Origin of the sequence: uncultured Eubacterium sp. (assembly GCF_937958975.1) — a bacterium.
Lineage (GTDB): Bacteria > Bacillota > Clostridia > Lachnospirales > Lachnospiraceae > Eubacterium_G.
In genome coordinates, this window is the sequence record NZ_CALGRE010000004.1 from 1 (window position 1) to 41,467 (window position 41,467).

The 41,467-nt window shown below is 34.9% G+C and carries 43 protein-coding genes, 1 tRNA gene, 1 pseudogene and 1 riboswitch; of the genes and pseudogenes, 38 read left to right on the forward strand and 7 right to left on the reverse strand.

The genetic code is table 11. The annotated features are described in order from the left end of the window. The 5 genes and pseudogenes from Q5O86_RS00575 to Q5O86_RS00595 all read left to right on the forward strand — a co-directional run. Window positions 1–1,623: pseudogene (locus Q5O86_RS00575) on the forward strand (hypothetical protein); the annotation flags it as partial. A gap of 112 nt (window positions 1,624–1,735) precedes the next feature. Continuing rightward, a complete protein-coding gene (locus Q5O86_RS00580) occupies window positions 1,736–3,973 on the forward strand; it encodes a glycosyl hydrolase family 28-related protein (protein WP_302625214.1) in 2,238 nt (745 codons plus the stop codon). A gap of 114 nt (window positions 3,974–4,087) precedes the next feature. Next, window positions 4,088–4,276 carry a hypothetical protein gene (locus Q5O86_RS00585; protein WP_302625215.1) on the forward strand — a complete coding sequence of 63 codons (189 nt, stop codon included), beginning with the start codon at window positions 4,088–4,090 and terminating at the stop codon, window positions 4,274–4,276. 418 nt (window positions 4,277–4,694) lie between these two features. Next, on the forward strand, window positions 4,695–5,231 hold the full coding sequence (locus Q5O86_RS00590) for a histidine phosphatase family protein (RefSeq protein ID WP_302625216.1): 537 nt from the start codon (window positions 4,695–4,697) through the stop codon (window positions 5,229–5,231). 57 nt (window positions 5,232–5,288) lie between these two features. Then, complete coding sequence (locus Q5O86_RS00595) at window positions 5,289–5,702, forward strand: hypothetical protein (RefSeq protein WP_302625217.1); 414 nt, start codon at window positions 5,289–5,291, stop codon at window positions 5,700–5,702. A gap of 36 nt (window positions 5,703–5,738) precedes the next feature. Here Q5O86_RS00595 and Q5O86_RS00600 read toward each other — a convergent pair whose 3' ends face one another. Further along, on the reverse strand, window positions 5,739–6,008 hold the full coding sequence (locus tag Q5O86_RS00600; RefSeq protein WP_302625218.1) for a spore coat protein: 270 nt from the start codon (window positions 6,006–6,008) through the stop codon (window positions 5,739–5,741). An 18-nt stretch (window positions 6,009–6,026) separates the two neighbouring features. After that, a complete protein-coding gene (locus tag Q5O86_RS00605) occupies window positions 6,027–6,209 on the reverse strand; it encodes a hypothetical protein (protein ID WP_302625219.1) in 183 nt (60 codons plus the stop codon). 213 nt (window positions 6,210–6,422) lie between these two features. Between Q5O86_RS00605 and Q5O86_RS00610 the strand changes: the two genes are divergently transcribed. Then, window positions 6,423–7,205: a ZIP family metal transporter gene (locus Q5O86_RS00610; protein WP_302625220.1), complete on the forward strand. Its 783-nt coding sequence runs from the start codon at window positions 6,423–6,425 to the stop codon at window positions 7,203–7,205. A 58-nt stretch (window positions 7,206–7,263) separates the two neighbouring features. Here the strand turns inward: Q5O86_RS00610 and Q5O86_RS00615 are convergent, their stop codons facing one another. From Q5O86_RS00615 to Q5O86_RS00625, 3 genes are all read right to left on the reverse strand, one after another. Further along, on the reverse strand, window positions 7,264–7,725 hold the full coding sequence (locus tag Q5O86_RS00615) for a CBS domain-containing protein (RefSeq protein ID WP_302625221.1): 462 nt from the start codon (window positions 7,723–7,725) through the stop codon (window positions 7,264–7,266). A gap of 112 nt (window positions 7,726–7,837) precedes the next feature. Beyond that, on the reverse strand, window positions 7,838–9,013 hold the full coding sequence (locus Q5O86_RS00620) for a phosphoribosylaminoimidazolecarboxamide formyltransferase (RefSeq protein WP_302625222.1): 1,176 nt from the start codon (window positions 9,011–9,013) through the stop codon (window positions 7,838–7,840). 17 nt (window positions 9,014–9,030) lie between these two features. Further along, window positions 9,031–9,744 carry an IMP cyclohydrolase gene (locus tag Q5O86_RS00625; protein WP_302625223.1) on the reverse strand — a complete coding sequence of 238 codons (714 nt, stop codon included), beginning with the start codon at window positions 9,742–9,744 and terminating at the stop codon, window positions 9,031–9,033. 92 nt (window positions 9,745–9,836) lie between these two features. Next, window positions 9,837–9,918: riboswitch (ZMP/ZTP riboswitch) on the reverse strand. A 218-nt stretch (window positions 9,919–10,136) separates the two neighbouring features. On the opposite strand from Q5O86_RS00625, the gene Q5O86_RS00630 reads away from it, so the two are divergent. The 4 genes from Q5O86_RS00630 to Q5O86_RS00645 are packed head-to-tail and all read left to right on the forward strand — an operon-like array spanning window position 10,137 to window position 13,395. Then, window positions 10,137–10,826 carry a phosphatase PAP2 family protein gene (locus Q5O86_RS00630; protein WP_302625224.1) on the forward strand — a complete coding sequence of 230 codons (690 nt, stop codon included), beginning with the start codon at window positions 10,137–10,139 and terminating at the stop codon, window positions 10,824–10,826. Further along, window positions 10,813–11,859 carry a lysylphosphatidylglycerol synthase transmembrane domain-containing protein gene (locus Q5O86_RS00635; RefSeq protein WP_302625225.1) on the forward strand — a complete coding sequence of 349 codons (1,047 nt, stop codon included), beginning with the start codon at window positions 10,813–10,815 and terminating at the stop codon, window positions 11,857–11,859. The genes Q5O86_RS00630 and Q5O86_RS00635 overlap by 14 nt, the downstream gene beginning before the upstream one ends. Continuing rightward, window positions 11,853–12,554: a phosphatidylcholine/phosphatidylserine synthase gene (locus tag Q5O86_RS00640; protein WP_302625226.1), complete on the forward strand. Its 702-nt coding sequence runs from the start codon at window positions 11,853–11,855 to the stop codon at window positions 12,552–12,554. Before Q5O86_RS00635 ends, Q5O86_RS00640 begins: the two co-directional genes overlap by 7 nt. A gap of 4 nt (window positions 12,555–12,558) precedes the next feature. Beyond that, window positions 12,559–13,395, forward strand: a complete 837-nt coding sequence (locus Q5O86_RS00645) for a phosphatidylserine decarboxylase (RefSeq protein WP_302625227.1) — start codon at window positions 12,559–12,561, stop codon at window positions 13,393–13,395. A gap of 1 nt (window position 13,396) precedes the next feature. Here Q5O86_RS00645 and Q5O86_RS00650 read toward each other — a convergent pair whose 3' ends face one another. Continuing rightward, window positions 13,397–14,296 (reverse strand): CorA family divalent cation transporter, encoded by a 900-nt coding sequence (locus tag Q5O86_RS00650; RefSeq protein WP_302625228.1) that lies wholly within the window; start codon window positions 14,294–14,296, stop codon window positions 13,397–13,399. A gap of 140 nt (window positions 14,297–14,436) precedes the next feature. Here Q5O86_RS00650 and Q5O86_RS00655 point away from each other — a divergent pair, with 140 nt between their 5' ends. The 16 genes from Q5O86_RS00655 to Q5O86_RS00730 all read left to right on the forward strand — a co-directional run bounded on the left by Q5O86_RS00655 (window position 14,437) and on the right by Q5O86_RS00730 (window position 29,937). Next, on the forward strand, window positions 14,437–14,913 hold the full coding sequence (locus Q5O86_RS00655; protein WP_302625229.1) for a CinA family protein: 477 nt from the start codon (window positions 14,437–14,439) through the stop codon (window positions 14,911–14,913). A 162-nt stretch (window positions 14,914–15,075) separates the two neighbouring features. Further along, window positions 15,076–15,999: a homoserine O-succinyltransferase gene (gene metA / locus Q5O86_RS00660; RefSeq protein ID WP_302625230.1), complete on the forward strand. Its 924-nt coding sequence runs from the start codon at window positions 15,076–15,078 to the stop codon at window positions 15,997–15,999. Window positions 16,000–16,010: 11 nt separating this feature from the next. Further along, window positions 16,011–17,009, forward strand: a complete 999-nt coding sequence (locus Q5O86_RS00665; RefSeq protein WP_368074711.1) for a DegV family protein — start codon at window positions 16,011–16,013, stop codon at window positions 17,007–17,009. Between the two features lie 436 nt (window positions 17,010–17,445). Beyond that, a complete protein-coding gene (locus Q5O86_RS00670) occupies window positions 17,446–17,946 on the forward strand; it encodes a CarD family transcriptional regulator (RefSeq protein ID WP_302625231.1) in 501 nt (166 codons plus the stop codon). A 340-nt stretch (window positions 17,947–18,286) separates the two neighbouring features. Then, a complete protein-coding gene (locus Q5O86_RS00675; protein WP_302625232.1) occupies window positions 18,287–19,036 on the forward strand; it encodes a zinc ribbon domain-containing protein in 750 nt (249 codons plus the stop codon). 27 nt (window positions 19,037–19,063) lie between these two features. Beyond that, a complete protein-coding gene (locus Q5O86_RS00680) occupies window positions 19,064–20,200 on the forward strand; it encodes a nucleotidyltransferase family protein (protein WP_302625233.1) in 1,137 nt (378 codons plus the stop codon). Window positions 20,201–20,378: 178 nt separating this feature from the next. Beyond that, the gene (locus tag Q5O86_RS00685) at window positions 20,379–22,274 is read left to right on the forward strand and encodes an OPT family oligopeptide transporter (protein ID WP_302625234.1); all 1,896 of its coding nucleotides are present in this window, start codon (window positions 20,379–20,381) and stop codon (window positions 22,272–22,274) included. 80 nt (window positions 22,275–22,354) lie between these two features. Next, window positions 22,355–22,702: a PqqD family protein gene (locus tag Q5O86_RS00690; RefSeq protein ID WP_302625235.1), complete on the forward strand. Its 348-nt coding sequence runs from the start codon at window positions 22,355–22,357 to the stop codon at window positions 22,700–22,702. A 13-nt stretch (window positions 22,703–22,715) separates the two neighbouring features. Continuing rightward, the gene (locus Q5O86_RS00695) at window positions 22,716–24,167 is read left to right on the forward strand and encodes an aminoacyl-histidine dipeptidase (RefSeq protein WP_302625236.1); all 1,452 of its coding nucleotides are present in this window, start codon (window positions 22,716–22,718) and stop codon (window positions 24,165–24,167) included. Between the two features lie 15 nt (window positions 24,168–24,182). Next, window positions 24,183–24,647 carry a DUF2752 domain-containing protein gene (locus Q5O86_RS00700; protein WP_302625237.1) on the forward strand — a complete coding sequence of 155 codons (465 nt, stop codon included), beginning with the start codon at window positions 24,183–24,185 and terminating at the stop codon, window positions 24,645–24,647. After that, complete coding sequence (locus Q5O86_RS00705) at window positions 24,635–25,726, forward strand: hypothetical protein (protein WP_302625238.1); 1,092 nt, start codon at window positions 24,635–24,637, stop codon at window positions 25,724–25,726. The genes Q5O86_RS00700 and Q5O86_RS00705 overlap by 13 nt, the downstream gene beginning before the upstream one ends. 101 nt (window positions 25,727–25,827) lie before the next feature. Beyond that, the gene (locus Q5O86_RS00710) at window positions 25,828–27,114 is read left to right on the forward strand and encodes an L-aspartate oxidase (RefSeq protein WP_302625239.1); all 1,287 of its coding nucleotides are present in this window, start codon (window positions 25,828–25,830) and stop codon (window positions 27,112–27,114) included. Further along, a complete protein-coding gene (nadC, locus tag Q5O86_RS00715) occupies window positions 27,107–27,961 on the forward strand; it encodes a carboxylating nicotinate-nucleotide diphosphorylase (RefSeq protein WP_302625240.1) in 855 nt (284 codons plus the stop codon). The genes Q5O86_RS00710 and nadC overlap by 8 nt, the downstream gene beginning before the upstream one ends. Before the next feature lie 73 nt (window positions 27,962–28,034). After that, complete coding sequence (locus Q5O86_RS00720) at window positions 28,035–28,589, forward strand: transcription repressor NadR (protein WP_302625241.1); 555 nt, start codon at window positions 28,035–28,037, stop codon at window positions 28,587–28,589. A gap of 82 nt (window positions 28,590–28,671) precedes the next feature. Continuing rightward, window positions 28,672–28,745: transfer RNA gene (locus Q5O86_RS00725), tRNA-Pro, on the forward strand. 64 nt (window positions 28,746–28,809) lie between these two features. Next, the gene (locus Q5O86_RS00730) at window positions 28,810–29,937 is read left to right on the forward strand and encodes a hypothetical protein (RefSeq protein ID WP_302625242.1); all 1,128 of its coding nucleotides are present in this window, start codon (window positions 28,810–28,812) and stop codon (window positions 29,935–29,937) included. 122 nt (window positions 29,938–30,059) lie between these two features. Here Q5O86_RS00730 and Q5O86_RS00735 read toward each other — a convergent pair whose 3' ends face one another. After that, window positions 30,060–31,658 carry a CTP synthase gene (locus tag Q5O86_RS00735; RefSeq protein WP_302625243.1) on the reverse strand — a complete coding sequence of 533 codons (1,599 nt, stop codon included), beginning with the start codon at window positions 31,656–31,658 and terminating at the stop codon, window positions 30,060–30,062. A gap of 185 nt (window positions 31,659–31,843) precedes the next feature. On the opposite strand from Q5O86_RS00735, the gene ftsH reads away from it, so the two are divergent. The 12 genes from ftsH to Q5O86_RS00795 all read left to right on the forward strand — a co-directional run. Beyond that, window positions 31,844–33,784 (forward strand): ATP-dependent zinc metalloprotease FtsH, encoded by a 1,941-nt coding sequence (gene ftsH / locus Q5O86_RS00740; protein WP_368074712.1) that lies wholly within the window; start codon window positions 31,844–31,846, stop codon window positions 33,782–33,784. A gap of 222 nt (window positions 33,785–34,006) precedes the next feature. Continuing rightward, window positions 34,007–34,465, forward strand: a complete 459-nt coding sequence (locus Q5O86_RS00745) for a VOC family protein (RefSeq protein WP_302625244.1) — start codon at window positions 34,007–34,009, stop codon at window positions 34,463–34,465. A gap of 37 nt (window positions 34,466–34,502) precedes the next feature. After that, window positions 34,503–35,042: a DUF1697 domain-containing protein gene (locus Q5O86_RS00750; protein WP_302625245.1), complete on the forward strand. Its 540-nt coding sequence runs from the start codon at window positions 34,503–34,505 to the stop codon at window positions 35,040–35,042. A 439-nt stretch (window positions 35,043–35,481) separates the two neighbouring features. Then, the gene (locus tag Q5O86_RS00755) at window positions 35,482–35,913 is read left to right on the forward strand and encodes a hypothetical protein (RefSeq protein WP_302625246.1); all 432 of its coding nucleotides are present in this window, start codon (window positions 35,482–35,484) and stop codon (window positions 35,911–35,913) included. Further along, the gene (locus tag Q5O86_RS00760) at window positions 35,910–36,134 is read left to right on the forward strand and encodes a hypothetical protein (RefSeq protein WP_302625247.1); all 225 of its coding nucleotides are present in this window, start codon (window positions 35,910–35,912) and stop codon (window positions 36,132–36,134) included. Before Q5O86_RS00755 ends, Q5O86_RS00760 begins: the two co-directional genes overlap by 4 nt. Window positions 36,135–36,147: 13 nt before the next feature. Next, complete coding sequence (locus tag Q5O86_RS00765; protein ID WP_302625248.1) at window positions 36,148–36,291, forward strand: hypothetical protein; 144 nt, start codon at window positions 36,148–36,150, stop codon at window positions 36,289–36,291. 349 nt (window positions 36,292–36,640) lie between these two features. Continuing rightward, window positions 36,641–37,267: a hypothetical protein gene (locus Q5O86_RS00770; protein ID WP_302625249.1), complete on the forward strand. Its 627-nt coding sequence runs from the start codon at window positions 36,641–36,643 to the stop codon at window positions 37,265–37,267. Window positions 37,268–37,349: 82 nt separating this feature from the next. Further along, a complete protein-coding gene (locus tag Q5O86_RS00775) occupies window positions 37,350–38,444 on the forward strand; it encodes a hypothetical protein (RefSeq protein ID WP_302625250.1) in 1,095 nt (364 codons plus the stop codon). 14 nt (window positions 38,445–38,458) lie between these two features. Next, window positions 38,459–39,289: a hypothetical protein gene (locus Q5O86_RS00780; protein WP_302625251.1), complete on the forward strand. Its 831-nt coding sequence runs from the start codon at window positions 38,459–38,461 to the stop codon at window positions 39,287–39,289. Beyond that, entirely contained in the window at window positions 39,276–39,929 is a 654-nt protein-coding gene (locus tag Q5O86_RS00785; RefSeq protein WP_302625252.1) for an ABC transporter ATP-binding protein, read from the forward strand. The genes Q5O86_RS00780 and Q5O86_RS00785 overlap by 14 nt, the downstream gene beginning before the upstream one ends. After that, entirely contained in the window at window positions 39,926–41,146 is a 1,221-nt protein-coding gene (locus tag Q5O86_RS00790) for an ABC transporter permease (protein WP_302625253.1), read from the forward strand. Before Q5O86_RS00785 ends, Q5O86_RS00790 begins: the two co-directional genes overlap by 4 nt. An 80-nt stretch (window positions 41,147–41,226) precedes the next feature. Then, the coding region (locus Q5O86_RS00795) for a GIY-YIG nuclease family protein (RefSeq protein WP_302625254.1) at window positions 41,227–41,467 on the forward strand (241 nt) is incomplete at its 3' end.

Consider the following 41,467-nt stretch of genomic DNA (forward strand, 5'->3'; position numbering starts at 1 on the left):
TATGCATACCAGGAAGGATTTTCAATTCCTGAAGGAGTAACATCAGAGTATAAGTTCTTAGCAATTACATATGTCGGTGATATCAGTTCATTGAGACTTGCAGGAAAAAGTACAACATGGTTTGCAGAAAATCCGGAAGGAACATTTAAGACAGCAGATGGTTCAGATATTGTTTTAAATGCAGAAACAGAGACAACAGTTGTGATTGATTTAGAGAAATCAGGTGTTTCATATGTAGGAGGAGACTTTATTCATCTACATGCAGGAAATGGAACAGATTTCACATATGAATTTAAGAGTGTTACATTGAGAACGGCAGCAGAGCCGGGAACAGAAATACCGCCTGTGGAAGGTAAGAGTGTTGCATTACAGTTGGCACAGGATGGTGTAAACAAGGTAGGTCCACAGTCAGTATCAGGTGGATATGCATACCAGGGAGGATTTTCAATTCCTGAGGGAGTAACAGCAGAGTATAAGTTCTTAGAGATTACATATGTTGGTGATATCAGTTCATTGAGACTTGCAGGAAAGAGTACAACATGGTTTGCAGAAAATCCGGAGGGAACATTTAAGACAGCAGATGATTCTGAAATCGTTTTGAATGCTGAGACAGAAACAACAGTTGTGATTGATTTAGAGAAATCAGGCGTTTCATATGTAGGAGGAGACTTTATTCATTTACATGCAGGAAATGGAACAGATTTTACATATGAGTTTAAGAGCGTTAACCTGAAGACGACAGCGACAGCGCCAATAGAAACTCCATCAACACCGGAAGTTACGGACCCACAGGAAACAGAATCACCTGAACCGACAACACCGGCAGATGTTGCAACAGGAATCCAGTTAAACGGTGATGATAAGGGTGCAAGTGCATTCAACGGAACATATCATATTGATAAGGCAGCAACTGATGTTGCATATAAATATTTAGGATTTGTTACATTTAAAGATTTAGCAACAAAAGATTTCAAATATCTTAAGTTTACTTACACAGGTGATATTACAGGTTTAAGACTTGAATTTATTCAGTTACCTGAAAACAATTTAGATGGACCATATTGGTTTAATCCGGAGCAGGATATACATTTTGTAGGTAAAGATGGAATGGAAATTCCAATGGTTGGTAACAATACAACAGTAGTAATTGACCTTGAGGCATCTGGTGTGGATATGAGTAAATTTAATTCAGGTTTCCATATGCATGGTGAATCAACAGTAGACGCTGCTTTTGATGTAACAATCAAAGACGCCGTATTATATGGTGGTATTCCGACACCTAAGGAAACAACAGCAAATCCTACAACGCCAAAGAATAAAGTAAAAGCGCCTGGAAAGACAAAAGTTAAGAGTGCTTCAAAGAAGAAAGCTTCAACAAAAGTTAAAATCAGTCTTAAGAAAGTCAAATCTGTAAAAGGATATAATGTACAGATTTCAGCTTCAAAGAAATTTAAGAAAGTTCTTGTTAAAAAGAATGTAAAGAAAGTTAAATTTACAATTAAGAGCAAGAAGATTAAAAATAAAAAGAAACTTTATGTGAGAGCTAGAGCATATAAGTTAAATGGTAAGAAGAAAGTTTACGGAAAATGGACAAAAGCTAAGAAAATTAAAATAAAAAAATAAATGAGTCTTAGTTGATAGGAACATGTAAAATCAGAATAACCTATAGTGACCAATGTAGTTGCTATAGGTTGTTTTGGCATTGAAAATCCGTCACATAAAAGGAGAAACAAAATTGAAAAAAATAGCAAAAAAAATAATTGTTACGGGAATGGCTGTTATGTTAACTATACAATCTATGCATATGGGAGAAACGGATAATATTGTATATGGCGCTGTATCTAAAAAAGCAGATACTTTTTATGTACCAGCTGCACAAGCGAATGGAATTGTTGGCGCAACGATGCCGTATACCAGATATGATACAGATAAGGCTGTAATTGGTGGTGGGGCGGCAGTTGTAAGTTCTTCGGATTTTTCAAATAATAATATTGCCACGCAGGCATCCAATCAGTCTTATATAAAACTTCCCTCAAAAGGGGCATATGCTGAATGGACAATGAATACTGCGGGGAATGGTGTTACCATGAGATTTACAATGCCTGATACAAGTAATGGAATGGGACAGGATGGTTCATTGGATGTTTATGTAAATGGGAAATTTGTAAAGAAAGTTGACCTTACATCTTATTATATGTGGCAGTATTTTTCCTATGGTAACCCTAGTGACACAAATAATGGCGGAGCTGCATTGTTCGCGTTTGACGAAGTCCACTTTAAGTTGGATGCTTCTTTAAAGAAGGGAGATAAAATCAGGATACAAAGCAGTGGTGCAAAAAATCTTGAATATGGTGTAGATTTTCTGGAAATAGAGCAGATACCCGGGGAAATCCGACAGCCTGCAAATTCGTTAAATGTCGTAGATTATGGTGCAACACCGAATGATGACAAAGATGATGTTACTGCAATTAATAATTGTATTTATGCGGCAAAAAATAAAAAAATGGATGTATATATTCCTGCCGGAACATATAAACTCAGCAAACAGATGAAAGTGGTTGGTGAGGGAATTAAAATCACAGGAGCGGGTATTTGGCATACCAATTTACAATTTACAAGTGACCAAAAAGGCGGCGGTGGTATTGTCGGAAATTGCAGCAATGTTGAAATCTGCAATATGTATGTCAATTCTAATCTGCGTTCCAGATACAGTGAGCAGGCGAATTATAAGTGCTTTGCAAACGTGTTTGAAAATGGTTCTGTGATACATGATATCTGGGAAGAGCATTTTGAATGTGGTTTCTGGTTTGGAGACTATGATGGAAATACAAATTATTCCGATGGTGTAAAGGTTGTCAATTGTAGAATCAGAAATAATTTGGCAGATGGTGTAAATTTCTGTAAGGGAACCAGTAATGCCGCAGTATTTAATTGTTCTGTAAGAAATAATGGTGATGACGGCCTGGCAATGTGGAATGATGACTATAAATGTAAGGACGAGACCGGAAATATTTTTGCATATAATACTATTGATTTTATATGGAGAGCCGGTGGTATTGCCGTATATGGTGGAAACGGACACAAAATATATAACAACTATATTTGTGATACTACAATGGCGTCCGGTATACATCTGAATACTGTCTTTAGTGGTTATAAATTTGCAAACAATACATCCGGTATCAGTTTTGACAATAATGTGCTGGTCAGATGCGGTTGCACTAAGGATTCATGGAATAGTGAATTAGCGGCTATAGACATGTATGGATTTGTAAAAAATATAAAATTTAACAACAATAAAATATATGATGCACAGCATGATGGCATAAGGGTTTCAGTGGACCCATCAGATATTGTATTTAATAGTACAAAAATATATGGTGCGGGAGTCGATGGAACAACTTCCAGAAAGGGTGCAGCCTTAAATCTTGATAACGGAAAAAATGTTGTATTTAATAATATAGAGGTTGCAAACAGTCATTTTAGAAATAGTGACGGATATCCTATATATTCACACTTGTATAGTAATGTGAGCACAGCAAACATAAAGAATTATAAGGCTGTAAATACGAAGAATTATACCATTCCGGCATATCCGGCATCGGGAACTTTTAATCCCAATAATCCTTCTAATCCTATAAGGATTGAACCGACAACAAAGCAGCCCACAGTCAATGTAAAAGTATCAAAAACAAAGGTTAAAAGCGTATCCAAAAAACGCTCTTCTACAAAGGTAAAAATTAGCTTAAAGAAAATAAAAGGCGCTACAGGATATCAAGTGCAGATTTCTTCTACGAAGAAATTTAAAAAGGTATTCGCATCTAAAAAGGTAAAAAAGGTAAAGTTTACATTAAAAAGCAAAAAAATAAAAAACAAAAAGAAACTTTATGTGAGAGCAAGAACATATAAAAAGATAGGAAAAAAGACATATACCAGTTCTTGGACGAGTGCAAAAAAAGTAAAAGTTAAATAATTAGAAATGGAAAGGGGTGCAATCTTGCATCCCTTTTTTCCCGAATACGCATAAAACATTGAAAAAAAATAGGGGTTTATGTATGATAATAGAAAAAATGGTATGGAGAGATGTATGTTAAGAAATAACAAAAAAATAATTATTACAACGATTTTAGCTATAATACTAATTGCAAATGAATTGTTTTTTGAAAGCAATAGTGATATATTAGGATTTTCAATGATTGAGACCCAAATGATACACATAATTGGAATAGTGTCAAATATAATTATTCCCTTGGGGATTATATTTGTTTTGATTTAAAAAAAAGATTTATTAACGATATTATTATTAGTAATTAGAAGTTTTATTTATTGTGTTCCAATTGCTATGTATGCAAAAGAAAATTGTCAAATAGATGTGATGAATTTTTTTACTGTTGTATTAAGTATTATTTATATTGGAATGTTGTTATTACTGCTGTTTAGAAAACTGAAATTTGAAAGAGCTATAGTGTTTATCATATTATGTAGAATAGCAACTATATTTTTTAGCGGAAATATATTTAATTTGATTTATGGGTTAAAATATGGTGTTCACTATTTAATAGGTAATACATTGTATATGATTGCCTCTGAATTATTATTTATAATACCATTGATATATTGCGATAAAGTAAAAGAGGCTAAAATTATTCATAGGTAATAGTTTAAATAAAATGCCAAAGGAGTTGTTAAGAGATATGGGACATTTATATTTTACAAGACATGGACAAACTTACTGGAATGTAGAAAATAAAATTTGTGGTGCAACAGATATAGGATTGACAGAGACAGGGCATCAACAAGCGGTGGAATTGGGAAGAGAGATACTCAGGCAGGGATTAAAGATAGATGAAATCTTGTATTCTCCGTTATCAAGGGCGGCAGATACTGCAAAACATATTTCAGAGATTGCTAACATTCCTATGCGTGAGGATAAAAGACTTATGGAACAAAATTTCGGTAAGTATGAATCTACTGCGAGAAATGGAGAGGAATTTAAAAGAGCAAAAACAAATTTTATGTGCAGTTATGAGGGTGGAGAGACAATGTTTCGCTTGGCACAAAGAATATATAATCTTTTAGATGAGATAGGGCAGGAACCGGAGAAAACATATTTACTTGTGGCACATAATGGAATTTCAAGAGTTGTAAATTCTTACTTTAATGAGATGACAAATGAAGAGTTTGCAGCATTTGGAATAAAGAACTGTGAGATAAGAGAGTATGAGTTTTAATATAAGCAATACTTAGGAATTGACAAATTGTTTCACTTCTATTTTTGGGAGAGTAAAATGAAAAAGAAAATAGTATTAATATTGTGTTTAATAGTTTTAGTTGTCGTATTTCTTAACGTAATTACATATATTCAAGGAAATAATTTGTTTTATAACTATGTTAAAGAGAGATATTTTCCAGATATCTTAAATCTTGAGGAACAATTTGGTATAAAAGATTATAAAACAAAACCTCAAAAGATAGTAATAGATGATTACACTATTACTATGGACCAATACTTTTATAATAATGATAAAGCAGGTGGATGTTTTCGTGTTAAAGTGGAAAAGTGTATTTGTATGACTATTTTACACAAGGTACACCAGGCAAAGATGAATATACCGGAACAGCAGAGTGTGCGTGTGGTCACTTCGACGTATCAAAAAATTAAGGCTATAGTAATACACTTTAGGGGACGCTTTAAAATTTAAGTGTTCCCCTAAAGTGTACTATTTTATAAATTGACTTTAAACTGCCTTATATCCACATTCAAATTTAGTTCTGGCATCCTGAATTTTTTTGCTTTCAGCAGCAGGAGTTGGATAATATCCCATAGTGTGCATCTGATTAAATACATCTACCTGAATTTCATGCTCTTTTTTAAGCAAATCCAACATTGTTCCACGAAGACTATCGTGTACACATTCATTTGCGCTGAGATTATAAAGATTTGTAGCATTTTTCTCTGTATTTAAAGCATCACCTAAAACTTCTTTTTCTGTATAAATACCTTTCATGTTCATTTTCCCCCTTGATTATTTTAAATAAGAATAAATTGCATTAAAGTGTCCCTGATGTTTTTCAGCAATGCCAAGCATTTGCTGCTTTACAGTTTCATCTTCACTATGATTTGCTAACATCTGAAATTTTTTAACTAACAATTCTTCTTCATTCAATAAATCCTGAACTACGGAAAGTTCTTTTTCTGATAATTCCATTATAATTCCTCCTTATAACAACAAATTCTAAATAAATTTAGAGATATTAAACTTACGTTATTATTATGGGAAAAAAGCAAAAAGAAAATGTATGGAATATTTTAACAAAAAAATAAAATTCAAAAATAAAATATCTCTTGTGTATCATATTTTTTTTGATAGAATATACTATTAGAGTATTTTTCGGATAAAATATTTACATAGGAGGCAAAAATGGAATGGGAGATATTTAGAGGATTAATGATTCCTTTTTTAGGGACATCTCTGGGTGCAGCATGTGTACTTTTTATGACTAAAGGACTCAATATAAAAGTGAGTAAGGCTTTGACAGGTTTTGCGGCAGGCGTTATGGTGGCGGCATCGATATGGAGTTTGTTAATTCCGGCGATAGAGCAGTCAGAGGGAATGGGAAAACTCTCTTTTTTTCCGGCTGCGGTAGGTTTTTGGTGCGGAGTATTATTTTTACTTATTTTGGATAGGACGATACCTCATCTCCATATGAATAGTGAAGAGGCGGAGGGACCACATGTAGAGTTAAAAAAAACAACAATGCTTGTCCTTGCCGTGACTTTGCATAATATACCGGAGGGAATGGCAGTCGGAGTAGTTTTTGCGGGACTCATAACAGGAAATGCTGATATATCTTCAATGGGAGCATTGGCATTGGCGTTGGGAATTGCGATACAAAATTTTCCGGAGGGAGCTATTATCTCAATGCCACTAAAAGCAGAAGGAGTGAGTAAAGGAAAAGCATTTCTATACGGAGTTTTATCAGGAGTTGTAGAACCGATTGCCGCTTTTCTGACTATTTTAGCAGCCGGTTTTATTGTTCCGGCATTACCATATTTATTAAGTTTTGCAGCGGGGGCAATGATATATGTGGTAGTCGAGGAGTTAATTCCTGAAATGTCCGAAGGAAAACATTCCAATGTTGGAACTTTAATGTTTTCGTTAGGATTTACATTAATGATGATATTAGATGTGGCACTGGGATAAAATCCAAGTGCCACATCTTATTATATAGAAAAACATCGTACAATTTTCTATAGTATATTTAGTTTATTCCGGCAGGTAATGAGCCTAAAGTAAGATTTATCTGCCTTTGGCTGCTACTGCGGGGTAGTTGATTTGCAAGATATAATATAACATCTTTTCTTGTTATAATTCCGATGAATACATCATTATCATCTACCACAGGCACAAAGTTCTGGTTCGTGATTTTATCAACAAGCTCTTCCATGGAAAGAGAGATATTAATCGCCTCATTATCCCGATGTCTATGAATAGAAGTGATTGGAATATCTTCCATCTGTTTTAGAGATGGAAATTTATTGTTTTTTATACACCAGAGCAAATCCCCCTCAGTAATGGTTCCGATATACTTTCCGTCTTTTGAGAGAAGTGGTATCGCTGAATAACCATGATGTTCCATTTTTTCTAAAGCCTGCCGTAGCGTATCGTCATCCTCAACACGAGAGACTTTCTCTTTTGGAGTGAGGAAAAATAAAATATTCATATAAGCTATCCTCCGTAAATTCAAGTTTCATACGGAGTTATTCTAACAGATATTATGTGTGAAAGCCATACATTACACAAAAAGTTTACAAAAGTTTCACACAGCTATTTTCTTAGTGATGGAACAGTCTTAAACCTGTAAATGCCATGGCCATGCCATGTTTGTTACATGCATCAATGACATCCTGGTCGCGGATAGAACCGCCCGGCTGTGCCACATATTTTACGCCGCTCTTAGCAGCTCTCTCAATGTTATCACTGAATGGGAAAAATGCATCACTACCCAATGTAATTCCTTCTGCCTGTGACAACCATTCCTGTTTTTCTTCCTTAGTAAATACTTCCGGTTTTTCAGTAAATACTTTCTCCCAGGCGCCATCAGCCAAAACATCCATATATTCCTCACCAATATAAAGGTCGATAGCGTTATCTCTGTCAGCTCTTTTCATATCTGCTTTAAATGGAAGATTCAGAACCTTTGGACATTGGCGTAAAAGCCAGTTATCAGCTTTCTGACCGGCAAGCCGCACACAATGGATTCTTGACTGCTGTCCGGCACCAACACCGATTGCCTGTCCGTTTTTAACAAAACATACGGAGTTAGACTGTGTATATTTCAATGTAATCATTGAAATTGCCATATCAATTTTAGCGCTGTCAGGAATATCTTTATTTTCTGTAACAATATTACTGAAAAATTCATCATCGATATTCAGTTCATTACGTCCCTGTTCAAAAGTGATACCAAAAACTTCTTTTCTTTCTAACTGTTTTGGAACATAGTCAGGGTCGATTTCAATAATAGCATAGGCACCGCGCTTCTTTTCTTTTAATAATTCAAGAGCCTCCGGTTCATAGCCGGGTGCAATAATTCCGTCAGAAAATTCTCTTTTGATAAGAGCAGCAGTTGAAACATCACAAACATCAGAAAGTGCAATAAAATCTCCGTATGATGACATTCTGTCGGCACCTCTGGCTCTGGCATATGCAGCGGCAAGCGGTGATAACTCACCCAGGTCATCTACCCAGTAAATTTTTGCTTCGACCTCACTTAAAGGAAGACCTACAGCAGCGCCGGCAGGTGATACATGTTTAAAAGAAGTCGCAGCAGGAAGACCTGTAGCCTTCTTTAATTCTTTTACCAATTGCCAGCCGTTAAAAGCATCTAAGAAATTAATATATCCGGGTTTTCCGTTTAATACCCTGATAGGAAGCTCACCGTCTTCCATGTAAATTCTTGAAGGTTTCTGATTTGGGTTACATCCATATTTTAATTCTAGTTCTTTCATTATTATCTCCTTAATTATTATTTATTTTTATTTACAATTTTTGTTTCGTAGCTTCCATCTTCAATGTTGATGTATCGCACGAATAATGAAACCTTGTTGTCTTCATTTAAACTGTTCCATAACATATCTGTAAATGCATCTATGTCATCCATCATAGGAACTAATTTTGGCTCTCCCTCAAAAGATGGAAGTGGATTTCCGTCACATTGATATGTGTGGATAAAATGTCCTTCTCCATTTACAGGGTTTGAGTATGCAAATGTATATCTGTTGCAGGCATCAGGATTACCATTATTACTTTTTAATATAGACATTGCATAATTGTAAGTACCATTTTCAATATGCATGATGCCGGAAATTCTAGGAGTGTAGTTTGGTGCATCCGGTTCAAATTCACGAGTACGCAGAGATTGTTCAAAAGTCTGCTGCTTGTCCATTAATTCATAAATAGTATCGGTCTGGTCACCGTTTGTTACAATTGTTTTGTTGCCAAGTACACGAACAGGTGCATAGATAATTAAGCTAGGGTCAATCAACTTTGAAGGGTCAAATGCCTCTGTACGGATTCCTTCGCCTTCCGTAACAAAAACTCTGTTTCTGCTGTTTTCGCTTCGTCCCATAATAAAATATGCTGTCACGGCAAATTTTCCATTAGGAGATTTTCCAATTACAATTCCACGTCCGGGATATGCATTCTCTTTTAGTTCTTTTTCGAGTGATAACATTTTCATAATAATTTCCTCCGTATTATAAAGTATAAGGGAAATCATACAGCCTTGCACTTAGATAGCTGTATGAAATAGTAAAACCGCCTGGGTAACCCTGTGGTTGCCCAGGCGGTCGACTTCTTTTTTATCCATGCTCCCTGTGGTAAATCCACTCATCCGCCAGTCACATGGAAGATATAAATAGAATAACCCATTTTTTACATATTTTCAATAATAAAAATTGATTGCAGTCTTTAAAAATATATATTAGTATAACCTATGTGATGAAAAAAGTTTTTTATAAATGTTAATAATTTATTAAGAATTTAATGATATGATAAAGGTCGTTTGATTTTACAGATGCAGAAATGATGAATTGAAAAACAAAAAAGAAAATTTTAAGAGAGGATAAAGCTTTGGATAAGATTTATAAAATATTGCCAAGATATGCTTTTTTACCGATATTTTTATGCCTGATAATTAATATAATCACATATTTTGGAACAAGAATATTTACACAGGGAATGTATCATTATGATTTCAGTTGCAGAATCGATGACAGTATTCCTTTTGCTTCATGGATGATTTGGATATATATACTTGCCTATGTGGCATGGATAGTTGGGTTCATTGTGATTGCAAGAGAAAGCAGAGAAGTATGCTATGAAGTTTTAACGGGAGAGCAGATAGCAAAACTAATCTGCCTTGTAATATTTGTAGTTGTTCCGACTACACTTGTACGCCCGCAGATTACAGGAAACAGTATAAGTGATTTTGCTACAAATATGATATATTTAATGGATTCTCCCGATAATTTGATGCCATCAGTGCATTGTCTTGAGAGTTGGCTTTGCTTCAGGGGGGCATTGCGGTGCAAAAAAGTAGGTAAAGGATATAAGAGTATTATGTTTATAGCTGCTATATTGGTATTTGCCTCAACGCTTATGGTTAAACAGCATGTCGTTATTGATGTCTTAACAGCTATTTTAGTCGTAGAAGCAGGGCTGGTTTTGGCAAAAAAAGTTCATGTATATGAATGGATACAAAACAAAACGGAAAATAACAGACAGAGAAGTCAGAAAAAGGTTGGAAATGAAAGAAAGTAAGAAAAAAATACTATGGTCAGTGATTTTATTAGCATTGATTGGATTAACTTTATATACAATAGTAGGAAACAATGAATCCTTTACATTAAGTGGATTTATAGATTATGTTTCCTCTGCAAAGTGGCAGTGGATTGTGTTGGCATTTTTATGTATGATAGGTTTTTTTGTATTCGAGGCATTAGCGATTCAAGAATTGGCAAAGGCATTTGGATATCATAAAAAATTTAGAAGATGCATGGTGTATTCTGCTTCTGACGTTTACTTTTCAGCAATTACACCGTCAGCGACAGGCGGGCAGCCGGCAGCCGGATTATTCATGATGAGGGATAAAATACCAGGCGCAGTTACAACAATAATACTGCTTCTAAACTTGACTTTATATACAACATCAATTATTGTTATAGGTGTCATGTGTTTTGTTACGAGACCCAATATGATGTCACATTTTAGTGTCGTGTCAAAGTGCATGATTGTTTTTGGTTTTTGTTTTCAATTTGTGCTTTTAGCAGTATTTTTATTGCTTGTATATAAAGAAAAAATAATAATCAAAAGTGCAAACTTTTTTATGAGATTGTTTCAAAAAATGCATTTGATGCATAATATTGAGAAAAGGCAAAAACATCTTGTGGAAGTAGAGCAGCAATATAAAGAATGTGCGGCCGCAATTAAGGGACACATGAAGGAGATGGTTATTGCATTGCTCTATAATTTGTTACAGAGATTGTCGCTAATTTTGGTATCAGTATGTGTATTTATTGCTGTCGGCGGAAATGCCGAAAAGGTTTACGATGCATTTGTTGCACAGGGATTGGTTGTGCTTGGCTCAAACAGTGTACCAATACCGGGGGCAGTAGGTGCTGCGGACTATCTTTTTATTGATGGATTTGGTAAACTAATAAATGACAGTGTCAGTATTGAACTTTTGAGTAGAGGAATCTCTTTTTATTGTTGCATAATTGTATGTGGTATTATTACTTTGGCAGCGTCTATGCTCCATAGTTTGAAAGGAATGAAACGAAAGAAACAATGTTAGGTTTTTGGGATTATACGGTTGTTCTCACATATTGTTCAGTTATATCAGCCACTACAGGGATTCTTGTATCCCTCAGCGGAGCAGGTCATCCTTATATTGGGGTAATGTTTTTACTGTTATGTGGGCTTTGTGATACTTTTGATGGAAGAGTAGCAAGAGCAAAGAAAAATAGAACAAAGAAGGAAAAGGATTTTGGTGTACAAATAGATTCCCTGTCAGATTTAGTGGCATTTGGCGTATTGCCGATATGTGTAGGCATGGCGCTATATAAGAGGGATATATTTGATATGAAACAATTGAATCATGAACCGAGTGTATTGGCATGTGTACCTATGGGTATTATAATTGCTATAAGTGCGGTATTTGTGTTAGCGGCACTGGTAAGATTGGCTTATTTTAATATAACAGTCGAAGAAACTCAGGGTGAGGGACTTGGCGACAAGAAACACTATTTTGGTTTGCCGGTTACTTCTACAGCACTTATTTTTCCGACATTTTTGTTGGCAAGACATATTTTATATTTGAATTATGTTAATATTTCATTTATATATTATATTTTATTAATTGTTGTTGCAATTTTATTTGTATTGCGGTTTAAATTGAGAAAGCCGGGTACCTTAATGATATATTTCATGGTAGGTATTGGCGCACTTGAATTTATTGCTGTTATGGTATTAAAATTACTGGTAAAATAGAAATATGGATAATATAAAAGAAAATTCGGGAATATTAAGATTTTTATATAATACGATACCAGGAAGGTTTGTATTAAAGCTCATTACAAGCCCTGTGCTGTCAAAGCTTGGGGGAGTATACATGGATTCCAAAGTTTCTAAAATGCATATTAAAGGATTTATAGAGAAAAATGGAATTGATATGAGCCAGTATGAAGCAGCACAATATAAATCTTTTAATGATTTTTTTACAAGGAAAATAATAGCGCAGAAGCGCCCGGTTTGTGCTGATAAAACAGCGCTTATTTCGCCATGTGACGGACGTTTGTCAGTTTATAAAATAACAGACAGGGCAGAATTTGCTATAAAAAATAGCAGATATAAGGTAAAAGATTTGATACAGGGCAGCGAAAAGGCACCGGATTATAATGGCGGCGTTTGTGTTATATTGAGACTCTGCGTAGACGATTATCATAGATATGGCAATATAGATAATGGAGTTATTCTCGAAAATAAATATATTCGGGGAAAACTGCATACAGTAAGACCAATTGCTATAAACAGATATCCGGTATTTGTGCAAAACAGCCGTGAATATACGATTATTAAGACAGAAAATTTCGGAAAAGTGGCCCAGATTGAAGTTGGAGCCTTGATGATTGGAAAAATTAGAAATCATCAAACGAGTGGAAGCGTAGTTCGTGGCAGTGAAAAAGGAATGTTTTTGTATGGTGGTTCTACGATAGTTCTTCTGTTTGAGAAAGACAGAGTTGAGATACCGAAAGAGTATTATGTGGCAACACAGAATGACAGAGAAATAAAAGTTACGTTTGGAAGTAAATTAGGTGGTAAGATAAAATAACTTACCACCATTTCTTTTTTTTGAATATAACGCAGAGGATAATAACGATAATAATACTGATAACAAACACGGCAGGATAGCCATAACGCCAGTGAAGTTCCGGCATGATTTCGAAATTCATTCCATACCATCCGGTTATTAATGTAAGTGGCATGAAAAGAGTAGTGACAACAGTGAGAAATTTCATGATAAAATTTTGATGGACATCAAGCTGTTGTTGATAGACATCTCTGATTTGTGATGTATATTCCCAGATTTGTTCGGACTCATGGCTAAATAAAGAGATTTTTGAGCCTAGTATGTTAAATAATTGTTTTGTGTCAGTGTCGAAAAAATCTTTTGTATCGTCCACAAGACTGTGGAAGATTCCTTCTATTTGGACATAGTAGTGGTGCAGCGTAAGTGTCCGGCTTCGATAATTGGTTATTTCTCGGATTAATGTCTGCATTTTACCATTAAATATACTTAACTCTAATTGAATCAGGTTTTGTTGTAATGTGTTTATTTTTTCTAAATCTTTTGACATTATAAAGTCAAATAAATAATAGAGAGCAGTTCCGCTGGATGTGATTTTTTCGGCATTAGCATTTAACACTTTTTCAAACATTTCGCTGATATATTCATTTTTGTCAATAAAAATAATATATTGTGAAGTGTATATGAAACGAATTACCATTTGATTTGTCAGAATAATTTCAGGTATGCTGATATATCCATAAATAAAATCTGCGTAAGTTTCGATTTTGGAGAAATGGAAGTCAGCAAAAATCATAGGAATTTTAGGAATATATTCATTGACGATATTATAGTGTGTCGCTTTATCAAGAGGGATTATGGCAATATAACTGTCGGATTTTGCAACAGAAGAGGGTTGTAAGTTGTTATGGAAATCATAAAACATATCATTCACTTGCTCCATTTTATATAAACTATAATACTATATATAGTGCGTAAAAATTTATATTTTAACCATGTGTATATCTGATATAATATTGTAAAAGAATATGTTGAAACAAAAAGACAGAAAAAGAGGCTTAATAAATGAAAAAAAGAGATGTATTGGTGGAGTTATTAATTGAAAAAAAATATACGATTTCCTTTGCAGAGAGTTGTACGGGAGGAAAGATGGCGGCGGCAATTGTTGATGTGGCAGATGCCTCAAGGGTTTTCAATGCTGGTTTCGTGACTTACTCTAATGAGGCAAAGGTCAAATATGCAGGAGTAAAGCAGGAAACATTGGACAAATTTGGGGCGGTCAGTGAGCAGACAGCAGGTGAGATGGCAGAAGGTACAGCAAGACAGAACTATGCGGATGTAGCAGTGGGGATTTCAGGGATTGCAGGTCCCACGGGAGGAACAATAGATAAACCTGTGGGAACAGTATGCTTTGGATATTATATTTGTGGAACAGTTTTTACAGAAACGGTAGTCTTTCCAAATATAGGAAGAAATTCCGTAAGGGATATGAGTGTCGAGCATGTACTTGATGTTCTTATAAATGAATTGAACAAATTATAGTAATATGTTATTTTAGTATTTGTAACCAATTCATTTATGAATTGATTACCTGCTTGACCGCCATCTGCGAAGCAGATTAAGCATGGCGGTCAATACAAAGTATTTGTAACCAATTCATTTATGAATTGATTACCCAATTAGTGATGAGAAGAAGGTGATATTATGCCAATTAAAGTAAAACAGAACCTTCCGGCAAGGAATATTTTAGAAAATGAAAATATATTTGTGATGACAGAAACCAGAGCGATGACGCAGGATATCAGACCTCTCAAAGTTTTGGTTCTCAATTTGATGCCTACTAAAATTGTGACAGAGACACAAATTTTGAGAAAGTTATCGAATACCCCACTTCAAATAGAAGTGGAATTTTTGCAGACAGCTACATATCAGTCTCAGCATACAGATGTGAGTCATTTGGATGAGTTTTATAAAACATTTGATGAGGTAAAAGAGAGATATTTTGACGGCTTGATTATTACCGGTGCACCTTTAGATTTTATTGATTATAAAGATGTAGATTACTGGGAAGAAGTATGTGATATTATGGAATGGTCAAAGAAACATGTACATTGTACATTTCATTTGTGTTGGGGGGCTTTTGCAGGTTTATACTACCATTATGGTATTCGTAAGAGAGATAGATTGCCTAAATTATCCGGAATTTACAGTCATAAGATTTTGAATAAAAAGTCACCTCTATTTCGAGGGTTTGATGATATATTTTATGCACCGCATTCAAGAGCAACAGAGATTACAAGGGAACAGATACTTGAAATATCGGAGCTGGAATTGATGGCTGAATCTGAGGAGGCAGGGGTCGCGATTGTTAAATCAGCAGACAGCAGGCAGCTTTTTGTTTTTTGTCATTCAGAATATGATGCGGATACATTAAAATTAGAATATGAGCGTGATGTGGCAAAGGGATTGAATCCACAGGTGCCAGTGAATTACTTTCCATATGATGATTCGTCAAAGGAGCCGGTTGTGAATTGGCGTTCTGCGGGGCAGCTTTTGTGGACCAACTGGATAAACTACTATGTATATCAGACAACACCATATGATATAAACGAGGTAGAAAACGAGTAGGAGGAAACATTATGACAAAAATTATTGCAGACAGTACATGCGATTTGTCGGATGAATTAATTCGAAAATATAATATAGATATTTTACCGTTGTATATTCATATGGGAGAGAAGGAGTATAGAGACAGGGTAGAAATTTCTTCGAGTGATATATATAAATGGGCAGATGAAAATAATATTACACCGAAAACATCCGCTCCTTCCATAAAAGATGCGGTTCATATAATAAAACCTTATATGGACAAAGGGGAAGATATTATTATGTTTGCAATTTCGGAAGAAATGTCAACTTCGGCAAATGTAATGAGGTTAGCAGCAGAAGAATTGAATTACAGTGATAATGTTTATGTAATAAACTCCGGGAATCTTTCTACAGGAATTGGATTGTTGGTATTAGAAGCAGCAGTTATGGTGAAGGAAAAGATTGAGACGAAGGAAATTGTATCCAGGATTCATTTACTGAAACCTTATGTAAGAGCGAGTTTTGTTGTTGATACATTAACTTATCTGCATAGAGGGGGACGTTGCTCTGCTACATCTGCATTAATTGGCGGCGTACTCAAATTAAAACCTAGGATTGTTGTACAAGATGGGAAAATGGATGCAGACAAAAAGTATAGAGGAAAAATTCACAAAGTTATTCTTCAGTATGTTAAGGATTTAGAGAAAGATTTGATGCATGCAAAAAAAGATAGAGTTTTTATAACGCATTCCGGTTGTGATGATACGGTGATAAATCAGGTAAGAGATTATCTTGAACAGTTGGGACATTTTAAGGAGATTTTAATTACACAGGCAGGGGGTGTAATTTCCAGTCATTGCGGACCTGGTACTTTAGGGGTATTATTTATTGCCGGAGGAGATTCCTTTGGTCCTTATGATAAACAGTTTGATTTCAATCAAAATGGTATTATGGAAGAAGATGAAAAAGCTGCTGAGGCAGCGTACATAAGGTATCTCGTTGAAAAAGAGAACAATGATAATGGTCAGACAGAAGAGGATGACGAATAAAGTTTAAATATGACGATTTAGACAGGAAATACCAAAAAAATCTTGTATATTCTGCCTATGATAATATATTACCAAAAGTATTATAATATGTGTAACCAATTTGCTTGCAAATTGATTACCTGCTTGACCGCCATCTGCGAAGCAGATTATGAATGGCGGGCAATACAATTATATGTAACCAATTCATTTATGAATTGATTACCTGCTTGACCGCCATCTGCGAAGCAGATTATAAATGGCGGGCAATACAATTATATGTAACCAATTCATTTATGAATTGATTACCTGCTTGACCGCCATCTGCGAAGCAGATTATAAATGGCGGGCAATACAATTATATGTAACCAATTCGCTTGCGAATTGATTAGGAAAAGTCAGATAGGGTATTATAAATAATATAGGTAAGAAATATTATTGAGTAAAAGAGGTGTTTAAATTGTTTAAGGTTGGAGACTATATTGTTCACGGAAGAAATGGTGTCTGTAAAGTGATGGATATTACACACATTGATATTTCAGGAGCTGACAAGAATCAGTTATATTATACATTAATTCCGATGAAGTCGGAGGACAGCAAGATTTTTTATCCTGTTGACAGTGACAGAATTGTAATGCGTTCCGTTCTGACAAAAGAAGAGGCTGAAAATATTATGTCTGAAATTAAGGATATTGAGCCGATGTGGATTGATAATGAGAAAAAGAGAGAGGCACAGTATAAAGAGGCAATTAGTTCATGTGATTGTGAAAAATTAATATGTATTATAAAAACATTGTATGAGAGAAATACGGAACGAATTGCACAGGGAAAAAGAATTACTTATGTAGATGACAGATATTTGAAAGAGGCGAAAAGAAATTTGCATGATGAATTTTCTATTGCACTTGGAATAGATAGAGAAGAGGTTGAAAAATACATAAGGGAGCATATCGAGAATTAAGAACGAAGAATTTGATAAAAAAATAACTTTAAAAATATGAGTGGAAATGTTTGTCATTTCCACTTTTTTGTAGCAAAAGCCCGGCAAGCGATATTGTGCCTGCACAAAATATCATTTGCCGGGTGTAAGAACAACGAGAATACAATCCCGGAACGCTGTTGCTTCCGGTGATTTTAACTTGCAAAGAATATTGTACATGCATTATAATACCAATGAGATTAGAATAAAAAATAATATTCTATTTCGAGTGAAATAAAAAAATATTTTTTTGCGTTATAATTTTGTAGTTTATAAATATATAAACTATAGAGCATTAAAAATCTTAAGAGGAGGATATGGTATGTTTTGTAAAAAATGTGGAAAATACGTTCAGCCTACAGAAAACTTCTGCCCATATTGCGGAGAAAAAGTAGAAAAAGCTGAATTTATTGATAATACGGATGAGACAAAAATAATTCCGGAAATAGGAGACGAATTGGAGAAACGAATACCTGTAGACGATATAGAAGAAGATATCTCTGCGTCTACAGATATACCAAAGGAAATCGAATATGTTGAGGAAGAAGAGTTTGATTTCCCGGAAGATATCGGAGATGACGAGTTTGTCTTTGAAGAAGAATTAGAAGACGAAGATGAGGAGTTCTATGAGGAAGATGGCTTGGGAAATAAGGCTGCTATTGTAAATGAAAATAAGAAGATGAATATTATTGCAATTGCAGTTTCGGCATCAATTATTATTATCATTGTAATTGCAGCAGTTGCGCTGTCTATGGCTTTTGGTGGAGATAACAAAGAAACAGAAGAAACAACGACAATAGAAGAGACTACTACGAATCCTGAGGAAACAAAATCTGAGGGAACAGGGGAAGTAACGACACAGGAACAGAGCAATGACGTAGTAACTGAAACGGAGCCGGAGACAACTAAGAAAAAAGAGAAACCGACAAAGGCACCAGTGACAGAGAAACCAACAGAGAAACCGACAAAGGCACCGGTGACAGAGAGACCGACAGAGAAACCAACAGTGGCACCGACAGAAGCGCCAACTGATGCGAATAATGATGTAGGAGACGAACCGGGAACGGAGTAATTAGAAAATTGATATTAAAGGGATAAGATGGAGATTAAAAAAAATACGAGTGACTATTTAATTGAACTGCTAAATTCGACAGTAAATGAATTGAAACCAAAAGAAAAACCGGAGGATGTTAATTGGGAGGATATTCGCAATTTAGCTGTCTATCATAAAGTGGATGAGATGGTATTTCATGCTGTGTCAAAGTTAGACAATAAGCCGGAAGGTGGGGAGGCCTCAAGATGGTTTGGGCAGCATGAAAAGAGTCAGGTAGTAAATATGATTCAGGTCGGTGAGGCAGAGGCGATAATTGAGGAAGCGACATCTTGTGGAATAGATATATTATCGTTAAAGGGTGCTGTTTTAAGAGCGCTTTATCCGAAGCCGGAGTTTAGACAGATGGGGGATTTGGATTATTTGATTAATCCCGTTTCCAATATGATGGAGCGAATGGGAAAAGTAATGCATTCACTCGGGTATAAAGATGATGAAGGAGTAGGTCTGGAGTCTAGTCATGATGTGTATATAAAGCCGCCATACATGGAGGTAGAAATACATAGGCGGTTGTTGCCGCCTACGGAGGAAAATCATTGGCACACGGATAATATATGGGAAAGGCTTATAAAAGATAGTGAAAATAGGCATCTGCTTCATATGACAACAGAAGATTTTTATTTGTTTCACCTGCTTCATTTTGAAAAGCACTATTCTATGGGAGGAAGTGGTATTAGGTCGATTCTCGACCAATATTATTTAATGAAAAAATATAGCGACAGCATGGATTGGGATTATGTTAACCAAATGCTGCAAAAGATGAATTATGTAGATTTCGAGAAAATGTGCAGAGAATTAGCACAGGCCTGGTTTGGTAACGGAACGATGAAAGAGAGCTTGAAAGGACCTGCGGAATATATTATTAACAGTGGAGCATTTGGAACGTTTGAACAATATCAGAAGTGGAGTTTTGAGCAATATCGCAAGCAACAGGGGATTAAAACAAAAAAGGGTTTGTTTTTTAGGAGAATGTTTATGGAGCGTGACAGGATGGAGAATATATATCCATCTCTAAAAAAGCATGGATGGATATTACCGTTTTGTTGGGTGCACAGAATAATTAAATCACTTCTTTTTAGAAGAGACAGAGTAAAAATGGAATTGAAAAGTTTTAAAGATAAGTAAAAAAGGAACCTTGGGTTCCTTTTTTTATATTTTGTATAATTATGGCAATACTTTAAATGTGTGCTTGAGTATTCATAAAAAATGCATACATTTTCGGAAAAGGATTTAAGTAAAAAGGAAAGGAAGAAATACAAACATAATTTTTTATTCTTTGTGTTTGAATGATTTGGTACAAAATATGGACAAAGAAAATTTTAAACCATTCATCCCTTCGGATAAGGTGTTGCCGGAGTTTACGACTGCATCTATTATATTGGGAATTGTTATGGCAGTTATATTTGGTGGAGCCAATGCGTATTTAGGTTTAAGAGTTGGCATGACAGTGTCAGCATCAATCCCTGCCGCGGTTATTTCTATGGGGATTATTCGCATTGTTTTAAAAAAAGATTCTATTTTGGAAAACAATATGGTACAGACTATCGGCTCGGCAGGAGAATCTTTGGCGGCGGGTGCAATTTTTACAATGCCTGCATTATTTATGTGGGCGAAGGAGGGGATGTGTGAAAAGCCTTCTTTTTTGTTTATTGCTATCATTGCGTTTTGTGGTGGAATGCTTGGTGTACTGTTTATGGTTCCGTTGCGAATGGCATTAATCGTAAAAGAGCACGGTGTATTACCGTATCCTGAGGGAAAGGCGTGTGCAGAAGTTCTCTTGGCAGGGGAGGAGGGAGGAAGCAAATCAAAAGTTGTTTTTTCCGGCCTGGGTATTGCCGCGGGTTATAAATTTCTTACGGATGGTCTTCGCCTTTTTCCAAGTAAAGTTAATTTTTCATTTCATGGAAGTTATACATGTGGGGTCGGCATGGATGTTTTACCGGCATTATCCGGTGTCGGTTATATCTGTGGTACAAAGATTTCAAGTTATATGTTTTCCGGCGGTGTACTCTCTTATCTTGTGCTGATACCGGCAATTGCATATTTTGGAGGAACAAATACTGTTGCAGGTAGCAATGCAGCAGAAATTGTGGGAAATATCTGGGGAAGTTATGTAAGGTATATTGGAGCCGGAGCAGTGGCGGCCGGTGGAATTATCAGTTTAATAAAAACTCTCCCAACAATGATTAATACTTTTGGTCATGCCATTAGAGGTTTTGGAAAAAACGTGAAGAATGGTGACAGAACACAGCAGGATTTGTCTATGGCTGTTGTGTTGACAGGAATTATACTAATAGCAGCGCTCATGTGCATATTTCCAGGGATACCTATAAGTCCATTGGGGGCAATCCTAATTATTGTCTTTGGATTTTTCTTTGCTACTGTCTCGTCAAGAATGGTAGGTCTGGTAGGGAGCAGCAATAATCCGGTTTCGGGTATGGCAATTGCAACCCTTGTCATCACAACGTTTGTCCTAAAAGCTACAGGGACAACCGGGGCAGCCGGCATGATTGCAGCAATATCTATTGGTACGGTAATTTGTATCGTGGCGGCTATGGCAGGTGATACTTCTCAGGACTTAAAGACCGGTTATATTGTTGGTGCGACGCCAAAAAAACAGCAGATAGGAGAAATAATTGGTACAATTGTTTCAGCTTTATCTATTGGTGGTGTTATGTATCTTTTAAGTAATGCCTGGGGTGGTTTTGGTTCTGAGCAGCTGGCGGCACCGCAGGCCTCTCTTATGAAATTAATTATTGAGGGAGTTATGGGTGGAACATTGCCGTGGGTATTAATATTTCTTGGTGTGTTTATTGCTATTGTAGTAGAAATATTGGGAATACCGGTATTAGCCTTTGCAATTGGTCTTTATTTACCGATTCATCTTAGTGCGGCTATTATGATAGGTGGTCTTGTCAGATGGGGAGTTGAGAAAAGAGCGAAATACAGCAATGATAAACAAAAAAAAGAGTGTGTGGATAAAGGGATTCTTTATTCGGCGGGAATGATTGCCGGTGAGGGAATTGTCGGTATTTTACTGGCTGTTCTTGCAGTGATAGGCTTAGATAAGGCAATTGATTTATCAGGTATATATGGAAAGAATTTTCAGACAGAAGGAAAGTGGGTGTCGATTGTAGCATTTTTCTTTTTGATTTTATCTATTTTCTTTTTTTGCAGGAAGAAGGAAGAAAAGGTTTAGTCAGCTAAATAAATTTATAAACATTATGGAGAAATATGTTATACTTTAAAAGTATGGTATGAAATCGGGTTGGAGAGTATATGAAAAACAGGAAAAAGAATTATATTGATAACATTCCGAGGATTGTGAAAGCGTGGGAGCTGACAGAGGATGGAATGGTTGAAGTGGTGGTTAAGAATATAGGGATATTCTACAGAATAACTCAAAAACTTTTAAAGAAACCGATGTATAGTTTTATAAAATTAGATATGTATGGAAGTTGTGTGTGGCAGCACATTGATGGGAAAAGAAGTATCTATGAGATTGGTCGGATATTAGAAAAAGAACACAGTAGGGCAGCAGAGCAGTTGTATGAAAGGCTAAGCATTTTTTTTCGTATTTTAGAGAGAAATCAGTTTATTGTATTTGAAAATAAAATAGAACAATAAAGGAGATAAAAGGATGAAAATTTTAAAAGATTTACAACCGGCTAAGGTTTTTTCGTATTTTGAAGAGATTACGGAGATACCTCACGGCTCGGGTAATGTGAAACAGATTAGTGATTATATTGTAGAGTTTGCAAAGACCCATCATTTAAAATACAGACAAGATGAAGCTTATAATGTTTTGGTATGGAAGGATGGAACAAAAGGCTATGAAAATTCTGAACCTGTTATATTGCAGGGACATATTGACATGGTCGCCGTAAAAACAGCAGATTGTGAAAAAGATATGCAAAAAGACGGTTTGGATTTAGAAATCAATGGTGATTGGATTCAGGCAAAAAAAACAACGCTTGGTGGGGATGATGGTATTGCGGTTGCATACGCATTGGCGGTTTTAGATAGTAACGACATGATGCATCCACCAATAGAAGCTATATTTACTGTAGATGAAGAAATTGGTATGTTGGGAGCGGCAGCAATTGATGTTTCAAATGTAAGAGGAAGATTGTTGCTGAATATTGATTCAGAAGATGAGGGAGTTTTTACGGTGAGCTGCGCGGGCGGCGCTACTGTTGAGTGCAGTATTCCTTATAAAACGGAAATGATTCATGCACAGGTACTAGAGATTAGAATTGATGGGTTTATAGGTGGACATTCCGGTGTAGAAATAAATAAAGGCAGAGCAAATGCAAACTGTGTCATGGGAAGAATACTTTTAAATCTATTTCAAAATGTAGGAATGAGAATTATGGCAGTGAATGGTGGTGAAAAGGATAATGCCATTGCAAATGCAAGTGAGGCCGCTATAGCGGTTCTACCGGAAGTGATGGAGAAAGCAAAAGACATTGTCAATAATACATTTCTTGAAGTAAAAGAGGAATATAAAATTACAGACTCTAATGCAAAATTGACTATGAATGTTATAGAAGAGGGATTGATTGAACCTCTATCCGGACCGGCTACATTGGCAACTGTTATTTTACTGGCAAATATGCCAAATGGAGTACAGAGAATGAATCCAGAAATGCCGGAAATGGTACAGACGTCATTAAATTTGGGCATTGTAAGAACACAAATGGATGCAGTGAAACTGTCTTATTCGGTGAGAAGTTCCAGTGAAAGTGAGAAAAACTATTTGATTGAGAAACTTCGTTCTCTGACAGAAATATTTGGGGGAGAAATAAAGTGTGAGGGCGTTTATCCCGGATGGGAGTACAATGCAAATTCGAGATTAAGGAATACATGTATTGAGGCATACAAAGAATTATATGATGGAAAGGAACCAATTGTTGAAGGGATTCATGCGGGTCTGGAGTGTGGATTATTTGCTTCTAAGTTAGAAGGCTTGGATGCGATATCTTTTGGACCGGATATGAGACATGTCCATACGACAGATGAGCGTTTGAGCATTTCATCTACACAGAGGACATGGAAATTACTCGTAAAGATTTTGGAAATGTTGAAATAAAGGAAGATTTTTTAGATGACTTTTAATAAAGAATTACTAAAGAAAGATATGCATACAGCATTTCCGGTTATTGTTGTAGTTGTATTGATTATAGTATTGAGCAATGTCGTATTTGGTAAGATATGCGCACTTAGAATGTTAGCAGGAATACCATGCCCTGGTTGCGGATTGACCAGGGCATTTCTTTTAATTTTGCAGGGAGATATCAGGACGGCAACAGAAATGCATCCATTTTGGATACCGATAGTTTTCGTTTTGGTTTCATTGGCTGTTGGCAGATATTTTATTGAAAATAAAGAAAAGAGGAGAAAGATATTTTACATAATCAGGTTGTCGGCAATATTTATCCTCATTGGTATGTTTGCCTTATATATTTATAGAATGATAAATTATTATCCGGATGTGGAACCGATGGTATATGATAAAGATAATATTTTAAATATGGTAAAGGGTTTATGGTACAAAATATGGAAAAGATAAAAAAGAATTTGCTTCCAGTGATTATTGGAACAGTATTTGGATTTGCTGCCGGAGTTTTATTATTCAGTATGGACGACGGAAAAAGAAGTGATATTTTGTTGTTAGAGTTTTTTATAGCTTTTTTTGTGGGGAGTATTATTCAAACAATCTTACATGAGCTTGGACATATGATAGCCGGCCTGATAAGTGGATATGAATTTAGTTCATTCAGAATATTTCAATTTACATGGATAAGGGAGAATGGAAAAGTTAAGTTTAAAAAGTTTTCGCTGAAAGGAACGGCAGGACAGTGTCTTATGATTCCACCAAAAGATAGAGGATTAGAATATCCTATTATTTTTTATAATATTGGTGGTGTTTTAATGAACTTTATTTCATCAGTATTGTTTCTGATTTTTGGTTTTACCCTGAAAAATGAAGTGTTTGTTTTTATGTGTATTCCGGGATTTTATCTTGCGCTCACAAATGGTATTCCGCTACAAATCAATGGAATTGCAAATGATGGCAAAAATATAGTGGATATAAGAAAGAGTAAGACTGCAAAGAAGGCAATGGATACACTACTTAGATGTAATGCGCTGCAGATGCATGGCATCAGGTTGAAAGATATGCCGCAAGAGTGGTTTGTGGCAGAAGAGCCGTGTGATTTACGGAATATACATGTCTGTACACTCATATATTTAGATTTATGCCGTGAAAGTGATAAAGGAAATTATGTTGAATATGAGAAAAAAGTAAAAGAGTTTCTTGGAAAAGAAACGGCTCTTTTAGAAATTTACAGATGTGAGTTAAAATGTGAGTTGATATTTGTGTACATAAAACAGAGGAGATATGATGAGGCAGAAAAACTGTATATGGAAATGGAACAGTATTTAAATAGAACGAAAATGTTTTTAGAACATTATCCATTGATGTATGGATATCAGAAATTAGTAAAACAAAATCAAGGTAATGCGGAAAAGCTTTTAACAGAATATGAGAAAATGAAAAAGACATATCCATATAAATCTGCTATCGTAATAGGGGATGAGGACATAAAAAATATTGATTCCGGATTATATCAGAGTGAAAAAAGATAATACATGTATTTACAACTGTCTTGTCAGATGTCATATGGTGTGCTATAATGCCATACAATACTTGTAGCAATTTTTCAAAGAAATTTAGAAGCGAGATTTTTATGAAAGCAGATATTTTAATTGTGGGAAGCGGATGTGCCGGGTTATACTGCGCATTAAATCTTCCGAAGGACAAAAATATTTTAATCATCACAAAGGATATTGTGGAACACAGTGATTCCTACCTGGCACAAGGCGGAATGTGTATGCTGAAAGATGAGGATGACTTTGACAGTTATTTTTATGACACAATGAAAGCAGGACATTTTGAAAACAATACAGCAGCAGTGGAGACGATGATTCAATCATCACCGGATGTCGTTAAGGATTTGTTAGAATATGGTGTAGATTTTGCCAGAGACGAGGAGGGCAATCTTTTGTTTACAAAAGAAGGCGCTCATGCAAGAAATCGAATTTTATACCATAAGGATATTACCGGCAGAGAAATAACGAGTCATTTGTATGAAGCGTGTAAAAAACACAATAATATTACTATAAAAGAACATTGGACAATGGTTGACATAATATGCGAGAACAACAAATGTTATGGAGCCGTTGTGAAAACAAATGATGGGAAGTTGGAATCCATCTATGCGAATTATACGGTTTTAGCGAGTGGTGGGATTGGTGGAATTTATAGATATTCTACTAATTACAGACATTTGACCGGAGATGGCGTTGCAGTGGCAATCAGGCATGGAGTTGAAGTGGAGAATGTAGATTATGTTCAGATTCATCCTACAACTTTTTATTCAGAGAGAGAAGAGGACAGGAGCTTTCTTATTTCCGAGTCGGTCAGGGGCGAGGGAGCGCTGCTTTATGATAAAAATCATCATAGATTTACGGATGAATTGCTGCCGAGAGATATTGTGACAAGAAATATTAGAAAACAAATGAATAAAGATGGCACAAAGCATGTATGGCTATCCATGAGAACAATTGACAAAGAGCAGCTTGAAAATCATTTCCCTAATATTATAAAACATTGTAAGGAGCATGGATATAATGTGCCAAAGGAAATGATTCCTGTAGTTCCGGCACAACATTATTTTATGGGAGGGATTAAGGTAAACCTCGAGAGCAGAACATCGATGGAACAGCTTTATGCAATTGGAGAGACCGCCTGCAATGGTGTGCATGGAAGGAATCGTCTTGCCAGCAATTCGCTTCTTGAAAGCATGGTTTTTGCGAAACGTGCGGCGAGGGATATGGAGCGGCAGTTTGATAATACAGAATATAAAGAAATAGCAGATATTGATTTTACACTGTATGCAGATTTAGAACAGTGGAATAAGGAAAATAAGCAGATTATATTAGATGAGATAAACAAAGGAGAGAAAAATGTTTGACCAGGTTACATTAAAATTATCCGTTGACCCGTTGATTTTAAGTGCATTAAAGGAGGATGTGACCAGTGAGGATGTCACAACAAATTCAGTAATGCCAAAAGGGTGTCTGGGAGAAGTCGAGTTAATATGTAAGGAAGATGGAGTGATTTGTGGGCTTCAGGTGTTTGCAAGAGCATTTGAATTGTTAGATGAGACCACAAAGGTGGATTTGTTTGTGGAAGATGGAGAGGAAGTAAAAGCAGGTCAGCTTATGGGAAAAGTGACGGGAGATATCCGGGTTCTTTTAGTGGGAGAGCGCACAGGTCTCAATTACTTACAGAGAATGAGTGGTATTGCTACTTATACTAATTCTATTGCAAAATTGCTTGATGGAAGCAAGACGAAACTTCTTGATACAAGAAAAACTTCGCCAAATAATAGAATCTTTGAGAAATATGCTGTCAGAATAGGCGGCGGAAATAATCATCGATACAACCTTACGGACGGAGTTTTGTTAAAGGATAATCATATCGGTGCAGCGGGAAGCGTAACAAACGCTATAAAGATGGCAAAAGATTATGCACCGTTTGTAAGAAAAATAGAAGTAGAAGTGGAAAATCTGGACATGGTAAAAGAGGCAGTGGAAGCCGGTGCAGATATTATTATGTTAGATAATATGAGTCATGATGTAATGAAAGAGGCAATCCAAATTATTGATGGCAGAGCAGAAATAGAAGTTTCAGGAAATGTAACGAGAGAAAATATTGCAAAGCTTACTGATTTGGGTGTGGATTACATTTCAAGCGGAGCATTGACACATTCTGCTCCGATTATGGATATATCCTTAAAGAATTTGCATCGTATTTAATTTTTTATTGATGATGCGTTACAATCCTTATGTAATGAAAATAGAATTGATATTGGTCTTAGCAGGAGGAAAAATGGAAGGCGAAAGAAGAAGAGAAAGTCTTTTGAAAATATTACAGGAAAGTGATGTCCCGGTATCGGGGGCAAAGCTGGCTGAAAAGTTTCAGATTAGCCGTCAGGTGGTAGTGCAGGACATTGCATTACTGCGTGCGAAACAATATAATATTTTGTCTACGCATAAGGGATATGTTTTACAGGACAGAGGAAATATTCAACGGGTTTTTAAAGTAAAACATAGTGCTGAGAAAATGATAGATGAACTGAATCTTATTGTAGACCTTGGTGGAAAGGTAGAAGATGTATTTGTGTATCATAAGGTATATGGTGTTGTCAGAGTAGAAATGAATATAAAATCCAGAAGGGATGCAAAAAAGTATGTTGAGGAAATCAAGGGGGGAGTATCTGTACCATTAGAACAGATTACCTCTGAATATCATTATCATACAGTGACGGCGGAGTCAAAGGAAATGTTGGATGAGATACAGGAAGAATTGCAGAAACAGGGGTATCTGGTAGCGCTTAGAGACTATGAACCTGTGGATTTTTGGAGCACAGATGAAAAACAATAATATGTAATTTTGGAAAAATGTAAATGCCGCAATTTTAAAAAGTTGTGGCATTTTTTTAATTTTATGATATGATATATGAAGACGGTGCGTGGCTCAGCTTGGTAGAGCGCTGCGTTCGGGACGCAGAGGTCGCAGGTTCGAATCCTGTCGCACCGATGATTCGTAATATAGCCATGCAATATAGGTGCATGGCTATATTGCTATCAAAAGGAGGTAAACTATGAGTAAAAAAATATTATCACTCATTTTGTCACTGGTGTTAGTGACATCACTGCTAACAGGATGTGGTGAGAAAGAAAGTACATTTTTTAAAGAGGTGAAGGAAATCTCAAAAATATCTACAGGTGAAGGTACTGTAGAAATGAATATGATTTTTGATGCGGGAGACAATGACCCAAAGCAGTTATTGAATGAAGAGGGCAAGGTAGCTGTTGGCATAAAAGCTGATGTAAAGCAGGAAAGTGAAAAGAAGATGGCAATGAAATTTTCTGTGAAACTTGGTAAGGCAACAGACTATCAGGATTTGACAACAATTGCCGTTCAGGACACGAAGCTTTATGTGGATGTTGCACCTGCAATTGAATTGCTAAAAACTTTTGATGAAGAAGCAGCAACAGAAGTGAAGTCATCACTTTCACAGATTGGTGTGACAGACAGTATCTCAGTAGATTACAAGCAGTTAGCCGACGCAGCCGGTGTAGAAATACCGGAAGAGCAGAAAACTGACAAGGAATTGCTTGAAAAAGTAAATAACATTTTTGATAAAGTTGAAAAAGATTTTGAGAGTTTACAGGGCAAAGATGGCGATGACTATACATTATCTGTAAATAGTAAAAATGCAGATAAGGCGGTAGATGCACTTGCGACTTTCTTTGAAAATGACTATGACGATATTATGACACTGTGTAAAGATATTGTGAAAAAGGCTTACGGTGAAGATAATACAATCTCACAGACATATGAGCAGATGTTAGGTACAACACTTTCCGGTGCGGATAAAGCGAAAGATTTAAAGGATAGCAAGCAAGATATTGTAAAGGAAATTAAGGAATCAAATATTAATATTGTGGCAAAAGCGAAAGCAAGCGGCAGTGAGGGTAAAATTTCTTTAGAGACAGGAGATATCACAATCGAAGAAGATGGTGTGAAACAGACCGGAAACGTCAGCTTGAATGTTACAGTGAAAGAAACAAAAGCTTCAATTGATGATATGATTCCGAAAAATGCATCAGACATTACAACACTTGTTATTACAATGCTGAACCAGATGGGGCAGATGAATGAGGGCGTGTCAGGAAATGACGGTTTGGATGATATGATGAAAAATCAGCCGGATGCTGGGTTATAAAATTCAATAATAAAAAAGGAATTTTGTTCGCAAAATTCCTTTTTTATTATATATAAACGCTCCGCTTTAGGGAGGAAGAAATTATGCTAAGATAATTTCTTCTGCGAAGCGTTTTAAGCAAATTATTTTGTTTTAATTGCTGCATTAACAAATCCTAAGAATAGAGGATGTGGTCTGTTAGGACGACTCTTTAATTCCGGATGCGCCTGAGTTGCAACAAAGAAAGGATGAGATGGAATCTCTATCATTTCTACAATTCTTCCATCAGGAGAAATACCTGATAATTTCATACCGTTTTCGGTCAAATTTTTTCTATAATCATTATTTACTTCATAGCGGTGGCGATGGCGTTCTTGAATTAACTCACAGCCATAAAGTTCATAAGCTTTGCTTTCCTTGTCTAATACACATGGGTAAGAACCAAGTCTGAGAGTACCACCGATGTCTGTCACGCCTTCCTGGTCTGGCATTAAACTGATAACCGGATGTGTAGTTGCATGGTCAAGTTCGATGCTGTGTGCATCACGAAATCCAACTACGTTTCTGGCAAATTCAACAATCGATAACTGCATACCAAGACAAAGACCAAGGAAAGGAATGTTGTTCTCTCTGGCATATTGGATTGCCGCTAATTTGCCATCGATGCCACGAATACCGAAACCACCCGGAACGAGTATTCCGGAAACATCACTAAATATTTCTGACGCATTTTCTTTGGTAACTTCTTCGGAATCCACCCATTTGATGTTAACAGTAGTTCTGTTTGGATATCCGGCATGTTTGAGTGATTCTACCACACTGATATAAGCATCATGCAATGCAATATATTTTCCGACGAGTGCAATTGTAATTTCCTGGGTTGGGTTTTTTGCAGCTTCCACCATTGATTTCCAATCGTCAAGGTCAGGTTTTGGACAATCTAATTTAAGACTTTCGCAAACAATCTCTGCAAGATGTTCTTTTTCCATAGCAAGGGGGGCTTCATAGAGCATGTCTACCGTAAGGTTTTGAACAACATGACTTGCAGGAACATTACAGAAAAGGCTGATTTTGTCTTTTAGACTGTCACCTATTTCGTATTCTGTACGACAGACAACAACATCTGGCTGAATACCCAGTCTCTGCAATTCTTTTACACTCATCTGTATAGGTTTCGTTTTCATTTCTTCTGATGCAGGAAGATATACCATAAGTGCTACATGGATGAGAATACAGTTCTCATGTCCTACATCATGCTGGAATTGACGAATAGCTTCGATATAAGGTTGAGATTCGATATCGCCGACAGTTCCGCCAACTTCGATTATTGCTATCTCAGTTTCCTCGCTGAGGCTTCTGTGGAAACGGCTCTTGATTTCATTTGTAATGTGCGGAATAACCTGAACGGTTCCCCCGCCAAAGTCTCCACGTCGTTCTTTTTCTAATACAGACCAGTAAACTTTACCGGTCGTAACGTTTGAATTTTTGGTTAAGCTTTCATCTATAAATCTCTCATAGTGACCAAGGTCCAAGTCTGTTTCAGCACCATCGTCAGTCACAAAAACTTCACCGTGCTGGATGGGGTTCATAGTACCGGGGTCAATATTGATATAAGGGTCAAACTTCTGCATTGTAACTTTATAGCCACGAGCTTTCAGAAGTCTTCCAAGTGAAGCGGCCGTAATACCCTTTCCGAGACCGGAAACAACACCGCCTGTTACGAATACATATTTTACTGCCATGTCATTTTTCCTCCATAAGTAAATCATGCAAATTTTAACAACACCTTACTAGTCTACTACAATAGGGTTTTTTATGCTAGAATAAAATCGAATTTTTCAAAGAAACTAAATATTTAAAGAAATATTCAATAAAAATTCACATTATTTTTGCATGATGTGATATAGTAAGTTACTAGAAAGATTAGATGAAAGGAAAAACAATGGATAATAATCAAAATAGAAATACAAATAGAAATAATCCAAATATGAGGGGCAATGATGACCAAAAGAAAAATAAGATTATAACTATTATAATTGCAGTTGTCGGAGCAATTATATTTACATCGCTTGGTTCTATGATGATTAATTCTGCAACGAAGCAGGAGATAACTTATGACCAGTTTATTATGTTACTGGATAATAATCAGGTGGAGAGTGTAGTTTTCGATTCGGGTAAAATTTATATTGAACCAAAAACAGAAAATAATAATTCTTTGATTCGAGTAAAAAAGACATTCTGGACTACATCACTAAATGACCCTGATTTGATATCTGAATTGAAATCTAAATATACAGGGGTAAAGTTTAAGGCAGAGCCTACCAGTACATCAACTAGTATTTTACTTATAATACTTGAGTGGGTATTGCCACTTGTTCTATTTTGGTTATTCTTTATGTTTATTATGCGAAAGGCATCCGGAGGAAAAGGCGGTGGAGTCTTTGGCGTTGGAAAATCAAATGCTAAAGTTTATATACAGAAAAAGACAGGTGTCACATTTAAAGATGTGGCAGGACAGGAAGAGGCGAAAGAATCGGTCGTAGAATTGGTTGATTTTCTTCACAATCCCGGAAAATACACAGCCATAGGTGCAAAGCTTCCAAAAGGAGCGTTACTTGTGGGACCTCCAGGTACCGGTAAAACTCTTCTTGCGAAAGCGGTAGCAGGTGAGGCAAATGTACCATTCTTTTCGTTATCCGGTTCCGATTTCGTGGAGATGTTTGTTGGTGTAGGCGCCTCAAGGGTGAGAGATTTATTCAAGCAGGCAGAGGAAAATGCGCCGTGTATTGTATTTATTGATGAGATAGATTCTATTGGAAAGAGCCGTGATTCCCGATATGGTGGAGGTAATGACGAGAGAGAGCAGACATTAAATGCTCTTCTTGCTGAAATGGACGGGTTTGATACATCAAAAGGTATTTTGATTTTAGCGGCAACAAACAGACCGGAAGTTTTGGACCCGGCGCTTTTAAGACCAGGGCGTTTTGACAGGCGTGTCATTGTAGATTCTCCTGATTTGAAAGGAAGGCTCGAGACACTTAAGGTGCATTCAAAAGATGTAAAGTTAGATGAGACGGTAGATTTAGAAGCAATTGCGAATATTACCAGTGGCGCGGTAGGTTCCGACCTGGCAAACATGGTAAATGAGGCGGCAATTAATGCAGTCAAATGTGGTAGGAAAGCAATTTCACAGGCAGACCTGATGGAGGCTGTAGAAGTAGTTATTGCGGGTAAAGAAAAGAAAGACCGAATACTAAGCAAGAAAGAAAAGCAAATCGTAGCTTACCACGAGGTTGGTCATGCACTTGTTACGGCATTGCAGAAGGATGCTGAACCGGTACAGAAGATTACAATCGTGCCTAGAACAATGGGGTCATTGGGATATGTGATTCAGGCGCCTGAGGAAGAAAAGTTCCTTATGACACAAAATGAGTTAAATGCAAGACTGGTTACATTGTTGGCGGGACGCGCATCAGAAGAAATCGTATTTCATTCTATTACAACAGGAGCTTCAAACGATATGGAAAAGGCTACGGACATTGCACGTTCGATGATTGCACAGTATGGTATGTCTGAAAAGTTTGGGTTAATGAGTCTGGAGAGAATCGAGGACCCGTATCTGGGAAGACATTCACAGCTCAACTGTAGTGATAAGACTGCTACACAAATCGAGGAAGAAGTTAAGGTTCTTCTTAAGGAAAAATATGAGGAAGCAAAACAGTTGTTGAGAGATAATCGGGATAAACTGGATAAGATTGCAGAGTTTTTATATAAGAAGGAAACGATTACAGGGAAAGAGTTTATGGAGATTTATCGTCAGTGTGATGGGGAAGCTGTCGTTTGTGACGACAATTGTGGTAATCATTAAATTTTCCACCTGCCGTTTGTCGTCAAAGGATACGCTGTCCCATGTGCCGAAGTAGCAAGAAATCTGGCTGACCTGTTCCGGACTTATGGAATGCTACAAAAAAATCTTTGATAAGTTAATTTAAAAAAGACTAATATTGATAATATTAAAACAATTTCAGAAGTTGATAAAAAAGAGGTTCGAGCAGGTAGGAAAGCGAAAGTATTTGCAGGAGGTATTGAAATGGAGTTAAAGAATCCTATGTTGGTTGTAACGGATATGGATAAAACCGTTGAATTTTATAAAAGGGTTTTGGGGCTTCAGGTAGTCACGGATTTTGGCGCAAACAAGACATTAACGGGCGGTTTAGCCTTGCAGACGTTGGAAACATATAAGGAATTTATTGCTACAAGTGATATTTCTTTCGGCGGTAATAATTTTGAAATTTATTTTGAGGAAGATGATTTTGATAAATTTGCAGATAACTTAGGAAAATGTAATATTCAATATGTTCACCCGGTCAAGGAACATTCGTGGGGACAGCGCGTGGTTCGTTTCTATGACCCAGACAGGTATATTATCGAAGTGGGCGAAAATATGAAAGCGGTTTGTAAAAGATTTATAGACAGTGGAATGACACCGGAACAGGTGGCAGGGCACATGGACGTACCTATGGAATATGTAAATGAGTGTATACGGTAGAGGATAAACCAGGGGAGTTGTGGAGGTGCCGGTGGATATGAAAAGATATATTGCTTTTTTGCGTGGCATCAATATAAGCGGCAGAAACAAGGTAACAATGACTGAGCTGAAAAAATGCGTTGAAAGATTAGGGTATGAAGAAGTTAAGACATATCTGAATAGTGGTAACGTGATTTTTTCGAGTGATGAAAATGATATAGGGAGTATTACAAAACGGATTGTAATGATGATAAAAAGTCGGTTTGATTTAGATATTCCTGTTTTTGTCATTGCGAAAGAAGAGCTTGAGGACATTTTATGTAATGCTCCCGATTGGTGGGGAAATGACGATAAGGAAATCTATGATAATCTAATTTTTATTATGCCGCCAGCTACATTTGCTGACGTTTTCAATGAAATCGGAGAGCCGAAAGAAGAATTGGAGAAGATACAAGACTACAAAGAAGCAATATTTTGGTCATTCAGCCGAAGAGATTATCAAAAGACAAATTGGTGGTCAAAAACAGCCAGTGCAAGTATCAGAAATAAATTAACAATAAGGACGAAAAGTACTATCAGGAAAGTAGTTGGAATGTAGGCACCAGAAATTAACATAGCTGAAATCAGAATTTGTGGAGCTGATACTATGAAAGGATTTGAACGGAAAAATCAATTTTTTCTCTTTGCTGATAGGCAATCAAGGTGGAAACCCAAGACAACAAAACAGGCGGTATGCTGCCCTTTCCGGGAGGATACTGCCTTTTGTTGTCATCAGCCCGTTTCACGGTCTACATGTAGTTCCTTGTAAACTGACCTAAAGTGGAGTTGAGAAAACAAATATATTTAAATTTTTCCATGGAGAATAGATATAATTTCTTGTCAATAATATCCTTTTTTATCATATAATAAAATAGTAAAAATGATTATATTAAAAGAAATATTTTTATACTAAAATTCTTGAATAGTAATTAAAAAAATGTTAAAATATCACTCTAAAACAAAGATACTTTTTAAGAGATAGATAATGAAAAGAGATTATGAAAAAGATAAGAAAACAAATTACGGTTAATTTCTTTCTAGTTATAGTTTCTGTTGCTGTAATCTTTATAATGAAAACAGTTTATAACGATGGTCTACTGGAATGGAAGAAATATTTGGGAACAGATATCATTTTTGTTATGATAACATCATTAGTTACTACTATTGGATGGAGATTTGCCGAAAATATCACAGGACATTGGGTTTATAATTTAATATTAGCAGTAATTTTGTTTCTATTTGTAATGGAATATGGAATGTCGATACAATATTGTAATGAAACACTAATATACATTATTGCGGTATCAATATTTGTTTTTTTATTATTATATATAATAGAAAACAGCATTATTATTTTTTATTTTAAAAGAATTACGAAATCAATAGATAAATTAAGCTATCGCAATGAATACAGGGAGAAAATAATATGATTTTAATTATGTTTATATTTATATTTTCTATAATATCAATTGTTATGTTAACGATTGCCAATAGGGTAATAGGAGATGAAAATATAATTAATGAGTCACAATATTGCTATACAACAGTTTTTGTAAAAGGTACAACACGCGGTTCAGTAGGAATGTTTGTATCAAATAGTATGCTTGAAAAAATGAGGGAGAAATTAAAAACAAGATACTCTAAATTTTAAGGGAAGTCATTGAATGAGTGAAGAATTTATTTGTCCGGAAAAAGAATATTTAAAAAAGATACAAATTGTATATATTGAAAGTAAGTATCTATTTATAAATGCTGAAGAAATGTTAAGTCAAATGAGATTTTTTGTTGTTCCTATTGTAGAACAATGAAAAATAGGAACACTTATATAAATACTATTGTTATTGGAAAAAGCTAACAAAGAATAATGTTAAGGTTTTATGCAGTATGTGTGAAGCCTTAATTTTTTGTATATAGAGAAAAAATTTAAGTAAATATTATATAAAGAAAATCTTTTATAAATTGTTTTGATATCTGCATGGTTATATTTTGGTTCTATAAATGGATGTAATAATTCGGGTTGCTATTGCCATTTTGCTTACTTTATTACAATCAGAAAATAATAAATACAAGTGCAATTGACATAAAAAAAAGATTATGATAATATAAATGCCGATTAAATATATTTATTGTTTAAAAAACATGAGAGGGGTATAAAAAATGAAAAAAGAAAGATTATTGTTATTTACATTACTATTAAGTGTATGTAGTTTAATAAGTGAGATAGAGGTAAGTGCACGTGACTGTTATTATAAATCTCGGATAGCGAACGGATATCACTATTCTTTATCAGTAAATTCAACATCAGAACCGAAAAGTATAAAATTAATTGATATTTTGTACCATACACAGGCTGCTTCCTCTGAAAAATTAAGCATAGAAGTTGGAGAGACATTATCTTCAACGGCTACAGTAAAGGTTGAAAGTGCATTGTCTACTACAGTTGGTGGTGAAGTAAAGGCTTTGGGAGTATCTTCAAAAGCAGAGCTTTCAGCGAGTGTTATGGCAGGTGTAAGTGTTGAAAATAAGGTATCTAAAACTTATAAGCAGGGGTATGAGGCAACAATTAAGAAAAAGGATAAAAAAGGTTGGTATGCATTGGAATCTGTTACATATGGAAAAGCATTGAATTATAAGTTTGCAAAGGAAAGCATATCGAAATCGAGTGATAGGAAAGTTAAAACAAAGAAAGTAATATATAATCCAAATGAGAATACAGTTCCTGCAAAGAGAATGAAATGGTATAAGAAAGACCCTCAGCAACAAGGTATATATACAAAGTATTAAATTTAAATCTGTTAATGTAAGGTATTGAAAATTTATGCTTATAGACATAGAATAAAACTTTTTCAGCATGGGAGAATGAAAAATGAATACAAAAATTAAAAAAGTAACATATATTATATTAGTAGTAATTTTGTTTTGTGGATGTTCAAAAAAACAAGATAATGTAAATAGTAAATTGGATGAAAGGTTTATATTGCCACAGTATAAACAAGTTTTGTTAACAGATTTAGAGAATTGTGACATTGAATTTATGAAAAATATGCCTTTTTATGATTTTGAGTTTAGAATAATTTCAACAAAAAAATTAAATGCAGATAAAATAGGTATACAATTTGATACAACGATAAAATATGATTGTGATGTAGTAGGAGAAGAAAAGATTGATAAAGAAAAATTTGGATATGCATTACTTTGTGCTTATAATGGGTATGAAGTCAAAGAACAATCCAAAGAAATAGAACAAATAAGCGAAGAAGATTATAGGAATGTTATAATAAATAACAATGAATTTAAAGAATTATATGTTTATACATGCTCTGTAACTTTAGATACAGAACATATTGGTAATTCAGCTGATAATGAGATAAATCAAATGACAGTTACATATAACAATGATAAATATGATTTTGATATTGGGCGAATTTATGTGGATAACTCGAGAAAGTTGAAAGAAACATTTGCAAGGGATTTAGATGGAGAGGATTCTGCCTGCCAGACGATTAATGGTTTAGATTACATTTCGTTAGATAATGAGAAAGATGGTAAGTTTGAACTTCGGCTAGATGAAGTTATTGAGACATTTGATGAAAAGATGGAAATTCAATCATTTAATCTGAAAAATACAAGGGAAAGAATTTCAATCGAAGAAGCTAAAATCGTAATAAGTAATGAATCAGGTGTTGTACAGTTTGAATATAATAAAGATAAGAAAACTGTTATCCCCCCAGATTCATCAGTAAGTATTATTTTACAATGCAAAAGTGATAATTTGAAAAATAATATAGGTTATTACATTTCGCCTATTGTATGTATTGATTATAAAATTAATAAGAAATCTGGAATATTAAATGTTCCGATTATGGCAAGAGCATGTTTACGAACGGCATATGAAATATACGCATATAAAGCTGATTCTATTGATATATTTAATTTATATTTGAATAATTTAAATAATTAGTAAGGAAGTGAACAATGAAAATTAAGAATTTTTTAATATTTCTTATATGTATTCTAATTTACTGTATTCCTTTAGGGGCAGTCATTGTCATTTCTAATCGTGAAATTAAAAAGTATGATGAAGATACAGATTTTTATATGTCCATTACAGCATATGGTGGAATAGAAAAAGTTATAAAAATGGATATGAAAGAATCTTATCTCGTAGATATGAAAGTAACTTCTATTGAAGAATATACTATAGTGTGTAGTAATGAGGCGGTTATCGAATGTGAAGTGGGAGATGAAATTCATAAAAATCAAATTTTAGGTAATGATAAAGGTAATATAATCAAGTCAAATTTTAATGGAAGCATTTCTAATATTAATTATAGCGAAGATAATACGATTATTAAATATAATGATTTCAGTAATCTTGTATATGAAGCATATGTGGACGAAGATAAGTTTGAGGATTTTGACACAAAGAAGTTTTATAATAATAAAGGAAAAAAAATCAAAATACTTGAGAAGTCTAATATAATTGAAGAGGGAAAGTTTAAAGTTTGGATGACTATTCCGGATAAAAAGGCGATTTATGGAAAAACAGTGGAAAAATATGAATTATACACTGATACGGTATACAGTAATGCATTAGTTGTGACAAGAGATTGTGTATATTCTGTAGACGATAAGCATTATATTCGCACAGTAGATGAAAATGGATTGTTTTTAGAGGATGTCGAGGTTAATGTGGGGTTTGCAAATGATAAGTTTATTTGTATTACCGGTGACGGAATAAAAGAAGGGGTCTATTGCGATTCAGGATATTCTAAGGTGGAAGAGGAAATTAGTGAAGAAAATTAATATAGAACTCAAAAAAATTAAAAAAGCATATGGTACACAAAGTGTGCTAAAAGACATTACATTATCCATTGATAATGGCAGTTACTATGCAATATGTGGTCAATCGGGTGCAGGAAAGTCAACATTGATGAACATTCTTGGGTTGATAGAACCATTTGATGAAGGGCAATATGTTTTTAATGGACAAATTTTAAAGTGTTCAAAAGATTATTCTCACATAAGAAAATCTTACATTGGCTTTATATTTCAATCCTATAATTTAATTCCAAACATATCTTGCAGAGATAATATTATTATGCCATCATTATATATAAAAGAAGATAGAAATATTTTAATTAAACGCTTTAAAGAGCTGGTGTACTCAATGGATATTAGCAGTTTGCTTGATAAAAAATCTAATTTGTTGAGTGGAGGTGAAAAACAAAGAGTTGCAATAGCCAGAGCTTTATTGTTGAATCCGGGATTAATTATTGCTGATGAGCCTACAGGAAATTTAGATGAAAAGAATAAGAGTATTGTACTTGATATTTTAAGAAAAGAGCATGAAAAAGGAAGGGCTATTATAATGATAACACATGATGAAGACACAGCGAGTATGGCAGAAAAAAAATATATGTTAGAAAATGGGATATTATTATGATTGGCAGTTTACTAAGAAGCATTAGAAATGCCGGAAATATGGTTAATGTAAATAAAAAAAATTATGTTTTTTTATCTGTTACAATTATTATTTCCTTTTCGGCATTGGGAATATATATGTTTTATTCTGATTCAAGTATATTTAATGAGCATAAAGAGATATTAAATGTGTCAAGTAAGGTTGCATTTATTGAATATGAGAATAAAGATATAGAAAAAGTAAAAGTTTTAGAAAAAAAGCTAAGTGAGATGAAAAAATCATATAGTTACACAAGTACGGAAATTGAAGGATTAGATGTATCGAGTATATGGAGAGTTCCGTCAACCTCTATTATCATTAATATTCATATTATACCTAATAATGTATGGGCTTATTATTATAATTTAACTAAAAGAGTTGAAATGAATAATGGAAAGAGAAATTTACATATACAGGGGAAAAATATAATTGTATCGCAACGGCTTTATGATTTAATGAAAAATCGACAGGATAATGAGGGCAATTTGTATCTAAAATTACCAATAGAAAGAGATAATGGTAGTATTAACTATTTACAATTTGCAGTATCAGGTATATGCAATGAACAAGTTAATGATTGGAAAGACTATTCTGATGATTTGCTTGAATATGGCGGATATTTTGACGTATTTATGTCATATGATGCATTTGAAGAAAAAGTATATGGGAAACATTCATATAAGTTAACAATGTATACAGATTATGTAAAAGAAATTCAAAATATTGCGAAAGATTTAGGCTTACAGATTAGTTCGCCATTATCTGAAAAGGAAGTAATGAGAGAGCAGTATATTAGTTCAGTAAAAATAAAAGAGGGGATTACAATAGGTCTTTTGTTTTTGCTAGGAATAAATTTGTTAAGCTGTTTTTCAAATGCCCTAAGTGAAAGGAGATTTGAGGTCAGTGTAAGAAGAGCTATTGGTGCAAGTAAAAAGAATGTTATTTTTCAATTTTTTGTAGAGGGAATTATTGTCATGCTAGTGGATGTGTGTATATCGATAGCAGTGATTATGATTACAATGTGTGGAATTAAATTATATAAATGGTTTGTTTTAAAAGAATTGTGGAGTATAAGAATAACTTTATATTCGATATTTACGCTTTCAATTTGTTGTGTTTTTTTATCACTGTTCTTTAGTATTCTATTTGCTGTAATGTCAAGTAAAGTAGAAATAGTTAAATATTTAAAGGGTGAATAAAACTTTAATCCTCCGAGACCTGATATTACAATATCAGTTACTCGGGGGATTTTTTACGTTAAGTATGTTATAATAATCCCATGAGTGATTTTAATTTTACAGAGGAATTGAAAAAAATGCCCAACACACCGGGAGTTTACTTGATGCATGATTTTCGGGATGATGTTATTTATGTCGGAAAGGCAATTAATTTAAAACGGCGGGTGAGTTCATATTTTAGGGAGAGCACAAAAAAGAGTTTAAAAATTCAATCTATGGTTTCCAATATCAAGAGATTTGAGTATATTCTTACAGACTCAGAATTAGAGGCTCTTATTTTAG

Bases quoted from the DNA above. Each gene is read 5' to 3' on its own strand.
- Q5O86_RS00585 (WP_302625215.1), top strand. From the start codon at position 4,088: ATGTTAAGAAATAACAAAAAAATAATTATTACAACGATTTTAGCTATA.
- Q5O86_RS00590 (WP_302625216.1), top strand. From the start codon at position 4,695: ATGGGACATTTATATTTTACAAGACATGGACAAACTTACTGGAATGTA.
- Q5O86_RS00595 (WP_302625217.1), top strand. From the start codon at position 5,289: ATGAAAAAGAAAATAGTATTAATATTGTGTTTAATAGTTTTAGTTGTC.
- Q5O86_RS00600 (WP_302625218.1), bottom strand. From the start codon at position 6,008: ATGAAAGGTATTTATACAGAAAAAGAAGTTTTAGGTGATGCTTTAAAT.
- Q5O86_RS00605 (WP_302625219.1), bottom strand. From the start codon at position 6,209: ATGGAATTATCAGAAAAAGAACTTTCCGTAGTTCAGGATTTATTGAAT.
- Q5O86_RS00610 (WP_302625220.1), top strand. From the start codon at position 6,423: ATGGAATGGGAGATATTTAGAGGATTAATGATTCCTTTTTTAGGGACA.
- Q5O86_RS00615 (WP_302625221.1), bottom strand. From the start codon at position 7,725: ATGAATATTTTATTTTTCCTCACTCCAAAAGAGAAAGTCTCTCGTGTT.
- Q5O86_RS00620 (WP_302625222.1), bottom strand. From the start codon at position 9,013: ATGAAAGAACTAGAATTAAAATATGGATGTAACCCAAATCAGAAACCT.
- Q5O86_RS00625 (WP_302625223.1), bottom strand. From the start codon at position 9,744: ATGAAAATGTTATCACTCGAAAAAGAACTAAAAGAGAATGCATATCCC.
- Q5O86_RS00635 (WP_302625225.1), top strand. From the start codon at position 10,813: ATGAAAGAAAGTAAGAAAAAAATACTATGGTCAGTGATTTTATTAGCA.
- Q5O86_RS00640 (WP_302625226.1), top strand. From the start codon at position 11,853: ATGTTAGGTTTTTGGGATTATACGGTTGTTCTCACATATTGTTCAGTT.
- Q5O86_RS00645 (WP_302625227.1), top strand. From the start codon at position 12,559: ATGGATAATATAAAAGAAAATTCGGGAATATTAAGATTTTTATATAAT.
- Q5O86_RS00650 (WP_302625228.1), bottom strand. From the start codon at position 14,296: ATGTTTTATGATTTCCATAACAACTTACAACCCTCTTCTGTTGCAAAA.
- Q5O86_RS00655 (WP_302625229.1), top strand. From the start codon at position 14,437: ATGAAAAAAAGAGATGTATTGGTGGAGTTATTAATTGAAAAAAAATAT.
- metA (WP_302625230.1), top strand. From the start codon at position 15,076: ATGCCAATTAAAGTAAAACAGAACCTTCCGGCAAGGAATATTTTAGAA.
- Q5O86_RS00665 (WP_368074711.1), top strand. From the start codon at position 16,011: ATGACAAAAATTATTGCAGACAGTACATGCGATTTGTCGGATGAATTA.
- Q5O86_RS00675 (WP_302625232.1), top strand. From the start codon at position 18,287: ATGTTTTGTAAAAAATGTGGAAAATACGTTCAGCCTACAGAAAACTTC.
- Q5O86_RS00680 (WP_302625233.1), top strand. From the start codon at position 19,064: ATGGAGATTAAAAAAAATACGAGTGACTATTTAATTGAACTGCTAAAT.
- Q5O86_RS00685 (WP_302625234.1), top strand. From the start codon at position 20,379: ATGGACAAAGAAAATTTTAAACCATTCATCCCTTCGGATAAGGTGTTG.
- Q5O86_RS00690 (WP_302625235.1), top strand. From the start codon at position 22,355: ATGAAAAACAGGAAAAAGAATTATATTGATAACATTCCGAGGATTGTG.
- Q5O86_RS00695 (WP_302625236.1), top strand. From the start codon at position 22,716: ATGAAAATTTTAAAAGATTTACAACCGGCTAAGGTTTTTTCGTATTTT.
- Q5O86_RS00700 (WP_302625237.1), top strand. From the start codon at position 24,183: ATGACTTTTAATAAAGAATTACTAAAGAAAGATATGCATACAGCATTT.
- Q5O86_RS00705 (WP_302625238.1), top strand. From the start codon at position 24,635: ATGGAAAAGATAAAAAAGAATTTGCTTCCAGTGATTATTGGAACAGTA.
- Q5O86_RS00710 (WP_302625239.1), top strand. From the start codon at position 25,828: ATGAAAGCAGATATTTTAATTGTGGGAAGCGGATGTGCCGGGTTATAC.
- nadC (WP_302625240.1), top strand. From the start codon at position 27,107: ATGTTTGACCAGGTTACATTAAAATTATCCGTTGACCCGTTGATTTTA.
- Q5O86_RS00720 (WP_302625241.1), top strand. From the start codon at position 28,035: ATGGAAGGCGAAAGAAGAAGAGAAAGTCTTTTGAAAATATTACAGGAA.
- Q5O86_RS00730 (WP_302625242.1), top strand. From the start codon at position 28,810: ATGAGTAAAAAAATATTATCACTCATTTTGTCACTGGTGTTAGTGACA.
- Q5O86_RS00735 (WP_302625243.1), bottom strand. From the start codon at position 31,658: ATGGCAGTAAAATATGTATTCGTAACAGGCGGTGTTGTTTCCGGTCTC.
- ftsH (WP_368074712.1), top strand. From the start codon at position 31,844: ATGAAAGGAAAAACAATGGATAATAATCAAAATAGAAATACAAATAGA.
- Q5O86_RS00745 (WP_302625244.1), top strand. From the start codon at position 34,007: ATGGAGTTAAAGAATCCTATGTTGGTTGTAACGGATATGGATAAAACC.
- Q5O86_RS00750 (WP_302625245.1), top strand. From the start codon at position 34,503: ATGAAAAGATATATTGCTTTTTTGCGTGGCATCAATATAAGCGGCAGA.
- Q5O86_RS00755 (WP_302625246.1), top strand. From the start codon at position 35,482: ATGAAAAAGATAAGAAAACAAATTACGGTTAATTTCTTTCTAGTTATA.
- Q5O86_RS00760 (WP_302625247.1), top strand. From the start codon at position 35,910: ATGATTTTAATTATGTTTATATTTATATTTTCTATAATATCAATTGTT.
- Q5O86_RS00765 (WP_302625248.1), top strand. From the start codon at position 36,148: ATGAGTGAAGAATTTATTTGTCCGGAAAAAGAATATTTAAAAAAGATA.
- Q5O86_RS00770 (WP_302625249.1), top strand. From the start codon at position 36,641: ATGAAAAAAGAAAGATTATTGTTATTTACATTACTATTAAGTGTATGT.
- Q5O86_RS00775 (WP_302625250.1), top strand. From the start codon at position 37,350: ATGAATACAAAAATTAAAAAAGTAACATATATTATATTAGTAGTAATT.
- Q5O86_RS00780 (WP_302625251.1), top strand. From the start codon at position 38,459: ATGAAAATTAAGAATTTTTTAATATTTCTTATATGTATTCTAATTTAC.
- Q5O86_RS00790 (WP_302625253.1), top strand. From the start codon at position 39,926: ATGATTGGCAGTTTACTAAGAAGCATTAGAAATGCCGGAAATATGGTT.